Source organism: Pseudomonas marginalis (assembly GCF_008692035.1).
Lineage (GTDB): Bacteria > Pseudomonadota > Gammaproteobacteria > Pseudomonadales > Pseudomonadaceae > Aquipseudomonas > Aquipseudomonas marginalis.
The window spans coordinates 2,902,216-2,959,886 of record NZ_VTFG01000001.1; the positions used below are offsets into that span (position 1 = coordinate 2,902,216).

A 57,671-nucleotide genomic window follows, 5' to 3' on the forward strand; every position below is an offset into this window, starting at 1 on the left:
CCACCAATCAAAAAACTACTTATCTACCTCCCTGCCAATGGCCCGCCTGCGCATGCTCAAGGTTCTTACCCCCGCATGGAGAGCGTACCTGTGAGCACAACATCCCAGACCTTTGAAGGTATCAAAGGCCACCTCAATCAGATCGGGCACCACCTGCTCCAGATCGAAAAGCCGCTGGTGCCCGAACACACACCGTCTACCGAACTGGCCTACCTGGAAAAAACCAACGGCATCCTGAAGCGTTACCGCCAGCAGTTCCTGGCCAAGAGCCGCGCGCTCTATCAGGACATCACCCAGGGCGATCTGCTCACTCGAGTCGAAGCACTCAAGTCCAGCTTGAATACCTATCTGCTGGCACTCGATCGCAACGAGCAAATCGACGGCAAGCCGCGCAAATCCTTCATGACCTTTGAAGCCGGCTACACCGCCCTGGCCAATGAAACGGCGGTCAGTACCCAGGACCGCCTGCTGCATCCGCAGCAACAGGCCATGCTTGCGCGTGTACCGCTGGGCGCCACGTTGCGCCCAGGCCTGTATGCGCTGAGCTTTCGTTACCAGGAGCGGACGGTGGAGCTGGCCGGCGCCTTTGTGCTGACTGAAACGTCCCGCCCCGTGGTCACCGACCTGAGCGCTGTGCCGGTAGGGGAAGTGATGCTGTTCACGCCTTCGCGCGGGATCGAGGCATTCGGCTCGCTGACACAACTCAATACGCACGTGCTCCAGGGCCTGGAGGATGCCGGGCAGCGACGCGACTTCATGGCACTGTTGCCCGTGCGTTATCGCGATGTGACGCCCGGTGCCATCTGGCCGCTGCAACTGACGCCGATCACCGACAAACCGCTGTTCGAACACACCTACAACGCCCTGCTCGACAAGCGCACCGAGGACATCGAGCGCGCCTTGAGCCTGGTAGACAATCCGGCCCACGAGGCCGCTGTGCTGATCGACGCCCTGGACCAGGCCATCGCGGCGGCCTTGCCGGACTTAGAAGCACGTCTGCAATGGCGCAGCCGACGCCTGCTGGAGCGTCACCTGCGCCACAGCGCACCGGACTGGTATCGCAGCGCCAGCGAACCGCGGCGGGCCGCGCTCGCCGCTCACCTGGCGAGCTATAACGCGGCGCGCCAGGATCTGCTCGACGTGCTGGGCCCGGTCGCTACCCCTGAGGCCCTGGCCCGCTATCGACTGCTTGAACGCTTGAGCGATGAGCTGGACATCCACGACCTGGCGCCGGAACACCTGCTGGTCAACACCCGGCGCTACGTCGACCCCATCGGTGAATACGAACACGACCGCAATCTGGTTGACCTGGCCCTGCGCGGGCTGCAGGCCGGTGATGCCGAGCCGGGTTCGGACTTCCTGAACAAAACCACGCTGACCTACCACGAGGCACCGCTGCCGCCGGCCTATCAGGACCTGACCCCCGCCTGGCTGGCACAGGTATTGACCACCCTGCAGCCGCGTATCGAGTTCGGTGAGTTGCAACAGCAGATGCATGCCAAGCCTGCGCTCAGCCGCGCGATCGAACAGATGCTCGACCAGCGGATCAACGCGCTGGCCTATACCGCCATGCTCCAGGGTCATCTCAGTGAAGAGGACTTTCAGTTGGTGCAGAATCTGCGCCAGGGCACCGACGCGCGCCTGAGCGCCGCCACCCTGTCACTGCATGCGGCCCAGTTGCAGGACATATGGGTATTGCGCCAAACCGACGCCAGCGGCACGGTCACCCGCCTGCTGCTGTGCACGCCCGAGGCACCACGGGAGCAGCAATTCCAGGCCTTCGACACTGAGCTTGCGTGCCAGCAGCACATCCTCGGCTGGAGCCTGGACAACGGTGAAAAACATCCGCCTGGCACCCTGACCGACTACCTGATCAAGCGGGTCGCCCTGCGTTTTCGCGCAGCGATGAAGCGGGTGTTGAGCGGCTTGAGCTTCAAGGTTCAAGACCGCGAGTACCAAGAGATCAGCTTTGGCAACGTCGGCAGCCATGCCGACTGCCTCAAGGCCATGTCCGCCCATGTGCTGGCGAGCCGCGTCGACGACTACGAGTTCAGCACCCCGAACTGGTACCGCTCCACCCACGCCGACAACCGCCGCAAGCTGTTGAAACTGGCCGAGGACAGCGAAGGCGCGTTGCTCACCTACCAGGACTTTCCGCTGTCTGACGCGCAGTTTCCCAGCTTCGCCGACTACCTGCATGAACAGGCAAAAAAACGCCTGAACCTGCTGCTGGGACGGCCTCAGAACGATGTCGACCCCGACACCGTCTGGGCATTTTCACCGCCGGCGCTGCTCGGTTCATTGACCCCGCCGCCCCTGACCTACACCCAGCTGTACCGCGACGGTTATGCCGACGGTGTGGGGTTCCTCGACGAGAAGTTCTCCCGCGCCGCCCAATTCAAAGGCCCCAAGGGGATTGACCTGAGCGCGTTGACCGCGGAAAAAGTCGCCCGCTCAGTCACCGGCACCTGGGTCGGCGCGCGCTACATCAGCGAGGTGCGGACCCGATTGCTGAATGTCGGCAGCGCGGACTATGACCTGCGGCGCAATGCAACGCTGAGCATCACCCAGCGCCAGATGCAGAACGCCGCCCTGGAGTGCCGGCTCGAGGGCCACATCGCCGGGGTCGATTGGACCTGGCTGGAACGCAGTATCGCCAGCATGGATGAAACGGCCACCGACACACGCGGCACCTACGCCATTCATCGCCTGCTGATCAATGGCGAATGGGTGATGGGCACTTTCCTCTTCAGCCATGCTGATTTTCCGACGCTGCTCTACACCCCCAACGCACCGGATGGCATCAGCTTTCGCGAGGCCAGGCAGTTCAACTACCTGTTGAAAAAGGTGCCCGGCATGGTCGCCTATTTCACCCTGCGGGTCGGCGCCCAATCCCAGGCCAACGTGCGCACCTTTCTGGAGACCGCCAAGGCGCAGTTGCCCGAGGACCTGAACAAAACCGACACCAGCCCGGCACGCTATGACGCAACCCGCGCCCAGCCGCCCCTGCTGGATCTGCGTCGGGCGCTGTACGACATGAAGCTGCAGCGCAGGATCGACGACGTTGAAGGCACCACGGCCAATCGCACCCAGATGATCACGGGCATCCTCTGGACCTGCGTGGAATGGGTCACCGCCATTGCTACCGCACCGTTTCCCATCGTCAGCCTGAGCCTGGGCATGCTGCTGGCGTTCAAGGACGGCATGCTGGCCCTGAACGCCTATCAACAAGGCGACACGAGCGCCGCCGTGGCACACCTGATCGGTTATGTACTGAACAGCGCCGGCGCGGCATTCACCGACCTGCGTCCGGCATTGGTTTCCCTTAAACAGCTGGCAACACCGGCCCTGCGCGAGGCCGCCCAGAGCGCCACCGCGGCCAGCGAGGCCCTGAAACTGGTGCATCCCCTGCAACCCCCGGCACTGGCGCCGGCAGACATGCAGGCGGTGTTGTTCGATGGCGAGTTGCTTTGGGCGAAGAACACCCCGGACCCGATCGGACGTTATTTGTTGTACCGACTCGATCCGCCTACCGGCAAACTGATCTCCACGACTCGCGTGGCCGCGCCCGATGCACAAGGCGTCTGGCGCCGCACCGGCGTCACCGGTGGCGCGCCCAAGTATGAAAAATTGCCCGACACACCGGAGCCGCTCAAGCCTTATGAGATGCCGGCAAAGTACGCCAACAAACTGGAACTGGTGCTCGACCCGGATGTGCGCACCGGGATACTGCTGCGGTCGGAGTGGGATTTCGGCTCGCAAGACGTGATCCTGGGAAGCGCCGCCATTGAACTCAAATCCCTTCGCACCGCTTACCTGCAACAGGCCGAACGCCTGGCCACCGACGCCCAGGACTTTTTCAAGACCCTTGACCCGTTGCCGGCCCGCGCCGAGCTTCCGGCCCTGGACGCCAGCACGTCGTTTGCACAACTGATCGCCAGCGATGCCTTCAGCGGTAACAAGAACCTGGTCATTGGCGCGGTGCCCGGCTCCATTGCCAGTAAACAGCTGCTGGTCACACACATGGACGCGTTGATCAGCAAGGGTTTCAAACACCTTTATATCGAGTACCTGCCCGGTGATGTGTTTCGTCCAAAACTGGAGAAGCTCAACAGCGGAAAATCCTGGCAGCACATCGAGCGGCACCTGAAGACCGTCGACAAAGCCTTTGGCTTGGCCGACAACGCCGAGTACTCCTACGTCGCCCTGGTACGCAAGGCTCAGGAAAAGGGCGTGAAGATCAAGGCCCTGGATGCCTCAACCTCGTACTTGCTGGACGACGCCCTGCAAATGGGCGACACCCCACCGACGACGCCACGCGGCAACAGCATCAGAAACTATTACTCCCACAAAGCCATTCAGGCCGATGCCCTCGACGAGCAGGATGAACGCTGGGTGGCCCTGGTGGATCATTCCCGGCTGCGTACTTTCGAGCAAACGCCTGGCCTGGCGGACCTGCAGGACGCGGTCGCACTGCGCGTGGTGGATGTGGGTACGGACCAACCCGTGGGCGTGTGGATCGACACCCCCTTGGCGGGTGAAGCGCTGGCCAGAGGCGATTACCAATTGGCCATGCGCACCCCGTACAAAGCCCCCGAACCGGCAGCATCGCCCAGTACTGCGCCTGCGGCCGCCGCGCATTACAGCGAGTACGACATTGCCGTCCCGCTCCGGGATAGCATCGTCCGACAGACCAGCACACGGCATGGCCTGGACACGCGCTACTTCCCGCAGAATCCGGAGCATCAGGAAGCCTTCAGGGCGTTTGTGGATACCCGCGCGCGCCTGAGTGCGGATGCCGACACGTACCTGGCCAGCCACGTGCCGCCAGCCCGGCCCGAGCCATCCGTCCTGGGCCTGCCGAACACCCCCGAGGCATTGCTGGAGAAAATCCGTCACAGCGAGTTTTCGGGGCTGGTGATCGGTGAAGGGCATAACGCGCAATCGAGCAAACGCTTGCTGCGCGACTACCTGGGAACCCTCAAGGATCTGGAGTTCAAGACGCTGTACGTGGAGCATCTGCTGACCGATATGCACCAGCACGAGCTGGATTTATTTGTGCAGACACAACGGCTGCCGGACAACCTCAAGCGCTACCTCACCCAGCTGGATCGGGGCCATATGCCGGGCTACAAAGGCAGCGATACCTACACCGAAGTGATCCAGATCGCGGCAAGGCACGGCATGCGCATTCGCGCCCTGGACTGCACCGCCAGTTACCACATCAAGGGGTTGGGGGACGCGGATGTCTCACGCAACCAGCTGTTCAGTTACTTCGCCTCCAAGGTCATCGACGCCGACCAGGCCGCACACGGGCCCCACAAGTGGGTGGCCTTCGTGGGCAGCGCGCACACCAACACCCACCTGAGCGTGCCTGGCCTCGCGGAACTCCAGGGCGCGGTCAGCCTGCATGTGCGGGACACCGCCCCGGCCCTGGCCCGGAACATTCGAGCGGGGGCCTGGGAGACCGTTTCCGAAGGCATCAGCCCTTACACCAGGGCCTTGCGCAGCGACTTGATCCTCGACGCCGGGGTTGCCGGCACCAAAGCCCCGGCGCCCTTCGTAGCGGTGGACAGGACACGCCTGAGCCGGCCCGGCCTGTTCCTGATCGAACGCCCGTCGCCCTCGCAGAACATCCTGCTGCATCGTTCGCGCACCGGGGAAATCGTGTCGACGCCGATCAAGGTCGACCACAATGGCCTGTTTTATGTCGACCGCTGGGAGCCGATGCAGGGCAAGCGGTTCAGCTACGAAAACATGTTGATCAGTGCATTGAAGGCAGAAGTCGGGTTGACCCCCGCGCCCTGAGCCATTGAGGCTTTGACACCGGATTCATGAGCACCCACAAAAAAACCCGCTGGCCAAACTGGCCCAGCGGGTTTCTTGTTTCTACAGCGGGCGGATCAGAAATCCGCCAACGACCACACTTCATAAGCCGGTGTCTCATAGGGGTGGCTGAGCTTCAACGCGGCGACCACTGCGTTGATCAACTCATCGGTCACCACCAGCTCGACCTTCCATTCTTCAACCACCTCAACCTGGCCAACCTGCCCGATAAACGGCTGGCTGCCGTCCAACGCGCGAAACTGGCCCTGGCCCAGCACTTGCCAGGCGCAGCTGTCGTAGTCGCCGATGCGCCCGCCACCAGCGGCGAAGACGGCGGCTTTCACCGTCTCCACATGGCTGTCGGGCACAAAGAAGGCAAGCTTGTACACCGCCTTAGTTCACCCACACGCGGGCGTTGCGGAACATGCGCATCCACGCGCCGTCTTCGTTCCACTCTTCCGGGCGCCACGAGTTCTGCACGGCGCGGAACACGCGCTCCGGGTGCGGCATCATGATGGTCACGCGACCGTCGCGGCTGGTGAGGCCGGTGATCCCGCGCGGCGAGCCGTTCGGATTGGCCGGGTAGCTTTCGGTGACCTTGCCGTGGTTGTCGACGAAACGCATGGCCACGCAGCCGGACAGATCGGCTTCGAGCAAGGCTTCTTCGCTTTCGAACTCGGCATGGCCTTCACCGTGGGCGATGGCGATCGGCATGCGCGAACCGGCCATGCCTTGCAGGAAGATCGAGTTGGATTCCTGCACCTGCACCATGGCGACGCGGGCTTCGAACTGCTCCGAGCGGTTACGCACGAAGTGCGGCCAGAACTCGCTCCCCGGGATCAGCTCGTGGAGGTTGGACATCATCTGGCAACCGTTGCACACACCCAGGGTGAAGCTGTCGTTGCGCTCGAAGAAGCCCTGGAACGCGTCGCGGGCACGGCTGTTGAACAGGGCCGACTTGGCCCAGCCTTCGCCTGCACCCAATACGTCGCCGTAGGAGAAACCACCGCAGGCCACCAGGCCCTTGAACTCATTGAGGTCAACGCGACCGGCGAGGATGTCGCTCATGTGCACGTCGATCGCATTGAAGCCGGCGCGGTCGAACGCGGCCGCCATTTCCACCTGGCCGTTGACGCCCTGCTCACGCAGCACGGCAACCTGTGGGCGGATGCCTTTCTTGATGTACGGCGCGGCGATGTCCTGGTTGACGTCGAAGCTGAGCTTGGTGCTCAGGCCCGGGTTGTCTTCTTCCAGGATCACGTCGAATTCCTGCTCGGCGCAGTCGGCGTTGTCACGCAGGCGTTGGATCTGGTAGCTGGTCTCGGCCCACTGGCGTTGCAGCAAGCGGCGCTGGCCGGCAAACACGGTGTCGCCGTTGAACGAGATGTTGATCTCGCCGTTGTTGATCGGCTGGCCGATCACCGCCACGCAGTCGTCCAGGCCAGCGGCGCTGAACTGTGCGAGTACGTCCGGGGTTGCGTCCTGGCGAACCTGGATCACTGCACCCAACTCTTCGTTGAAGAGGATGCCGTTGATTTCAGAGGCGTCCTCGGCAACGCTGTCGAGCACGATGTTCAGGCCGCAGTGACCGGCGAAGGCCATCTCGACCACGCTGGTCAGCAGGCCACCGTCGGAACGGTCGTGGTAAGCCAGCAGGTGGCCGTCGGCGTTGAGGCCCTGGATCACGGCGAAGAAGGCTTTCAGGTCTTCGGCGTCATCCACGTCCGGCGCCTGTTTGCCAAGCTTGCCGTGGGTTTGCGCGAGGATCGAGGCGCCCATGCGGTTCTGGCCACGGCCGAGGTCGATCAGGATCAGGTCGGTGGTGCCCTTGTCCATGCGCAGTTGCGGGGTCAGGGTCTGGCGGATGTCGGTGACCGGCGCAAAGCCGGTGACGATCAGCGACAGCGGCGAGGTGACGCTCTTGTCCACGCCTTCATCGTTCCAACGGGTGGCCATGGACATGGAGTCCTTGCCCACCGGAATGGTGATGCCCAGTCCCGGGCACAGCTCCATGCCGACCGCTTTTACGGTGTCGTACAGACGCGCATCTTCACCGGGGTGACCGGCAGCGGACATCCAGTTGGCCGACAATTTGATGTCGGACAGCTTGCCGATGCGCGACGCGGCGATGTTGGTGAGGGTTTCACCAATGGCCATGCGGCCCGACGCCGGGGCGTCCAGCAGGGCCAGCGGCGTACGCTCGCCCATGGCCATGGCTTCACCGGTGTAGACGTCGAAGCTGGTGGCGGTGACGGCAACGTCGGCCACCGGCACCTGCCATGGGCCGACCATCTGGTCACGGGCCACCAGGCCGGTGATGGTGCGGTCGCCGATGGTGATCAGGAAGCTTTTGCTCGCCACGGCCGGGTGGTGCAGCACACGTTCGATGCTGTCGGCCAGGTCCAGGGCGCTTGGGTCGAAATCATCGCCCAGCTCGGTTTCACGTACCGCCGAACGGTGCATGCGCGGGGCCTTGCCCAGCAGCACTTCGAGGGGCATGTCCACCGGGCTGTTGCCGAAGTGGCTGTCGGTGACCGTCAGTTGCGGCTCGGCAGTGGCTTCGCCGACCACGGCAAACGGGCAACGCTCGCGTTCGCAGATGGCCTGGAAGCGCGCGAAGTCTTCAGGGCCGACCGCCAGTACGTAACGTTCCTGGGATTCGTTGCTCCAGATTTCGTGCGGGGCCATGCCCGGCTCGTCGTTTGGAATGTTGCGCAGTTCGAAGCGGCCACCGCGGTCGCCATCGTTGACCAGCTCCGGGAAGGCGTTGGACAAACCGCCGGCGCCGACGTCGTGGATAAAGCTGATGGGGTTCTTGTCACCCAACTGCCAGCAACGGTCGATGACTTCCTGGCAGCGGCGTTCCATCTCAGGGTTTTCGCGCTGTACGGAAGCGAAGTCGAGGTCTGCCGAGCTGGTGCCGGTGGCCATGGAGGAAGCCGCGCCGCCGCCCAGGCCGATCAGCATTGCCGGGCCGCCGAGCACGATCAGCTTGGAGCCGACCAGGATCTCGCCTTTCTTGACGTGTTCTTCACGGATGTTGCCCATGCCGCCAGCCAGCATGATTGGCTTGTGGTAGCCGCGCACTTCATCGCCACGGGGGGTGGTGATGGACTGTTCGAAAGTACGGAAATAACCGGTCAGCGCCGGACGCCCGAATTCGTTGTTGAACGCGGCGCCGCCCAGCGGGCCTTCGATCATGATGTCCAGCGCCGTCACGATGCGCTCAGGCTTGCCGTACGGCACTTCCCATGGCTGTTCGAAGCCCGGGATCTGCAGGTTGGACACGGTGAAACCGGTCAGGCCGGCCTTTGGCTTGGCGCCACGGCCGGTGGCACCTTCGTCGCGGATCTCGCCGCCGGAACCGGTGGCTGCGCCCGGGAACGGGGCAATCGCGGTCGGGTGGTTGTGGGTCTCGACCTTCATCAGGATGTGCACCGGCTCCTGCACCGCGCCGTACTGGCGGGTTTCAGGGTCCGGGAAGAAACGGCCGGCAACCGAGCCGACGATCACCGAGGCGTTGTCCTTATACGCCGACAGAACGCCTTCGCTGTGCATCACGTAGGTGTTCTTGATCATGCCGAACAGGCTTTTTTCCTGGCTCTCGCCGTCGATGTCCCAACTGGCGTTGAAGATCTTGTGACGGCAGTGCTCGGAGTTGGCCTGGGCGAACATCATCAGTTCGATGTCGTGGGGGTTGCGCTTCAAGCCGGTGAAGGCGTTGACCAGGTAGTCGATCTCGTCTTCGGCCAGGGCCAGGCCCAGCTCGGTGTTGGCCTTCTCCAGCGCAGCGCGGCCACCGCCCAGCACGTCAATCGCGGTCAGCGGCTTGGGTTCGGCGTGGCTGAACAGGCCGGCAGCCTGTTCCAGCTGGCTGACGATGATCTGGGTCATGCGGTCGTGCAGGCTGCTGGCGATCAGCTCGGCCTCGGCGTCGCTGAACCCACCTTCGACGTAGAACGCGATACCACGCTCCAGGCGCTGGATCTTCTCCAGGCCGCAGTTGCGGGCGATATCGCTGGCCTTGCTCGACCAGGGCGAGATGGTGCCGAACCGTGGCAGAACCAGGAACAAGCGGCCGGTCGGCTCTTGAACGGGAACGCTTGGGCCGTACTTCAGAAGGCGTGCGAGCACTTGCTGTTCGTCGGCGGTCAAGACGCCGGTAACGTCGGCGAAGTGAGCAAATTCAGCATACAGGCCTGTAACCGCTGGAACCTTCTGGCTCAGTTGTTCAAGGAGTTTGCTGTGGCGAAAGGCAGAAAGGGCAGGAGCGCCGCGCAGGATCAACATCTTCGGGACAGCCTCGGGAAGGGGTGTGCTTTGAGGCCGTGCATTCTAGCGTAAACCATCGCCAACGGCACCCGAAACGGCACCGCTGGCGGCTGCCGAACGTCAGTTAACACGGTTTGCACGCTATCGGGGCGTTATCCAAGGCATTCCGCGCAGTTATTTTAACCGTCACAATCGGGCGCCAAGCCACGTTTCTGCGGGCTGCAGCACAGTTTTGGCGGCGCTAGCAGACAAGTCCGCCGCTGTCGAGATATGGCGCCGTGGGCCGTTTGCGTATACTGCGCAGATGTTCTCCCCAACTGCTTTGCGCCCGCGATGCGCCAGATGGCTCATCGTCACCGGACTCTTCCTGATGCTCAGCGCCTGTGTTGATAAACCCAGCACGCTCGAGCGAATCAAGGAGGATGGCGTATTGCGGGTGATTACCCGAAACAGCCCGGCGACTTACTTCCAGGACCGCAACGGTGAAACCGGTTTCGAATACGAACTGGTCAAGCGTTTTGCCGATGACCTGGGCGTGAAGCTGGAAATCGAGACCGCCGACAACCTCGACGACCTGTTCGGCCAGTTGGGCAAACCCAACGGCCCGGTGCTCGCCGCGGCCGGCCTGGTCAGCAGTGAGCAACGCCAGCAACAGGTGCGGTTCTCCCACCCTTACCTGGAAGTCACCCCGCAGATCATCTACCGCAACGGCCAGTCACGCCCGACGAACGCGGCGGACCTGGTGGGCAAGAAGATCATGGTGCTCAAGGGCAGCACCCACGCCGAACAACTGGCCGCGCTTAAGAAGCAGAACCCGGCCATCGAATACGAAGAATCCGATGCCGTCGAGGTGGTCGACCTGCTGCGCATGGTGGACGAGGGGCAAATCGACCTGACCCTGGTGGACTCCAACGAAGTGGCGATGAACCAGGTGTACTTCCCCAACGTACGGGTGGCGTTCGACCTCGGCAATGCCAGCAACCAGAGCTGGGCCGTGGCCGCCGGCGACGACAACAGCCTGCTCAACGAGATCAACAGCTACCTGGACAAGGTGGAAAAGAACGGCACCCTGCAACGCCTTAAAGACCGCTATTACGGGCACGTCGATGTGCTCGGCTATGTCGGCGCCTACACCTTCGCCCAGCATTTGCAGCAGCGGCTGCCCAAATACGAGAAGCACTTTCGCGCCTACGCCAAGGAAGAAAAAGTCGACTGGCGCCTGCTTGCGGCTATCGGCTATCAGGAATCGCTGTGGCAACCGGCGGTCACCTCAAAGACCGGCGTGCGCGGCCTGATGATGCTGACCCAGAACACCGCCCAGGCCATGGGCGTGTCCAATCGCCTGGATGCCAGGCAAAGCATCATGGGCGGCGCCAAGTACCTGGCCAAGATCAAGGACGAGCTGGACGACAAGATCGCCGAGCCCGACCGCACCTGGTTCGCCCTCGCCGCTTATAACGTCGGCACCGGCCATCTGGACGACGCGCGCATCCTGGCGAAGAAGGAAGGCCTGAACCCGAACAAGTGGCTGGACGTGAAGAAGATGCTGCCGCGCCTGTCGCAGAAGCAGTGGTACAGCAAGACCCGCTACGGCTACGCCCGGGGCGGCGAGCCGGTGCACTTCGTGGCGAACATCCGGCGCTACTACGACATCCTGACCTGGGTGACCCAGCCGCAGCTGGAGGGTAACCAGGTGGTGGAAGGTAATCTGCATGTGCCGGGTGTGGATAAAACCAAGCCGCCGGAAGACACTCCGCAACTCTGACCGCAACATTTCAGACACCACCTTTTGATCGCTACATGGATCAGAGGCCGGTGATCAGGTGGACCACTCCTCCCGCCAACACCATCACGCCCGCCACACCCGCCGCTTTCAACGCCGCCTCATCCAACCGCCCCGCATCCTGCAATTGCACCCGCACCCGCGTCAGCGCCACACGCTGCTGCGACCTGAGGTTATCCGCACCGCCCAACGCGCTCAGCACCTCGGCCGACAACAGCCCCTGTGTCGGCACCGCCACCGTCTCGGCAATCAAATCCGGGGTCAGGGCTTTCCAGAACGCCCGCTGCAATTTCTCGAACATGCTCAGTGCTCCACGACAGGTGAGGTTTCAACGGTGGCCGCGTGGTAGAGGCGCAAGGCCTCGCGTACCTGGACGGCCTCTTCCAGGCCCAGTACCTGACGGGCGATGGTCTGGCAGCCGGCCAGGTCCAGTCCGCGCACGGTGGCCTTGATGGTAGGGATCAGCGGCACACTGACCGACAACTCATCCACCCCCAGCCCGAGCAACACCGGCACCGCCAGGGCTTCGGACGCCAGTGCGCCGCATACGCCCACCCACTTGCCATGGGCATGGGCGGCCGTGACGGTGGTGGCGATCAGGCGCAATACCGCCGGGTGAAAGCTGTCGGCCTGGCTGGCCAGGCGCGGGTGATCACGGTCCATGGCCAGGGTGTATTGGGTCAGGTCGTTGGTGCCGATGGAGAAGAAATCCACATGGGGCGCAAACACATCGGCCATCAGGGCCGCAGACGGCACCTCGATCATGATGCCCAGTTTGGGCAACGCGCTGAGCCCAAGGGCCTGGGCTTCTTCCTCCATAATCTGGCGGGCCAGGTGCAGCTCCGACAGCAGGCTGACCATCGGCAACATGATATGCAGGCGTGCCAGCCCGGCACTGGCGAGGATCGCGCGCAACTGTTCACGCAACAGCTCCGGGCGCTCCAGGCACAGGCGTATACCGCGCAGGCCCAGGAACGGGTTGGTTTCACTGTCCATCGGCACGTACGCCAGGGGTTTATCGCCGCCGACGTCCAGGGTGCGCACCACCAGATTGCGCTCGGTGCCCAGGGCACGGGCGATGGCGCTGTAGGTGGCGGCCTGCTCATCCACGCTTGGGGCGCGATTGCGATCCAGGTACAAAAACTCCGAGCGCAGCAGGCCGACGCCTTCGCCCCCGAGGGCCAGGGATTGCTCCACTTCCTGCAACGAAGCGACGTTGGCGCTCACCTCGACGTGATGGCCGTCGCGGGTAATCGCCGGCACTGACGCCTGCGCCACATCACGCTGACGTCGCAGCACGTGCTGCTTACGCGCAGCTTCCAGCTGTTCGATCTCGGCCAGGTTGGGGTCCAGGTGCAGCTCGCCCTTGTCGGCATCGAGCAGGACCTGTTTGCCATTGGCCAGCGCCAGCACTTCAAGCCCGACCCCGCATATGGCAGGCAGGCCCAAGGCCCGCGCCAGGATCGCGACATGGCTGGTCGCCCCGCCGCCGACGGTGACAAACCCCAGCACCTTTTGGGGATCGAGGCTGGCGGTTTGCGAAGGCGTCAGTTGCTCGGCGACCAGGATCGCGCGGTCGGGCAGTTCCAAGGCGCGGTCTTGAATACCGAGGATCAGCTTCAGCACACGCTGGCCGACATCCGCCAGGTCCGCCGCACGTTCGGCCAACAGGGCATTGCCCAGGCCCTGGAACAGCTGGGCAGTGGCAACCGTGGCGCTGTTCCAGGCAAACGCGGCGCTCTTGCCTTCGGCCAGCAGGCCATCGGCTTGTTCCAGCAGCGTCGGGTCTTCGAGCAATTCCTGATGGGCACGGAAAATCTCCGCCTGGGCACTGCCTGCCGCCTGGGTTTGCAGGGCTTGCAGCGCTTCGGTTGCAGCCAACAGGCCACGCGCCAAAGCAGCACGTTCGAAGGTTTCTCCCGCCCCCTGTTCAGTCACCTTCAGCTCGGGCTCAGCAATCTGGACCACTTGGCCAAACGCCGATCCCGGCGATGCGCAAACGCCTCGCAGCAGCGTCGCAGACGATACCGGCACGGGCGCTTCAAGCTGTGCAGCCGGCGCCGCAATGGCCTCGCCGCAGCCTTCAAGCAACAGCGCGACCAGCGCCTGGATCGCCGCCTCGGCGTCGTCACCGGCCGCACTCACTTGCAAGGTATCGCCCTGCACGGTTTGCAGCGCCATGATCGCCACCAGCGACTTGGCGTTGGCACTCTGGGTTTGCTTGTGCAGGTAAATGCTCGCGTTAAAACCTTTCGCCGCCTGGGCCAATACGGCGGCCGGGCGCGCGTGCAAACCGTTGGTGTTGGGCAAGGTCAACGGTTTTGAGAAGCGTGCATCGCCCTCCTCCTCATCGGCCTCCTCTACCCGGTTGCCGGGCGCAACCTGCAACACCGGTTGGCCCAATTCCACCAGGCCGCTTGCCAATGGCGTGAACGGCTCGCCGCTGACCACCAGCATCAAGGTCAGCAAACTGCGTGCGTGGAGTGCCACATAGTCGGCATCGAATTCGATCAAGGCTTGCCCGGCCTCCACCCGCTGGCCTTCCTCGACCAGGCGGGTGAAGCCCTTGCCCGCCAGGCTCACGGTGTCCAGGCCGATATGCATCAGCACCTGCACGCCGTTGTCGTCGGTGACGCTGACCGCATGCCCACTGTCCTGGATATTGCTGATCACCCCGGCCAGGGGCGCGCAGAGGGTCTGCGAGGTAGGATCGATGCACAGGCCGTCGCCGATCATGCGGCTGGCGAACACCGGGTCAGGCACCTTGTCCAGTGCCAGCAGCACGCCGGACAAGGGCGCCAGCAATTCCAGGGGTTGAGTTGCGGTCATGACGTCACCTGCTGTTTTGTTCTGTAAAAATCCTTGGGTAGATGCCTTCCCCATGGATAACTTATTTCCACCAGTATTCAACCTGCACGCCCACGTTCGACCCATGCCGCGCGGTGCCATAGGCGCCGGTGTCGGACAACGCCGAGCCCGCCGCCAGTTCATTCGCTGCACGCTTGGCCGCTTCGTTCCAGGTCGCATAGGTGTAGTACAAACGCACTTCCGGCCGCGCCCAGAAATCCGGGCCGTTGGGCGACCAGGTCGGGGCGAAGGTAAATTTGCTCAGCTTGCGCGTGCCGCCGGTGGCATCGACCTGATCATGCCCAAGCTCGGTGACCAGTTTGAATTGTTCGCTGATCGCATACGCGGGGCGTACGCCGATGGACATCCAGGTCTGGTCCTGGCTGCCGGGGCGAATATCCTTCTGGTACACCGCCTCGATCTGCCCACCAAAACGCGGGGTCACCTGCCAGTCGAAGAACTCCACGGCGCGATAACTTTTGCTGCTGTTATCCAGGAAGGTATTGCCGGTGTAGCCCAGGCCGGTGCCGGGGCCTTCGCCGTACTGCAAAGCGAATTTGTTCTTGCCGCCCAGGAAGGGTTTTTGCACATGCTGCGCGGTGAGTGCCCAGCCGCTGTGGGTGTCACGCCCACCGGCCTTTTCGATATGGCTCAAGCCCAGCTCCAGCTCGCCGCCGGGGTTGGTCTTGAAGCCCGCGACGTTGAAGTCGTGACGGGTGGCGTATTCCTTCTGGTACAGGTTGTCCTTGCGCGAAATGGCGTAGCTGTACTTGAGGTCGCCGATCAGCACGTCCTCGATTCCGCCGCCGGTGGCGCTCTGGTTCCAGTAGTAGAAGTCGGAAATATGGATGTCATTGCGTTTGTAGTAACGCCGACCGGCCCACAGCGAACCGCCATTGAGGGCTGGCAGGTTCGACCACTGCGCATACATCTGCGGCATGCGCGCCGAGCCGTTGTCTTCGCCCTGGAATTTAAGGGCGCGGTCGTATTGGTTGTACAGCGATGCCATGGCGTCGACGCTGAGCACTGAGCCATCGTCGAGGGTCAGCAGGTCCTGACGCAGTTCCAGCTCGGCGTACTGCTCGCATTCGTTGCCCAGCCGGTATTTGGTTTGCGCCCCCGGCAACTGGAAACACTGCTGCTTGCCACTGCCTGTCGAGGTCCCCGCGCCGCTGCGCAAGTAACCGGCAAATTCCAGGGCCTGCGCGCCGAATGGCAGGCTCAGGCAGGATGCAACGAGGCCCAGCTTTATTGCTGTTTTCATGAAGCACTCCGATATTTTTATTATGTTTTTTGAAGCACCCTGCGCTCTCCGTAGCAGCTGCGGGAGTTCCGGGTTCAGTCCTTCAGGTGCAGCACAAAGGATTCGTACGGGCGCAAAATCACCGTGGCCGTGCGTGGTGGGCAGTCGGGGTAGTTGCTGATCAGCAGGCGTTGCTCGGTCGCTGCGCCGATCACGTCGCCAGGCAGTTGGATTTCACAGGGCTGGCCATAGAAGTTGTTCAGCACCAGCAGGCGCTCGCCGTGGCCTTCGCGCAGGTACGCCCAGACCTGCAAATGGTCTTGCAGCAGTTGGCGGTAAACCCCTTCTTGAATCAGCGGTTCGTGACGACGCAGGGCGATCAGCGCGCGGTAGTGATGCAGCACGGAGTCGGGATCGTCGAGCTGGTGTTCAACGTTGATCTGCGCGGCATTCGCCGGGAGGCCGATCCAGGGCTCGCCGGTGCTGAAACCCGCATTCGGCTGCGCGTTCCACTGCATGGGCGTACGGCCGTTGTCGCGGGACTTCTGCATGATCGCCGCCATGCTCGCCGCTTCGGATTCACCGGCATCGCGCTTGAGGCGGAAGATGTTCAGGGTCTCCACATCGCGGTACTGATCGATGCTGTCGAAGCCCGGATTGGTCATGCCCAGTTCTTCGCCCTGGTACACGAACGGCGTGCCCTGGAGGAAGTGCAGCGCGGTGGCGAGCATCTTGGCCGAGACCACGCGATGCTCGCCGCCGTCACCAAACCGCGAGACCACCCGGGGTTGATCGTGGTTACACCAGAACAGCGCGTTCCAGCCGCCACCGGCCTGCATGCCCAGTTGCCAGTCGGAGAGGATCTGCTTGAGTTGCAGGAAGTCGAAGTCAGCCTTCACCCACTTCTGCAGGTTCGGGTAATCGACTTTCAGGTGATGAAAGTTGAAGGTCATCGACAGCTCTTTCGACTCTGGCCGCGAGTAGCGAATGCAATGTTCAAGGCTGGTGGACGACATCTCGCCGACGTTGATCAGGTCATGGCCTTCAAATACTTCGCGGTGCATCTCCTGCAGGTATTCATGCACGTTCGGGCCGTCGGTGTAGAAGCGGCGGCCGTCGCTGTTGTCTTCGGGGAAATCGGCGGGCTTGGAGATCAGGTTGATCACGTCCAGGCGGAAACCGCCCACGCCTTTGTCACGCCAGAAGCGCATCAACTTGAACACCTCGGCACGCACCTGGGGGTTGTCCCAATTGAGGTCGGCCTGGGTGTGGTCGAACAGGTGTAGGAAGTACTGGCCGGTTTGCGCCTCGTATTCCCAGGCCGAACCGCCGAACTTGGATTCCCAGTTGTTCGGCTGGTCGCGCCAGATGTAGAAGTCGCGGTAGGGATTGTCGAGGCTGCTGCGCGCCTGCTGGAACCACTCATGCTCGATGGAGGTGTGGTTGACCACAATGTCGAGCATCAGCTTGATGCCACGCTTGGCCGCTTCGCTGATCAGCAGGTCGCAGTCGGCCATGGTCCCGTAGCTGGGGTCGATGGCGTAGTAGTCGCTGATGTCGTAGCCGTTGTCCCGTTGCGGCGAGCGCAGGAACGGGGTGATCCACAGGCAATCCACGCCCAGCCATTGGAGGTAGTCGAGTTTGTCCACGATGCCCAGCAGGTCACCGGTGGCGTTACCCGCGTGGCTGTGGAAGCTCTTGGGGTAGATCTGGTAGATCACCGAGTGTTGCCAGTCTTGCATGGTGGGTTCCTTCAGTAGAATTGTGAGCGCGGTCAAATGTGGGAGGGGGCTTGCCCCCGATAGCGGTCGATCAGACGACGCGATAACCCGGCCGAACAATCTTCATGCTCAACGCACAGGTCAGAACAAACGGCACCACCATCGCGACCACCATCCCAATCACAAACATCGGAATGGCACTCGGCACGATCGAAATAAACCCAGGCAAGCCACCCACCCCGATGGCCGACGCCTGCACCTTGTTCAGCGACAGGAAAATGCTGCCCAGCGCCGAGCCCACCAGGGCCGCATAAAACGGAAACTTGAAGCGCAGGTTCACCCCGAACATTGCCGGTTCCGTGATGCCGAAGTAGGCGGAAATCGCCGAGGTCGAAGCCATGCTTTTATCCCGCGCATTGCGGGTGGTGTAGAACACCGCGAGCGCGGCGCTGCCCTGGGCCAGGTTGGACATCACGATCATCGGCCAGATAAAGGTGCCGCCCTGGGTGGAGATCAATTGCAGGTCCACGGCGAGGAACATGTGGTGCATGCCGGTGATCACCAGCGGCGCGTACAGCAGGCCGAAAATCGCTCCGCCGACCATCGGCGCCAGGTCAAACAGGGTGACCACGCCTTCGGTGATCAGGATGCCGAGGTGACGGGTCACCGGGCCGATGATCGCCAACGCGAGCACGCCGGTGACGACGATGGTGGTGATCGGCACGACCAGCAATTGAATGGCGTTGGGTACGCGAGCGCGCAGCCATTTCTCGATGACGCTCATGACATACGCCGCCATCAGGATCGGCAGGATCTGCCCCTGGTAGCCGACTTTCTCGATCTTGAACCAACCGAAAATATCGAAGTACGGCAGGCTCTGGCCGTCGAGCCCGGCAACCGCCTTGCCGTAGTTCCAGGCATTGAGCAGATCGGGATGCACCAGCATCAGGCCGAGCACGATGCCGAGGATTTCACTGCCGCCAAAGCGCTTGGCCGCCGACCAGCCCACCAACGCCGGCAGGAACACGAACGAGGTGTTGGCCATCAGGTTGATCAGGCTCCACAGGCCATCCAGGTTCGGGTAGGCCTCCAGCAGCGTCTGGCCCTCGATGAACATGCCCTTGGCGCCCATCAGGTTGTTCACGCCCATCAGCAGGCCGGCGATGATCAACGCGGGCAGGATCGGCATGAACACATCGGAGAACACCCGCACCAGGCGCTGCATGGCGTTGGTCTTGTCGGCGCCCTTCTTCTTCACATCGGCGATGGTGGCGGCGGCGAGGCCGGTCTGTTCGCGCAGGGCGGCGTAGACCTTTTCCACTTCGCCGGGGCCGATCACCACCTGGAACAAACCGCCGGTGAAGAACGAGCCCTTGACCAGATCGACCTGGTTCAACGCGCTGTTGTTGACCAGGCTCGGGTCCTTGAGCGCCAGGCGCAGGCGGGTCACGCAGTGGGCAGCTTGCTCAAGGTTGTCGCTGCCCCCGAGGTGCTCGAGGATCTCGCGGGCAATGTTGGAATAGTCGTGGCTCATGCTTGGTTTCCACTTTGATTTTTTTATTTGGGGGGCAGTCATTGGCAGCACGCCGAAGGCAAAAGTACTCGTACAGACGAGTTAAAGCAACAACTCGTCTGTACGAGTTTGATTTTGTTTATTCCCTGTAGGACACCACTGCGCTGCAAGCCGCAGAAATCCTTGGGTCTAATGGACAAACCGCCGCTCTGCCTCTAAGGTTCCTGCCTTGAACGCCAACGCGGCACAGAGCCCTACCCATGAGCAAATACAACCAGATCTATACCGATCTGCTTGCCAGCATCACCACCGAACGCCTGCAACGCGGCACGCGCCTGCCTTCCGAAACCGAATTGATGGACAGCTACCAGGCCAGCCGAGGCACCGTGCGTCGCGCCATCGAGCAGTTGCAGGAGCGAGGGTTTGCGCAAAAGATCCACGGCAAGGGCACCTTCGTGCTCTCGCCCAACCCGATTGAGTTCCAACTCGGCGGCATCGTCAGCTTCCACGAAACCCACGCCGACCTGGGCGATGACGTACGCACCGAAGTGGTCGAATTCACCCAGCTCCCCCTTGAAGGCCCGCTGTTGCAACACATCGAGGCCGAACCCGGCAGCCTCATCACGCGCATCAAACGGGTACGGCGCATCGGCGGCAAACGGGTGATCCTCGACATCAACCACTTCGTCGCCGACCTGATCCCCGGCCTGGACCAGGCGATCGCCGAACAGTCGATCTACGCCTTCATCGAGCAGACCCTGCAACTGCAGATCAGCTACGCCCAGCGCACCATCGAAGCCCTGCCCCGCAGCAAGGACGACCAGACACACCTGGACCTCGAAGGGCAGAGCCATGTGATCGTGGTGAGCAACCAGACGTTTTTGCAGGACGGGCGGCAGTTCGAGTACACCGAGTCGCGGCATACGTTGGATAAGTTTTACTTCTCCGATATCGCCAGGCGTTAATTATCTACCCGCTGTCCCTCTGAAGCGCTTGGCATGCTCGGCTCTCCCCCTTCAAGGAGAGCAACATGCCGCTGACCGACACCTCCCCCGCCGCCCAGCAAAAACTCCGCGCCCTGGCCCCTGTGGTGCTGGATGCCTGTCCGAATATGCAGACGATGGCGATCAAGGCTGCGCGTGAGATTCTGACCAAGCATGGCCTGCCAGACCTGGATCCCGATCATGTCTACTGGCACCGCTTCGACAGCGGCATCGGTGACCCTGCGACCTTTACCGGCTGGAGCCACAACCAAAAACCCCAGCAGTCGATGACACTGACGCAGTTGGTCATTCACCGCTTCGAGGTGCACGACCAGGACAATGCCGACTTGCTCGATGGCGACGGTGGTTTTTATCGCGAGGGTGCCGAAGCACGGTTATTCGATCGACACAACGAAGTGCAGCTGTCCGCCAGCGCGGTGCTCAACGACTTCTGGAGCATCGATTTCAGCGACCGCTATACCACCCGCATGGAGAAGTTCTGGAGCGCCCACTTCGACGACTTCCGTACCCTGGCCAAAGTCAACTGCCTGGCCCAGGCCCTGCAGGCGCGACAGGCCGGGCACCTCACCGAGCCCCAGTTGCACACGGTGCTTCAAGCCCTCGCCAGCAATCTGTCCTGGCCCCCCAGCCTGTCCAACCTGCAAGCCAAGGCCACTTCCGCCGACGGACTGCGTGTGGCGGCGCTGGATATCGGTGGGCATATCGCCACGGATATCCTGCGCATCATCGACGGCGATGGCCGGCAAATCCTCTATGTGCCAGGCGAGTCCCAGGCCTTCTATGGTTTCGAGACCCCCGCCGACCTGCATTTCTGGCTGCTGAACCAGACCAACCATGCGGATAACCGCGCCCGCTTCATGGCCCACTTCCCGCTGTCGGCTCAGGTCCAACAGGACGACACCGACGCTGTCACCTGGAAGCAGATGCTGCTCACCCCCATGCTGATCTACCGCAGCGCCCAGGCCCTGGCGGGCACCCTGCCGCCGGACTGGGTGGACAAGGGCTTGTGCCACCAACTCGACCAGCTGTTTATCGACTGGGGCACCTGGGACCACCACCTGATCAATCAGACCGACCACACCCTCGAACACGATGCCTTCACCTGGCTGGCACAATCGAGCCAGGCGCGCATGCACAACGATGCCGACTTCGCCCTGCGCAGCAATGGCGACCTGCGCAAGAAACTCTGGATCGGCTACCTGAACGCCTTTGGCAAAACCTTCGGCCCGATGGCCGTGGTCGGCTGGCCGGTAGCGTTGGTGGTGGTGGGGGCCAGTGCGGCAAATCTTGGCCTGAACATCGACCAGGCCATCAACGGCAAGACCCCGGCCGAACGCCACGCCGGGGAGCTGGGCGCGATATTCAGTGCCATCGATACGCTGTTTAACCTGGCACTGTTGAAAGCCGACGGGGTCATGCCCGATATCGCCGAAGCGGCCGACACCCTCGCAGTGGAGCCCATTGAGTTGACGCCGCCCACAGCGCCCGCCAGCGCACCGCCGGTGCCTGAGCCTGCGGTACCTGCCACCTACCAGGCCAACCTGATACTGGAAGGAGAACACCTGGATACCGCCCCCGGAAAATTCCAGCAGGTCTATAGCCTGCGGACCTCCGACGGCATGCCTCAGCAAGCCATCCTGATGAACGATCAAGCCTATTACGTGCGCTACGAAGCCGACCCCAACGGCCGTGGGCATTGGGCGATTGTCGACCCGAACACCCCCCATGGCTTTTCCGGCGCGCTGCCGGTGCGCCTGAACGAACTCAACGAATGGGAACCTGTGCCCCACAGCAACGGCTTGAAAGGCGGCGGGGGAAACTCCAGCAAAAGCGCCCGGGGGCCGGCCCCCTCGCAGGTCCCGCCACCGCCACAAGCGATGACCACGCCACCCCACTCGCTGCGCAGGGTGACCACCCCCTTCGATACCCCACCATCAACCCGCCCGGAAGTGAAACGCTGGGCAATGGGCCTCACTGAAACCCATGTTCACAGCCGCTTCGGCCGCATTGACCGCTTCACCTACTACTTCGGCGAAACGCACCGCAAACTGCTGCAATCGGCGCAAGACTTCTACAAGGAACTGTCCTGGACCCGCCTGCCACCTCGTCCGGACATCCCCGCCTTTGAACCGACAACGGCCTTCGAAGAAGTCCTCGAGCGCCTGCCCGAAGACCTACCGGGCTACGTCATCGGCGAAACCCTGGACCGCATCACCAGCACCCGCCTGGTGATCAACAACATGCCGCTTTTTGCGCGCAAGGGCGTGAAAACCCTGTATATGCGTCGCCTGCTCAACGATTTCGCCCAGGATGATCTGAACCGCTACTTCCAGACCGGTGAGATGTCCGAGGACCTGGAAAGCTACCTTGGCAAGCTGGGCACCGATCCATCCGGGCAATTCAACGAACTGGAACTGGTCAAGACCGCCAGGGCCAACGGCATACGTGTGCAGGCTATCGACTGCGCAGCCCATTACAAATACTCCAACCCCATCGCCGATCTTACCGAGCAAGTGACGAGCAATTACCTCGCGCACACCCTTATCCAGGCCGACAGAACCTTGAACGGCGGCGGCAAATGGCTGGTCCTGACCAACGCGAGAAACATCAACACCTTCAATGGCTTCGCGGGTGTCAGTGAACTGGAAGGTGGCATCGGACTGCGTATCGAAGAGGTGCTTCCCGGCCAAGGTAACGACGTGCGCCTTGATCCCGGCATCGACATTGATCGCGACGATGCCCCCGCCCATGAAAGCGTCGGGGATAGCTTCGACACCTTGCATGCCGACCTGCGAGTACAAGTGGAAGCGCCGCCGGTACTCAGGACGCTGGAGCAACAGCAGCGACTGCTGTTTCGCAAGGGCATGTACTTGATCGACGAGAACCAGGGCAACTACACCTTGCGGCATCACAGCAGAGACAGGGGCATCGTTGCGACCCCCATCCATCGGCTGGCCGACGGCAGCTTTTACATCGACCGACCGGCCTGGCCTGACGTGCATGAGGAGCACTTCCCCGCACTGGAAAAGCTGTCCAACGCCCTTACCAATATGGGTATGAGCCTGCAAAGCCGGCTTCCTGCCTGATAGGCAATAAAAACCTGGCCGAGGCCAGGTTTTTTACTCACTCAACGCAGGCCATTCAGGCTCGCGTTGCTTATTCCCACTCTATTATCAATAGGCACATATCCCCCCTTGGAACCGCACTTTTTAAAGAAACTGCTATTTCGAGACCATGAGAAATACCATACGGGAAACTCTCTTGAGTGTGATATCGCTAGGAAACACCTACCTAGGGCAACGCCGGTATAAAGCGGCCGCATCAACACCGGAATCCGGAGAACATCAGCCCAAAATCGAATCGGGCGACCGATTGGGATATCGTCTCATCCAAGCTGTGGGAGGCCAGGAAGCGGACGGTTTGAGCGGATACGGCTTGGGCCTTAACGGCGCAACGCAAATGCTGCAGCGTCCTCTGCGCCGTGAACCTCAGCGTCAAGCAGGTGCTCGTAGATCGTCATCGCACGAGTTTTGATCTCTATTGGTGAACGCTGAAGTGCAATCACAAGCCCTATAAATTCGCCGTCGTACAACCCTCCAACGGTCCTATCTGGCGATGTACGTGCAAGCTCAGTTGCAGCCTCTGCGATTTCAAGCACCAGAATTTCAAAACCTGGATAAAGCAACAGGTGCTGAAGCGAGCGTACAAACAGCAGCCCCATCGATTCTCTGAGCAGATCAATATTTACTGCAACAGAAGCCAGCAGGGCTCGCGTCATCTCATCGGGAGGTAATCGCTCGCCACGATCTACAGCTGTAGATAGAGCATGAGCCTCGAACCCACTGACAATGCTGGCGAAATCAATGAGGTAGGCATGCGAGCGGCTTCGAATATCGAGATCAAGTTCCCCCCACCCTGCTGCAGCCGCAAATAACACGCCAGACCTGGCAGAAATATCATTCCCGGCCATCACCGCTTCGACTATCTCGCCCATCCCACAAGAAGCAGTGCTATCGACAATCACGCTAGCAGCAGAGAACTCACCACCAATCTGCCTAAGCTTATGGTCGCTATGACTGAGCCAGAAGTTGACAATCTCCTGCTGTACGCTCGTATGCATGCGAACGCGCAGGCGCCACAACGACTGGACTACAGCTGCATCTTCAAACGCCGCTGGAAACCTCCGCCAAATCGCCCCAATCAGTTCGCCCACTCTTGCCGCGTCCGCCCACCAAAGTTCATGCGACCTGAACATTAGGATCGCACTCCAAACCTCGGGGTCTTCAGGATGAGTAACGTGTAGTTCCAACTCCGCGAGCCAACCATCACAATCCACGCCGTCACGATGGAGATATCCCGCTGCGATCGCTGACAGCAGCGTGAAATTGCGCTGAGGCAGAAAATGCATCCCGCCGCCCCGGCCGAATAGCATGGCCTCAGGGCGTTGATCTGGTTTCTCATTCCGCTCACGATTGGATTTGTTTAACTCGGCATGACGTACTGTTTCTGCAGCCAGCACATTGGGGTCGCGCTGCAGCCAGCCCTTGAGCAACTCGATGTCACGACCCTCAAGACCTTTCAGTCGTTTAGCGAGTACCTCCATGGCGCTGGCGACATCGTGGCGAAAGCTAGTCGACGAAAAGCCACGGGATTGGGCATCCCAAATCAAAGTTTTTTGTGTCTGAGCGTCAACTGCCTCAACCGCCGACAACTCCCTAATCGCGGCGCCCGTAACCTGCTCGTGCAGACCCGGTTGTAAACGCGGAATGATACGAAGAACACGATCTGGGAACGACTTCGCAAACGCAGCAAAAGCCCGAGACAACTCAGTAACACCGCCCTTCAGCCAGTGTTTCGGGTGCTCATGACGGCCAGTATGGTCGTTTACTGCAACGAACATTTTGATAATCGCATCGTTACTGGCTTTCGCCATCTGATCGTGGCTCATGGGTGATCCAACGAACTGCGCCATCCTCCGACCGCCACGCTTTGCTTTTAGCGTGGGCTGTCCGACCTGCCACTCCTCAACTTGCCTACGACGACGGGGCGTCAGCACGTGCACAGGTAGTTCGGCAAGTAAACGCAACCTCCGCTCATCAGACCAACGGAGCAATTGCCTTCTATGGGTAGGATCTTGCTCTTCCTGTAATTCTTCCCCCCAAGGCTCCCAAGCCTCGATGTAATCGCGAATCCGCTCAATATCAGCGAGAGAGAGGTAGGGAGTGATCTGGGCAATCAGTGTGCTTGACGACCAACCGCAGATCACGTGGCCGACACTTCTTTCATCGTCGAACGTGTCGCTACCTAGATGAAGACGCCGCTGATCGGCCAGGAGAAACGCGAGCGCATACTCAGCAAATACAGCCGAGTTCGCCGCCAGGGTATCGGCCACTAGCGACTGGACCTCGTCAATTTCTACAGCAGCAACAGTAGCAAGCAAGGTACGCACACCTGGCGGGTCAGAAACTGCTGACTCTTCGAGCACACTCCGCAGAAGCTGCGTCAAATGCCCCTCGCCAGAATCATATTTCCAATCGTATGGAACAGATATCGATTGCGGATACCGATGCCCGGGCCGCCCATCACCAACCTCTCGCGATGCCACCCCGACAAACCAAGGCAGGAGTCGTTCGGCACAATAGAGCGGTGCGGCTGCCGCAATCTTTTCAACACCATACACTTTGATGCCATTGTGCCGATCCGCAGGCTGCAACTCAGCCCAAAATGAGATGAGATCCAAAGCAACGCGGGTATTACCGTTCTCATGCAAAGTCTTGGCGTAATGGGATATCGCCCAATCTGCCAAGGTCGTTCGATTAAAGATCGTGCGGACATGGGCGATTGCACGCTCGGTCGCAATACCAGAACGCTCAAAGATACTAAACACGTCTCCGTCATGTGAAGTATCCGACCAATAGCGGTCGACCAGATCCATAACTTGGCTCGAGTCCTCAGCAACTTCTCGAACGAGCAGCATGGTCGCATTCCAGCGATGCTTTTCGTCCTGTAGAAGAAAAGGAAGGAGCGGCAGCACGCCTGACCTCCAGCACGGCCATCTTATCGCTACCTGCCTGAATGCCCGATTCGCAAGTGCATGATCGTTACGCGCCATCCAATCGACCCAAGCAATATCACTTACGCTCGGATCATCAGCACTCGCCAAATAATCGGCCACAAGATGGCGCAGATGTCTGCGTGTCTTGGGGTTTGGTAGCAACAAGCGAATAGACACCTCATAGGAAGCCATATCAACCCTTCGCATATGCTCAAGGCCGCGCAAAACTGTTCCCCGCGCAAATAGCCCTTCCTGGCGACTCCATGCGTAATCAGCCAACTCTTGTGCGGTTCGGAGTGTCTTAGCCTGGAAATCATCGAGCCATGACTGATGACTGAATCCAATGCTGGCGTCTTCACGGATGACGATGCCAATCGACTCGGCCCAACGCAGCATCTCACTGTAGTCCGGGTCATAGTAAGCGGCTGGCCGCCAGAGGCTCTCATACTGCGTCATGTCAGCCGCGAGCTGGCGCAAGAACGCCAGACACGAAGCACGCGTGGGTCCTACAGGTAGTTTTTTGTCGAGCCATCGATCAAGTAAGTTTGCTGCCGTAAAATCCGCAGGACTCAAGCCAGATTTGGCAAGATCGACGTATATACCGAGAGCAAAAGGTGTACGCAGCGCCTCTTTGAGACTATCCGGCACGACAGTGGAGTCGATACCGAGCTCACCAAGCAGTGTGGATATCCGCTCGAACGGAGGAAGAGTAAGTAGTAACTCATCCGCATCAAGCAACCTAAATCGAGCGTCGAACTTCGCCTCAAATGGTCGCGAAGAAACGATGACATGAATGGGAAGTTTATTACCCTCTTGACTCTCTGCCTCCTGTAGCCGAGACGCGAGGCGAAGTAAGACCTGCATGCGCTGTGAACTCTGGTCCATCACTTCACTGACAGCGTCAAGCTGATCAATGATCAGCACAACCGGGGCTTCAACCGCCAGCGAGAGAAGCTCCTGTTCGATATCACCTGACATACCAAGATCGCGAGCGAGGTCGACGAAATTCACAATATTAGGGCTAAGCATGTCGGCCTTTATCGCTAGCACAATCTGGCCGCGGGCTTTGAGGGCACGATACAGCTCAGCGAGAAGTGCTGACTTCCCAGTCCCTGCTCCTCCTACGACCAGCGTGGAGCCTGCAGGATGCCGATTGATCCTCTGGATCAGATCGTCGAACTCTGGTCGCTCTATATGCTGCCCCCAAATCAGTTGAGGCCAGTCGGCCAGACCGCGCGACCCGCGCGTGATGTCTTCCTCAACATCAGCTCTCGTGAATGTTTGTGTGCTCTTTGAGACCAAGCCAACTGCAGCGAACTGAGCCTCAATCATGGCCTCGGCATCCTCCACAGCCACGACAAGTTGAACTTTGAAAAACCGCTGACGGACAGCAGGGATGCACTCCAGTAACGCGTCGAGGTCGACTGGTCTAAGAAGCTCATATTTCAGGTTCTTCAGGGCCGTCCTGATGCCTGGCATGACAGCCTCGATCTTCAGCATCGAGAATGCTTCATACTTTTTAATGACGTCGGTAGCCAGACCTAAAAGCTCTGTTTCATTGGCAGTTAGCCAAGTCTGTGGCGCATCGAAAAAATCGGTTGTAGTGCTGGCAGGATCCGAAGCAAGAGCAAGAATAAATCGGAAACCGGCCGGGTCCGGCATAAGCGCCGGCTCAAGCACGACATTTAGAAGGAACTTGATTACCTCACGGAGCGTGTCCGGCCGGGTGAAACCAGCCTTAACCTTTTTGCACTGAATAAGCCCAACTGGCCGCTCATCCTTCGTGAGCCAAACATCCCGCCCTTGATCAGCTCCTGTGACCATCAAGCGAGCATTGCTGTACCACGGCCAATCAGACGCACGCCCTCTATAAATGCTGTACAGGAGGAGTTCAAAATCAGCGTCCGTTAACGCGAGATAATTTGCTCTATCTGGTCCCACGCGCCCTTCGTCTACGGCTTCGACGCGAGCGTATGCAACATTAATCTCATCATCTGTGAGGCGTTTCATTCTGGTCTTCCGTGTTTGACGATCTAGCTAACAACAGCGAGCTACCACCGACACATGCGGCTATATCGATAGCGAGAATAAGCCATTTGCTCGGGCATGAAAAAACCGGCAAAAGCCGGTTCTTTCACGCAGCGCTGTGGAGTCATTCCCACTCAATCGTCGCCGGCGGCTTGCTCGACACGTCATAAGTAACGCGCGAAATACCTTCGATCTCATTGATGATACGGCCGCTGACGGTTTCCAGCAGTTCGTACGGCAGGTGCGCCCAACGGGCAGTCATGAAGTCGATGGTCTCTACAGCACGCAGGGCCACGACCCAGGCGTAACGACGGCCATCGCCTACAACGCCTACGGACTTAACCGGCTGGAACACCACGAACGCCTGGCTGACCTTGTGGTACCAGTCGGCCTTGCGCAGTTCTTCGATGAAGATGTGGTCGGCACGACGCAGCAGGTCGGCGTATTCCTTCTTCACTTCACCGAGGATGCGCACGCCCAGGCCCGGGCCTGGGAATGGGTGGCGGTAGACCATGTCGTACGGCAGGCCCAGTTCCAGGCCCAGACGGCGGACTTCGTCCTTGAACAGTTCGCGCAGCGGTTCTACCAGCTTGAGGTTCATTTCCTCAGGCAGGCCACCCACGTTGTGGTGGGACTTGATCACGTGGGCCTTGCCGCTCTTGGCGCCGGCCGACTCGATCACGTCGGGGTAGATGGTGCCTTGGGCGAGGTACTTGATGTTGTCCAGTTTGTTGGACTGGGCATCGAATACGTCGATGAAGGTACGACCGATGATCTTGCGCTTCTTCTCCGGGTCGGACTCGCCGGCCAGGTTGTTCAGGAACTGTTCTTCGGCGTTGGCGCGGATCACCTTGACGCCCATGTTCTCGGCGAACATGGCCATCACTTGCTCGCCTTCGTGCAGGCGCAGCAGGCCGTTGTCGACGAACACGCAGGTCAGTTGGTCGCCGATGGCCTTGTGCAGCAGCGCAGCGACCACGGAGGAGTCAACGCCGCCGGACAGGCCGAGCAGCACGTTGTCGGTACCGACCTGGGCGCGTACGTTGGCGATCGCGTCTTCAGCGATTTTCGACGGGGTCCACAGGGCTTCACACTCGCAGATGTCGAGGATGAAGCGCGACAGGATGCGCCCGCCTTGCTTGGTGTGGGTCACTTCCGGGTGGAACTGCACGCCGTAGTAGCGACGCTCGTCGCTGAACATGCCGGCAATCGGGCAGCTCGGGGTGCTGGCCAGGATGTGGAAGTCTTCCGGCATCCTGGTGACCTTGTCACCGTGGCTCATCCACACGTCGAGGCCGAACAGGCCGTCGGCGTCGATGTGGTCTTCGATGCCGTCCAGCAGGCGGCTCTTGCCGACCACGTCGACACGGGCATAACCGAATTCACGCAGCTCGGAACCTTCAACCTTGCCGCCCAGTTGCTCGGCCATGGTCTGCATGCCGTAGCAGATACCAAAGACAGGCACACCCAGGTCGAACACGGCTTGCGGGCAACGCGGGCTGTTGGCTTCGTGCACGGACTCGGGGCCACCGGCGAGGATGACGCCTTTCGGTGCGAATTCGCGAATCGCTTCGTCATCCATGTCGAACGGGTGCAGTTCGCAGTACACGCCGATTTCACGCACGCGGCGGGCGATCAGCTGGGTGTACTGGGAACCGAAGTCGAGGATCAGGATGCGGTGGGCGTGAATGTCGAGGGCCATGAAGTCAGTCTCGTCTAATGAATCAGAAACAACTCGGGGCTGAAAGAACAGCCCCGGTTACTTAACGTTTTGCTGGAAGCCTCAACCTACGCGGTAGTTTGGCGCTTCCTTGGTGATCTGCACGTCGTGGACATGGGATTCAGCCATGCCGGCGCCGGTGATCCGTACGAACTCTGGCTTGGTGCGCATTTCTTCGATGTCGGCGCTGCCGGTGTAGCCCATCGAGGAACGCAGGCCGCCCATCAGTTGATGGATGATGGCGCTCAGGGTGCCCTTGTACGGCACACGGCCTTCGATGCCTTCCGGTACGAGCTTCTCGGCGCCTGCCGAGGAGTCCTGGAAGTAACGGTCGGAAGAGCCTTGCGCCTGGGACATGGCGCCCAGCGACCCCATGCCGCGGTAAGCCTTGTAGGATCGGCCCTGGAACAGTTCGATCTCGCCCGGCGCTTCTTCGGTACCGGCGAACATCGAGCCCATCATCACGCAGGAAGCACCGGCAACGATGGCCTTGGACAGGTCACCGGAAAAACGGATGCCACCGTCGGCGATCAACGGTACGCCAGTGCCTTCAAGGGCCGCGGCGACGTTGGCGATGGCGCTGATCTGCGGCACGCCCACACCGGCGACGATACGCGTGGTGCAGATCGAGCCAGGACCGATACCGACCTTGACCGCATCGGCACCGGCTTCGGCCAGGGCCTTGGCGGCAGCGCCGGTGGCAATGTTGCCGCCGATCACCTGCACGTCAGGGAAGTTCTGCTTGACCCAGCGAACGCGGTCGATCACGCCTTTGGAGTGACCGTGGGCGGTGTCGACCACTACCACGTCAACACCGGCAGCCACCAGGGCCGCCACGCGGTCGCCGGTGTCTTTGCCGGTACCGACCGCAGCGCCGACGCGCAGACGACCTTGGTCATCCTTGCTGGCCAGCGGGTAAGCCTTGGCTTTTTCGATGTCGTTGACGGTCATCATGCCCTTGAGGGCGAATTTGTCGTCGACGATCAGCACGCGCTCGATACGGTGCTTGTGCAGCAGTTCGCGCACGTCGTTCTTGTCGGCGCCTTCCTTGACAGTCACGAGGCGCTCTTTAGGCGTCATCACTTCGCGGACGGTGACTTCAAGACGGTTCTCGAAACGCACGTCACGGGAGGTGACGATACCGACCAGGTCGCCATCGTGCAGTACCGGAACGCCGGAGATGTTGTGCAGGCGAGTCAGGTCGAACAGGTCACGCACGGTAGCGTCGGCTTCGATGGTGATCGGATCCTTCACCACACCGGCTTCGTAACGCTTGACCTTGCGCACTTCGGCAGCTTGCTGCTCGATGGTCATGTTCTTGTGGATGATGCCGATGCCGCCTTCCTGAGCCATGGCGATTGCCAAACGGGCTTCGGTGACGGTGTCCATGGCAGCGGAAACCAGGGGAATATTCAGCTCGATGCCACGGGTTAGGCGGGTCTTGAGACTGACTTCGTTAGGAAGCACCTCGGAATAACCGGGCACTAGGAGAATGTCGTCGAATGTCAGAGCTTCTTGGCTGATACGCAGCATCGCGGGGGCTCCCGAGCGGGAAAATGGAAGCGCGCCATTATACTCAGACACCCCTCAGGTCTCAATGTAAAACTCTGACATATTTGGGAATAGTGATAGAAGGACTACAGCTCGACTTTGACCCAGCTGATCTTCTGGTCCAGCCAATCGGCGAATTCGTCGATAAAGCTCTGCTTGAACCCCGCCTCCGCCCAGTTGTTGAAGATGAATCCCAGGTTGGAAAACCCACACTCCTGCAAGAACAGGAAACCGTTGATGTCATCTTCATGCCCACACAGCGGGCAGGTGAAGTTGTCGGTGTGGCCGGGCATCCAGTCTTCCAGGCTTTCGAACAGCGCCTCGCCGACTTCCTTGAGGCATTCCGGGCAGCCGGCTTCTTCGAGAAAGCCCTTGGCCGGGGTATAGATGCAGCGCTTGTAGATGATCTCCAGGCCATTGACCGGCTCGTTGAACGGCAGCGCCTCGGGGTGCAGCACCACGGCGCGGGCGCCGTCGGCCAGGGCATAGGCCATGCGGTTGCCGGTGCGGCCACAGGTGGTCAGTTCTTCCTTGATGATGTTCTTGCGCACCAGCCAACGCACGATCGCCCGGGCGCGGGGTTCGTGGACAGGCAAGGTGGAGATTTTCGGGACAAGGATGCTTTGGGAGTTCATGGGAGACCTGCGGCGTGGCTTCTGGCCTCATCGCGGACAAGCCCGCGATGAGGCCCGGGAGGACGGCAGCTTAATCCCTGAAGAAATCAGGTCAAGTGCTCAAGTACCGCCCAATCAACGCAATGCCACTGGCCAGCACCAACCACGTCACCAGCCGGACGAAAGCCTCACGGGACATGCGCATGGTCAGCCTGCGCCCACACCACAGCCCCAGGGCCATCGCCGGCAGCAGGCACAGCGCCAGCATCAGCAGCGGCCCATCAGCATACACCCCGGCGATCAGGAACAGGCTCAGGCGCACCACCGTGCTGCAGCTGATCAACGCGCTTTGGGTGGCGCGCGCCGCGTCCTTGGGCAAGCGGCTGTTGAGGTAGATTGCATATAAAAAGCCACCACTGCCGAACAACGCACCGAACAACCCGCCTACGGTGCCCATGGGGATCGACCAGCCAGCGCCCAGCTGCGTTGGCCGGGTTTTCACCGCCAGGCTGTAGATCGCATAGGCGCTGATAAACACCCCCATCAGCAGCAGCAACAGGTCCGAATGCAGGTTGAGCAGAAACACCACGCCCAGGGTGCAACCGATGGCCATGCACGGCAGCAGGCGCAGCAACTCAGCCTTGTTCACGTCACGCCGCGTTTGCAGCAGGCCGCCGAAGGCCGCGACGAAATCCAGCAGCACCAACAGCGGGATGATCTTCGACAGCGGCATAAACACGAGCAGGATCGGCCCCGCCACCAGCGCCGTGCCAAAACCGGCGATGCCGAACACGATATAGGCCACCACCACACCCAGGCCGATCACCAGCCAATCCATACCACCAAACGACCACTGACTCATCAGCTCAACCGGGCTCATGGGTAATTCCTTATTGAAGATGACCATCACTTTAGCCATCGGTGAGGGATGCGACTAATATCTTCAAAGCCCCCTACCCATCTCGAAAAGGCATGACGTGTGATTTCCACCCGCCAACTGCGTTACTTCGTCGAAATCGCCGACAGCGGCAGCTTCAGTGCCGCCGCCGAACGTTTGTTCGTGGCGCAATCGGCCCTGAGCCGGCAGATCAAGGAGCTGGAAAACCAACTGCAAACCCCGCTGTTCGAACGCACCGCGCGCCAGCCGCGGCTGACTGCCGCCGGTGAAGCCTTCTATCCACGGGCGCGCAACCTGCTGAGCGAATTGCTCAAGGCCAGCCAGATGGCGACCCAAGTGGGCAACGGCGAATTGGGCACGCTGCGCCTCAGTCATTCGAGCACCGTGCCGATGAGCGGGCCTTTACTGCAAGGCATCGGCACCTGGCTGGAGCGCTGCCCTGGGGTGTCGATGGATATCGGCAAACTGTCCTCCGAAGCGCAGTTGGAAGAAATCGCCGACGGTCGCCTGGAAGTCGGGGTGCTGCGCTTACCCGTGCTGCGCCAGCGCGAAGGTGTGCGGGTCATGCCTTTATACAGCGAACCCCTGCTGCTGGCCGTGCCTGTGAGTCATGCGCTGGCACGCAGCCAGGCGCCCATCGAACTGGAGCAACTGAAGGACCAGGCGTTTATCTCGATCCCCCATCCCCAGCGTGGCGGCCTGAGTTATCTGTCGGCCGAACTGTGCATGCGTGCGGGATTTTTCCCCAAGGCCGCCCGAGTGATGTCACGCAAGACCACCCAGTTGCAGTTGATCCAGGCCGGTTTCGGTATAGCCTTGCTGCCAAAGTCCATGCAGGACATCGCCCCCGCCAACGTGTACTTTTTGCCCCTGGCCGACCCGGACTGCCTGAGCACCGTCGCCCTGGCCTGCCAGCAGTCACCGAGCGCGTTGGTGGAGCAGTTCTGTCAAACCCTGCACGAATGCCTATAAACTGCCGCCCATGATTAAAGATCCCTTTGCCCGCTTGGGCCTGGACCGCGAAGTCCTGACTGTCAGCCAGCTCAACGGCCGCGCGCGGGTGTTGCTGGAAGACGTATTCACCAATATCTGGGTCGAAGGCGAGATCTCCAACCTCGCCCGCCCGGCCTCCGGCCATGTGTACTTCACCCTCAAGGACAGTGGCGCCCAGGTGCGTTGTGCGCTGTTTCGCAATAACGCCGCGCGGGTCCGCCAGGCGTTGAAGGATGGCCTGGCGGTGAAGGTGCGCGGCAAGGTCTCGCTGTTCGAGGGCCGTGGCGACTACCAGTTGATCCTCGATACCGTCGAACCCGCCGGGGATGGCGCGCTGCGCCTGGCCTTCGATGCCCTGAAGGAAAAACTCAGCGCCGAGGGCCTGTTCAGTGCCGAACGCAAGGTGCCGCTGCCCGCGCACCCGCGCCGCATCGGCATTATCAGTTCGCCCACCGGTGCGGTGATCCGCGACATCATCAGCGTGTTCCGCCGTCGCGCGCCCCAGGTGCAATTGACGTTGATCCCAACCGCCGTACAAGGCCGCGAAGCGATCCCGCAGATTGTGCGCGCGCTGAAGCTGGCGGATGCCCGTGGCTTTGACGCGCTGATCCTGGCCCGTGGCGGCGGCTCGCTGGAAGACCTCTGGTGCTTCAACGAAGAGGCCGTGGCCCGCGCGGTGGACGCGTGCGTGACGCCGATCGTCAGTGCGGTCGGCCATGAGACCGATGTGTCCATCAGCGATTTCGTTGCCGACGTACGCGCGCCCACACCTTCGGCGGCCGCTGAGTTGCTGGCCCCCGACGCCAGTAACCTGGTGCGCCAGGTCGAAAGCCTGCACCGCCGCCTGGTGATGCTGATGCGCAATCGCCTGACCCACGACCGCCTGCGCCTGGAAGGCATGGCCCGGCGCCTGCGGCACCCCGGCGAACGTCTGCGCCAGCAGGCCCAGCGCCTGGACGACCTGGATATGCGCCTGCGCCGCGCCTTCGAGCGCAACCTCAATACCCGTCGCGAACGCCTGATCCGCCTGGAAACCCGCCTCGCCGGCCAGCATCCGGGGCGCCAGTTGGCCCTGCTGCGCCAGCGCCTGGACAGCCTTGCCGAGCGCCTGCCCCGCGCCATGCGCGAAGGCCTCAAGGCGCGTCGCCTGCAACTGCAAAGCCAGGTGCAGACGTTGCAGGTGGTCAGCCCGCTGGCAACCTTGGGCCGTGGCTACAGCATTTTGCTCGACGAGCGTGGCCAGGCCATCCGCAACGCCGCACAGACCCACACCGGCCAGCGCCTCACCGCGCGCCTCGGTGAAGGCCAATTGCAGGTGCGGGTGGAAGATAACCACCTGACCCCCGTCACCCTTTCGTTATTGGATTGATTGATGCCACGTTTCTTTAGTGTGTTGTTGCTGCTATGCCTCGCCGTTAACGCTCATGCCGACAGCTATATCAGCCGTACCTTGAACAAGCCGGTGCCCGGCGGTGTTGCGGTGGTTGAACTCGGCCCTTCGGCTGCCGCGCCGAAAGCCACGTACCAGGGCAAACCCGTGCTGGTGGTGAAGGAGCAGGACAACTGGCTGGCGATTGTCGGCATCCCGCTGACGGTCAAGCCGGGCAACGAGCGCATCAGCAGCGGCGGGCGCAGCCTGCCGTTTATCGTCGGCTACAAGAAATACCCGGAACAGCGCATCACCCTGAAGAACAAAAGCCAGGTCAACCCCGACCCGGCGCAGCTCAAGCGCATCGAGGGCGAGTTGGCCGTGCAGCTCAAGGCCTACCGCAGTTTCAGCCCGAACCTGCCGAGCAACCTGGTGCTGGACAAACCGGTGAACGGGCCGCTGTCGAGCAAGTTTGGCGTGCGCCGCTTCTTCAACGGTGAAGAGCGCAATCCTCATTCGGGCCTGGACTTTGCCGTGCCGGCCGGTACACCGATCAAGACGCCGGCGAACGGTAAGGTGATTCTGACCGGCAACTACTTCTTCAATGGCAATACCGTGTTTGTCGACCACGGCCAGGGCTTTATCAGCATGTTCTGCCATATGTCGAAGATCGATGTAAAAGTCGGCGATCAACTGGTGCGCGGTACGGTGGTGGGCAAGGTCGGCTCGACGGGCCGTGCGACCGGGCCGCATATGCATTGGAATATCAGCCTCAATGACGCACGGGTCGATCCTGCGATATTTATCGGCGCCTTCCAGCCCTGATACACGACAGCGCATTCAGCCCGGTCTGGACGTTCAAAACCCACGGGTAGACCGGTCACTGACGACCGCCCTCTTTCAACGACCATGGCGCCGAACTCGACACAGTGCGTCGCCATTCCCACCTATTCTTGAAGGAACCTTCATCGCTTGACTTGCCACCCACACACCGAATCCCAGGGAGGACAATTCGCTCACAAGGACACATAAAGCAAGTCTTGTGGAGTTTCCTTAATGCATATCTATGACCTCAGGCCCGCGCCACCCCAAATCGATATTCCACCTGCTCGTCCCGCATCATCTACGCCAGCAGCCCAGAACGACAGCCCAGGCCCACAACCCGCCCCCGCCAGGTCTCGTTCGTCCGTACGGGGACTCGCCAGCCTCTCCGCCCCTTACGCGTCGGGCATAAATCCCGCCACTGCCATCCGCAGCCCTCTCTCGAATCACTTCAAGATCGGCGATCTGCAGTTACTGAATGAACAGTACTCCGGCCTCATGGACGAGATGGCCTCACAGCAACGCCAGCGTCCTGATTTCAAAAGCTTTTTGCAGACACGGCTGGCACAGGCGTTTCCTCAACTGAATCCCCTCGACCCGGACAAGGTTTCGTTCAATAGCTATACGTCAAACAACGGCGTAGAACAGTTGAAATCCTCCGAGCCGATAATGACTGCCTTGAGCCGCGCGATTCGGGAAATCTATGCCAACCCGAGCAAACAGCTATTCGAGACACCGGGGGTCAGGACCGAATTCGTGACCCAGCCAGCGCCCGATCAGGCCGCCAATGTCCTCCAGCCCACCGCCTCGCTGCACACCATCGCCAGGAGCATTGCCACCGAGTACGCTCAGACGCTTCGGGAATACTGGACCACGCCCCAGCTTTCAGCGAACTCGCCCTCGCCACAGGACCAACTGTTATGGGTCCACAAACAGCAACTGTCGACCTTGGCAGCCATCCGCAAGATGGACGGCACCCTGAGCCCGGCCAGTAAAGAGTTGATCGACAACGCGCTGCGCTACCCGTCTCTAAAGGAACGGGAAAGTAAACTGCCTGACGGATCAAGACCCGGTGTGTACCCCATCACCATTGATGACGGCACACTACAGGGTGCAGCCTTCGCCGGTGCGTTCATGATCACCAGCAAGGATGGCTCTTCAGCGTCCACCCCGACCTGGCCTGCCACCGGTCGGGAGATTAGGCTCAACGACCAGAATGGCCCCGTGGTGCTCTATACCCCCAGCGAAGGTTTCGAGGAGTTCGCAACCCCGGCACTGTTACGCGAAGCACTGGCGCAACGGCTCGACAGCGGCGGGCCGGCCGCCGAGCTGTTGAGGCAAAGCCTGCCGCTTTCGCTGCAAAACCGCGCGTCGCCGCCTACGGGAGATGACTTGATGCTAGGCGTGGCGCCCCTGGCCGGGGATGTGCAGGCAGAGGGGATAAATTTGCTGCTCCAGCGCCAGGGCGCGGAAGTCGATGCGTTGATGGCCAGGACATTCACCCCGCAGCGGCCATCAAGCCCCGCACCAACGCTGGGGCCCACGCTCATGACGGCCCTGGATGATGCCGCTGACTGGTCGGCACAAGTCGACGGCAGCAACGCCATGCTTGCGCGTAACGAGAAATTGGCCGAGAAAGGCCAGCCGGACTGGTTGAAAAACCTCAGTCCCGCTCAGGAATTTCTCTACAGCCGCTTGGAAGGGAAAGCGACAAAGAGCGCTGAACAACTCGCGCCCCTGCTGGAAAACATTCCTTCCTTATCCAGCTTTGCCACGTCGCAAATGAATGAGGCGCTGAAACAGGCTTACCCCCAGGCTAATGTGGACGCCGATCAACTGATGGTTAAAGTAGTCACCAAGACGCGTTTCCACCTCGGTCGCTCCGGTATTCCACACCCCCCCTCCACGACCACCACCTACCTGCCACTGTCCGACCTGGCCCTGAAAAACCCAAGCCAATGGGAAATGGGCGAAAGCCACAAGCACACCGAGACCACCATGACCCTGGCGCTGCAAGACACCAAGGGCTCACCGGTTCTAGATGATCAGAAGCGGCCGATCACCCTCGATACACAACAACTCAAGCGCCTGGTCAACACTGCGGATGTGGGTGGCGAATACACCAAGCTGCTGGAGACGCGCATGGCACCGGATGCCGAATCGGGGCCGGCGGCTGATTTACACAAGACGTGGAAGGCCAGCAATGCCGACTTGATGGAGAAAGAAGCGTTCCTGGCACAACTCAACCCCAGTGGGTTCCAAGCCGATGCCAGCACCGACAAGACCTTGAAGCGGGGCGTACAGTGGATCAACGCGGTCCTGGATCATCCGGACCCGGCCCAGCGTGCGGAGGTGGATGGACAAACGATTGTTGCCAACACCCTGCTCCAGTTGGGCCAACCGGTTCGCGGCGTGATGGTCATCGGCAATCAAACGGACGCTTCTGTAGTGCTCTACAGCCCCGGAGCCCCCGACGGACTGGCGTTCAGGGAACTGCCCAACCTGGACGCATTGACGACGTTGCTGGAGAAGAAAGAATGGCAGGCCTATACCCAGAGCAGAAAATCGCCAACGGAAAAGAACGATTTTCAGCAATCCGTGGACGCTGCGCGCCGAGTCGCCACCAGTGGGGGCACCGATCTTCTTGCAGCCGCCGAGATTCTGGACAATGCAAGAAAACGTCTCCCCGGTTCCATAACCCTAAAGCCGATAGAAACAGACATCCACGATGAATTGTTCACTCAACAGACGCGCCTGCTAATCGATAAAGCCGACTTCCAGTCAACCAGCAGTGCAGAAGTGAACGCCGAATCGACGCGTAACAAGATCATGTTTGGCGTGGAGGTGGGCAGCCTGTTTCTGGACCTCATACCGGTCATCGGCCGGGGCATTTCTACCGGGGTGAAGGTGGGCAGTCGGCTCGGCCGAGCGGCACTGAAAGCCATCCAGAGCAATGCCCGGCACTTGCCCGGTGGGCTGCTCACACGCGGCGGCCGGGTCAACCTTTTCGCCGACTTCACCGCGCTTGCATCAGGCCTGCCCAATGTGCCGAGCACGCCTTTGCGTCCGGTGTTTCGCGCGGCGGGAACGCCCGTCCCCGTCGCTCCCGTCGCAAGGTCGCTGCTCACCCAGGGAACGCCCCCGCCCGGCGCGCCTGTCCCGCCTGCCGTCCCTTCGACCAGCGCGGGCATCAGGGCGTCCCAGGCAATCCCCAGTCCCGTCGTGCATTCCGTTACGCCACCGCGAGACCTGAGCGCCTACTCCGTCCCTGAAGACACGCTTAGAGGCGTCCGACCAAACGCCAATGGCATTTATCAAGTGGGAGAAAACTGGTACATCCGCTATACCGACAGTACAGGGATCAACAAGCCGTATCAGATCGACTCTGCGTTCAAAGCAAGGTACGGACAGGTGAGCATTGTTGACCCAAACGCAGCGCCGGATGCGCCGAGGACCATCAGGAACGTGGCACATATGCAATCCACAGGGAATGGAGAATGGAGGCAGAGTGAGTTGTCGGGCGGCAGGCGTGGTGCGCAAAGAAGGCAAAGCCCTACTCCCCCAGTCGAATACCTGGACTACCTGTTTGCCGGTGGTGCCGACTTCACGGCCCAGCAGGGCACCCGGGGCACCGCTCGTCGCTGGTTCAGAAATGACATGAATGCGTTTTACGAACGCCAGGCTGCTGGTGCATTACCCCCTCGCCCGAATGTCCAGGCTAACGCAGCGGGCACCTCACCAAGTGACTTGATGCGGTCACAGCTCGAGAGATTCAACGGCGTGGTTTTAGGCGAACAACACAATCAGGTTGCCACCGATCTTCTACTGATAAACAACATGCCCATGTACAGGGAGCTTGGAGTGACAACTCTGTTGCTCGAAGGCGCACCCGGCATACAGCTGACCCCCTACTCCATGGCCGATGTAAACATGATACCTGCGCGCCCACGTAACTCGGAATACTTGGGCAATACCCCTTCTCGAGCGGCATTGCTGGCAGCGGCAGAAAAAAATGGCATCAAGATAGTAGGACTGGAACATGAACACCTGACACAGCATGTCACCCGCAGTTCTGAAGCCGACAGCCTCAATCTGCGTCACACCAATGATCGCCAGAAAGAGCTTAATTACTATGCCGCCAAGCTCATCAATAGAATTCCACCGGAAGAAAAATGGATTGCTGTTGTAGGAAGGTCACACATGAATACCAGCAGGGGCGTTCCGGGCATTGCGGAACTGACCGGCACACCCGGGATAGGCGTCTATGACAGCGCCAGAGGAGCCCCCAGCGTGGTTCACCCCTCGAACGGCTCACGACCGGACCCAAACAAACGTCTTAGCCCGGACGAACTAGTCGGTGACTATCAAATCCATCTAAATGTGGACCAGTACCGCAAGCCTCTTCCTGACCAATAACGGGTGTGGAACACACCTGGCATCAACAATCCGGCGGTTGTTTTTTCAGCCGCCGGACTTGCTTGGGGAAACCGTCTTTGCAAAAAGCAAGATTGCCCCAACCCAAAACCTTACGCAAAAAAATAAATACAAAGAGATAAAAACAGCTATAAAATCTCGAATCCAGCTAAAAAAGTGGAACTTATCTCAATTCGTCCGCACCTACTTGTCATCTTTCAACCCTGCGGTTAGGGTTGGGCCTATGAAAACCTCTCACACCCTCATCCAGCTTCGCCAGCACCGCAGCCTGTGCCTCGTCAGCGCACGACTGCCAGGCTGAATCGATCTGCCTCGTCTTTACGTTTTATCCCTAAAAACAGTTCTACGGCAGGCCGCCTTTTCTCGGCCCCTACAACAAAGGATTTCCCGATGAGCATGCTCAAAGACCCGTCTTCGAAGTACCGCGCGTTTCCGACCATCGATATCCCGGACCGCACCTGGCCTTCCAAAACCATCACCACCGCGCCGATCTGGTGCAGTTCCGACCTGCGTGATGGCAACCAGTCGCTGATCGAGCCGATGGACGCGGTGAAAAAGCTGCGCTTCTGGAAGACCCTGGTCGCGGTCGGCGTGAAGGAAATCGAGGCGTCGTTCCCTGCCGCATCGCAAACCGACTTCGACTTCGTGCGTACCCTGATCGAAGACAACCACATCCCCGAGGACACCACCATCCAGGTGCTGACCCAGGGCCGTGAAGACTTGATCGCACGCACCTTCGAATCCCTGCGCGGCGCCAAAAAGGCCATTGTGCACCTGTACAACGCCACGTCGCCGTCGTTCCGCCGCATCGTGTTCAACCAGGACAAGGACGGCATCAAGGCCATCGCGGTCAACGCGGCCAAGCTGTTCGTCAAGTACGCCGCCCAGCAGCCGGAAACCCAGTGGACCTTCGAGTACTCGCCGGAGACTTTCAGCGCTACCGAACTGGAGTTCGCCAAGGAAGTCTGTGACGCGGTGATCGAGGTCTGGAACCCGACGCCTGAGCACAAGATGATCCTCAACCTGCCGGCCACCGTCGAGTGCGCCACGCCGAACATCTATGCCGACCAGATCGAGTGGTTCGGTCGCCATATCAATCGTCGTGACAGCGTGATCATCAGCCTGCACACCCACAACGACCGCGGCACCGGCGTAGCCGCCACCGAGCTGGGCCTGATGGCCGGCGCGGACCGTGTCGAGGGTTGCCTGTTCGGTAACGGCGAGCGTACCGGTAACGTCGACCTCGTCACCGTGGCGTTGAACATGTACACCCAGGGCCTCGACCCGCAGCTGGACTTCTCCGACATCGACGGCGTGCGTAAAGTCGTCGAGGAGTGCAACCAGATCCAGGTACACCCACGTCATCCGTACGTCGGCGATCTGGTGCATACCGCCTTCTCCGGTTCTCACCAGGACGCGATCCGCAAGGGCTTCTCCCAGCAGAAAGAGGATGCGCTGTGGGAAGTGCCGTATTTGCCGATCGACCCGGCCGACATCGGTCGCAGCTACGAGGCGGTGATCCGCGTGAACAGCCAGTCGGGCAAAGGCGGCATCGCCTACCTGCTGGAGCAGGAATACGACATCAGCCTGCCGCGCCGCATGCAGATCGAGTTCAGCCAGGTGGTCCAGGCCGAAACCGACCGTGTGGGCCTGGAGATGACCGCACCGCAGATCTACGCCTTGCTGCAGCGTGAATACCTGCAAGCCAACACCCCGTATGCGCTGGTCAGCCATCGCCTGCAGGAAGAGAACGGCAACAGCTTTGTCGAAGTGGAAGTCTCGGGCAAGGGCCAGGGCGAAACCAACCTGCACTGGAAAGGCAAAGGCAACGGCGCACTGGAAGCGCTGGTGGCCGGCCTGCCAATTGGGGTGGAGATCATGGACTACAACGAACATGCCATCGGCGCAGGCACCAACGCCAAGGCCGCGGCCTATATCGAACTGCGTGTGAACGGTGAACGTCCGGTGCATGGTGTGGGCATTGATGAAAACATCACCACGGCGAGCTTCAAGGCACTGTTCAGTGCGCTGAACCGCTCGTTGAGCCAGCAGGAAGCGAAAGCGGCGTAACCTTCGCCGTCATACAGAAGGCCCCTGGGTGAGCACCCAGGGGCCTTTTTTATTGAATTTCAGATTTGGGTTGCCCCCCGATAACGGCCTGTCAGACAAACTGAAAGCTATCGGCATCCAGGTTCGCCGGAAACCTGGTGCGGTACGCCGCCAGTTCAGCTGCGCCCAGGCACACCTGGAACACCCCGTCCGCCTCCCCCGCACTCAGCAGGCTCTCACCCTGGAAATCCAGCACCTGGCTATCACCGGTGTAGGCAAAGCCCTTGCCGTCGGTGCCCACTCGATTCACCGCCGCTACGTAGCACAGGTTCTCGATAGCCCGCGCCGGCAACAAGCGGTTCCAATGCTGGCGCCGCGCCCCCGGCCAATTGGCGGTGTAGAGCAGCAAGTCAGTGTCGTGGGCATCCCGACTCCACACCGGGAAACGCAGGTCGTAGCAAATCAGCGGCCGAACACGCCAGCCTTTCAATTCGAACTGCACCTGGCGCTCGCCGGGGGTGTAGTGATTGTGTTCACCGGCCATACGAAACAGATGACGCTTGTCGTAGTGCAACACCTCGCCATCCGGCCGCGCCCACAACAGGCGGTTGCGGTGGCTGCCATCAGCGGCCTGGATGATCACGCTGCCGGTGATCACAGCGTTGTACTTCGCAGCCTGGGCCTGGAGCCACTGATGGGTCGGGCCGTTTTCCGGCTCGGCGAGGGTTTGCGACGCCATGGAGAAACCGGTGGTGAACATTTCCGGCAGCACGATCAGGTCGGCGCCGCGGGCCTGCTCCAGCAGCCCCTCGAAATGCTCGAGGTTGGCCTGGCGGTCGTGCCAGGCCAGGGTGGTCTGGACCAGGGCGATATTCAAGTCAGGCAATGCCGTCAAATCACGCATAGTTTTTCAGCCGCTTGTCGCAGCGTCTCCTCGCGTTTGGCAAAACACAGGCGCACCAGGCGCTGGCCTTGCGGTGGGCTCTGGTAGAACACCGAGACCGGGATGGTCGCCACGCCATGCTCGCGGGTCATCCACAGGGACATGGCGACGTCATCCAGGTCCGGACGTATTTGTGAGTAATCGACCAACTGGAAGTAGGTGCCGGCCACCCGGGTAAAGCTGAAGCGCGACGGTGCCAGCAGGTCGCAGAACAGGTCGCGCTTGGCCTGGTAGAACCCCGGCAGTTCATCGACGTGCTCCGGGTGTTCAGCCATGAAATCAGCCAACGCGAACTGCAACGGGGTCACACCACAGAAATTGACGTATTGATGCACTTTGCGCAGTTCGGCCGTCAGGGCCGGTGGCGCGACCACGTAGCCGGTTTTCCAGCCGGTGACGTGGTAGGTTTTGCCGAAGGAGCTGACCACGAACGCCCGCGGGTACAGCTCTTCATGGGCCAGGACGCTGACGTGGGGCACGCCGTCGAATACCAGGTGTTCGTAGACCTCGTCACTGACCAGGTAGATATCGCGGTCGCGGATCAGTTCGGCCAACTGGTCCAGCTCAGCGCGGCTGATCAGCGCGCCGGTTGGGTTGTGCGGGGTATTGAGGATGATCATGCGCGTACGTGGCGACAGCGCGGCCTTGATCTTCTCGAAGTCCAATGCAAAGCCTTGCAGGCTCAGTTGCACATGCACGCAGCGGCCACCGGCCAGTTCGACCGAGGGCTCATAGCTGTCGTAGCAGGGGTCGAACACAATGACCTCATCGCCAGTGCGAATCACCGCCTGGATCGCGCAGAAGATCGCGGCGGTGGCGCCGGGGGTGATGGTCACTTCACTGTCGGCATTCACCGTGGCGCCATAGCCGCGGGCGATCTTGGCCGCCACTTGCTGGCGCAAGGCCGGCAAGCCGGTCATCGGTGAATATTGGTTGTGCCCGCTGGCAACATGTTTGCCCACGGCATCGAGCAAAGCCTGAGGCCCATTGAAGTCGGGAAACCCCTGGGACAGGTTGAGCGCGCCGGTTTCGGCAGCGAGTTGCGACATGGTGGTGAAAATGGTCGTGCCGACATTTGGCAGCTTGCTGGTGATCATGGGAGCCCCCTTCGGGTGAGCTGCAAGTTTTAAGCTGCAAGCTGCAAGCAGGTCAAGCGACAAACCGCCAGGCACAAAAAAGGGCTCCAAAGGAGCCCTCTCTTGCAGCCTGTAACTTACAACGTGAAGCGGCTGCTATTTCTTGTCGCGACGCTTCTTGTCGGCCTTCTTGTGGTGAGTCATCAAACGACGCTTCTTGTTCACCTGACGGTCAGTCAATGTGTTCTTGTTGCCTTCGTATGGGTTCTCGCCCCCCTTGAACTCGATACGGATCGGCGTACCGACCAGTTTCAAGACGCGGCGGTAGGTGTTTTCCAGGTAACGCACGTAGGACTTGGGTACCTTCTCGATCTGGTTACCGTGGATCACGATAATCGGCGGGTTGGCACCACCCAAGTGGGCGTAACGCAGCTTGATCCGGCGGTTGTTGACCATCGGCGGCGCGTGCTCGCCAACGGCGTCTTCGAGGATCTGGGTCAGACGGTTGGTCGGCCAACGGGTAACGGCGGACTTGAACGAGTTCTGTACGGAAGCGTAGAGATTACCCACACCCGTGCCGTGCAGGGCCGAGATAAAGTGGATATCGGCGAACTCGACGAAGAACAGGCGGCGCTGCAGCTCGATCTTGACGAAATCGCGCTCGCTCGGCGTCATGCCGTCCCACTTGTTGATCGCAATAACCAGCGCCCGACCGGCTTCGAGGGCAAAGCCCAGCAGGTTGAGGTCGTGGTCCACCACGCCTTCGCGGGCGTCCATCACGAAGATCACCACGTTGGCGTCTTTGATCGCCTGCAGGGTTTTCACCACGGAGAACTTTTCAACTTCCTCGTGGATCTTGCCGCGCTTGCGCACACCGGCGGTGTCGATCAGCGTGTACTTCTCGTCGTTACGCTCGAACGGGATGTAGATGCTGTCGCGGGTGGTGCCGGGCTGGTCGTAGACGATTACCCGGTCTTCACCGAGCATACGGTTGACCAGGGTCGACTTGCCCACGTTCGGGCGGCCGATGATCGCGATCTTGATACCGTCTTTTTCGCTTGGACCCGGAATGCGCTTGGCTTCCTCGCCTTCGGCAACGACCTCTTCTTCGCCTTCTTCTTCCTCGGCGTCATCCTTGGGGAAGTCGCGCAGGGCGATTTCCAGCATCTGGGTGATGCCGCGACCGTGGGCACCGGCGACCGGGATCGCGTCGCCAAGACCCATCGGACTGAATTCGGCACGGGCCGCCTCAGGGTCGATGTTGTCGATCTTGTTGGCGACCAGATAGGAACGCTTGTTGCGCTTGCGCAGGTGCTCGCCAATCATCTGGTCGGCAGCGGTGTAGCCCGCGCGGGCGTCCACCAGGAACAACACGACATCGGCTTCTTCAATGGCCAGCAGGGACTGCTCGGCCATCTTTTCGTCCATGCCATGCTCATCACCGGAGATACCACCGGTGTCGACAATAATGTAGGAGCGCCCTTGCCACTTTGCCTCACCGTATTGGCGATCACGGGTCAGACCGGACAAGTCGCCGACGATGGCGTCACGAGTCCTGGTCAGGCGGTTGAACAAGGTGGACTTGCCGACGTTAGGTCGGCCCACCAGGGCGATTACGGGAACCATGCGGCTCTCCACTTCGTTATTTCAGAAAATACAAAAGCCGCTGCAAGGCAGCGGCTGGTGCTCGGGGCAGCATATTCAAATGCCGCATGCCCCGCCGAAGCGGGGCCGCCTGGGTTTTACCCCAAGCATAGTCAAACCTTTACTTGATGGTCAGGGCTTCCAGCTTGCCGCTGTTGCCGTAAACATAAAGCATGTTGCCCACCACCAGCGGACGGGCACGCAGACCGTCGCTGTCGATACGCTCACGACCTACAAAACGACCATCCACCTGGCTCAGCAGGTGCAGGTAGCCTTCGAAGTCGCCGACCGCTACATAGCTGGAGAACACTTCCGGAGCCGACAGTTGACGACGGGCCAGGGAGTCATTGCTCCACAGTGCAGTGGTGGAACGCTCGTCGACACTTTCAACGGTGCCGGACGCCAGGCTTACGTAGACGCTGCCAAACCCTTGGGCGACACCCGCATAACTGGAAGCATCACGCTGCCAGTTGACCCGGCCGCTCTGCAGGTCCAGCGCGGCAACGCGGCCCTGGTAAGTGGCGACGTAGAGGGTTTCGCCCGACAGCAGCAAGCCACCGTCGATGTCCACTACGCGATCCAGCTCGGAACGACCTTGGGGGATGGCCACACGGGTTTCCCAGGCCGGCACGCCGTTCCTGGTGTCCAGGGCAACTACTTTACCGGTCGACAGGCCTGCAACGGCCAGATTGTTGGTCACAACCGGACCACTGGTACCGCGCAAGGTCAGCACCGCCGGGGTGCTGTCGTACAACCAACGCTGTTCGCCGGTGCTGGCGTCCAGGCCGATCACACGGTCATCCTGGGTTTGCACCACGACGATATCGCCGTTGGTGGCAGGCGGTGCGAGGACTTCACTGGTCACGCGAGCGCGCCATTTCTCTTCACCGGTGCTGGAGTCCAGCGCCACGACTTCGCCCTTGAGCGTGCCGAGCATGACCATGCCGTAACCCACGCCTACGGCGCCGGATACAGGCAATTCGAGGTCTTTCTTCCACTTCACGTCGCCGTTCATGCGATCCATGGAGATCACCACGCCGGTTACGTCAGCGGCCACAATGTTGTCACCGTCGATTGCCGGCACCAGCATGTTGTAGGTCTCGCCCTGGCCATCACCGATGGAGCGGCTCCATTGCTTTTGCAGGACGACTTCTTCCTTGAAGCTGGTCAGCTCGGCCGGAGGCAGTTCTTTTTTACTGTTGCTGCTGCAACCCGCGGCCAGAACGGCCAGAGCCAGCAATGCTGCATGTTTCCAACGGATCACGTCATGCATCCCCTTTGGCCAAGTCGTCCAGCTTGATTTGTAAGCCACCGACCGCCGCTTCATCAGACAGCGCCGCCTTGGCTTTCTTGTACGCAGCATTGGCTTCGTCGGTACGACCCAATTGGACCAACAGGTCGCCCTTGAGCTCTTCGCGAGTGGCTACAAATGCCTTGTCCGCATCGCCGTCGAGCAGTTTGAGTGCTTCGTCAGCCTTGTTCTGTGCCGCCAATACCTGGGCCAGGCGCTGACGCGCGATTTCACCCAGGGTCGGGTTGGTCGGCTTGTCGGCGATGGCCTTGAGTTCTGCGGCGGCGTCATCCAGCTTGCCGGTATCGACCGCGACTTTCGCGACGAACAGGCTGCCGTATTGGGCGTAGGTGCTGCCGCCGAATTCGTTCTTCAGCTTGCCTGCCAGGTCTGCAACCTGCGCGGGGTCGGGCTTGCCGTCCGGCGTCAGGGTGGTTTCCAGCAATTGCTGATAAACGATCGAGGCGCCCTGGGACTGGTTGGCCTGATACTTTGTCCAGGCTTGCCAGCCGAACACCACCACTAAAGCCAGCAGACCGCCAGTAACCAGGGGCTTGCCGTTACGCTGCCACCAGTCCTTGAACTCGGCCAACTGCTCATCATCAGTACTCGACACCCCAATACTCCTTAATCGCTAAATTCGGCTGTTCGACAGCTTCAACCCTGCACGACGCAGGTGGCCAAGTGCGCAGCGAGCGCATCAAAGGCAATGTTCTGTTGCTCGCCCTGGCCACGCAGGGGTTTGAAACCTATCACTTGCTGGGCCAACTCGTCATCGCCAAGGATCAGTGCGTACAGTGCACCGCTCTTGTCGGCCTTCTTGAACTGGCTCTTGAAACTGCCTGCGCCGGCATTGACCTGAAGGCGCAGGTTGGGCAACTGGTCACGTACTTTTTCGCTCAGGGCCAGGGCGGCCAGTTCGGCGGCCTCGCCAAAGGCGCACAGGTACACGTCCACCTGACGGGAGATTTCTTCCGGAACCTGCTCCAGGGTTTCCAGCAGCAGGATCAGCCGCTCGATCCCCATGGCGAAGCCCACGCCGGTGGTCGGCTTGCCGCCCATCTGCTCGACCAGGCCGTCGTAACGGCCGCCCGCACACACGGTGCCCTGGGCGCCGAGCTTGTCGGTGACCCACTCGAACACGGTCTTGCTGTAGTAATCGAGGCCACGCACCAGCTTGGTGTTGATCACGAACGGAATGCCGGCCGCGTCCAGACGAGCCTTGAGGCCTTCGAAGTGAATGCGGGATTCGTCGTCCAGGTAATCGGCCATTTTCGGCGCATTGACCAGCACGGCCTGGGTGTCGGCGTTCTTGGTATCGAGGACGCGCAACGGGTTGGTCTTCAGACGACGCTGGCTGTCTTCATCCAACTTGTCCAGATGGGCGGACAGGTACTCGACCAGGGCCACTTTATAGCGGCCGCGGGATTCACTGGTGCCCAGGCTGTTGAGCTCAAGCTTGACCGCGTCGCGGATGCCCAGAAGGCCCCATAGGCGCCACGTCAGCACGATCAGCTCCGCGTCGATGTCCGGGCCGTCGATGTTGAACACTTCCAGGCCGATCTGATGAAACTGGCGATAACGGCCTTTCTGTGGACGTTCGTGACGGAACATCGGGCCGATGTACCACAGTTTCTGCGGCTGGCCAGCACCGGTGAGGCCATGCTCAAGCACGGCGCGCACGCACGCGGCGGTACCTTCCGGACGCAAGGTCAGGGAGTCGCCGTTACGGTCTTCAAAGGTGTACATCTCTTTTTCGACGATGTCGGTCACTTCACCGATGGAGCGCTTGAACAGCTCGGTGAACTCGACGATCGGCATGCGGATCTGCTTGTAACCGTAGTTATCCAGCAGGCGCGCGACAGTCCCCTCGAAGTAGCGCCACAGCGGCGTTTGCTCCGGCAGGATGTCGTTCATGCCACGAATGGCTTGCAGAGACTTGCTCACATCAAATCCTTAAATTCGTTCAATCAGCCGCGAGCGATCAGCGCTGCGTCAGCCGCGACCTTTTCGGCCGCTTTCTCGCGGATCAGCTTTTCCAGCTCATCCACCAGATTGTCATTCGTTAACTTCTGCGACGGCTTACCGTCGATGTAAATCAGGTTCGGTGTACCGCCGGTCAAGCCCACATGGGCTTCCTTGGCTTCACCCGGGCCGTTGACCACACAACCGATCACTGCAACATCCAACGGCACCAGCAGGTCTTCGAGGCGCAACTCAAGGTCGTTCATGGTTTTTACCACGTCGAAGTTCTGCCGCGAGCAACTCGGGCAGGCAATGAAGTTGATACCGCGGGAACGCAAACGCAGGGATTTGAGAATGTCGTAGCCGACTTTCACTTCCTCTACCGGGTCTGCCGCCAACGAGATGCGGATAGTATCGCCAATCCCTTCGGCGAGCAGCATACCGAGACCCACCGCAGATTTCACTGTGCCTGAGCGCAAACCGCCGGCTTCGGTGATCCCCAGGTGCAGCGGCTGCACGATTTCCTTGGCCAGCAGGCGGTAGGCTTCCACCGCCATGAACACGTCGGAGGCCTTTACGCTGACCTTGAAGTCCTGGAAGTTCAGGCGTTCGAGGTGTTCAACATGACGCAGTGCAGACTCGACCAGCGCTGCCGGGGTCGGCTCGCCGTACTTCTTTTGCAGGTCTTTTTCCAGGGAACCGGCGTTGACGCCGATGCGGATCGGGATCCCGCGATCACGAGCAGCGTCCACCACAGCGCGCACACGGTCTTCACGACCGATGTTGCCCGGGTTGATGCGCAGGCAATCGACACCCAACTCGGCCACGCGCAGGGCGATCTTGTAGTCGAAGTGAATGTCGGCAACCAGCGGCACCTTGACCAGCTGCTTGATGCGACCGAAAGCCTCGGCAGCGTCCATGTCCGGGACGGATACCCGAACGATGTCTACCCCGGCCGCTTCCAGGCGATTGATCTGGGCAACGGTAGCGGCAACGTCATTGGTGTCGCTGTTGGTCATGCTCTGTACCGCGATGGGGGCGTCGCCACCCACCGGCACCGAGCCGACCCAGATCTTGCGCGATACGCGACGTTTGATTGGAGATTCGCCGTGCATGACTATTGTCCCAACTTCAGGCGAGCGGTCTCGCCAGTGGTGAACGGCGCTACGTCTACAGGCTGGCCGTTGTAGGCCACTTGCGCGCCACGGGCGAAGCCCAGACGCAGCGTCAAAGGAGGCTTGCCGCCCAGGTCGAGCGTATCGCCCTTACGCTTGAGACCACTGACCAGCACTTTGCCGTTGCCATCGGTGACTTGCGTCCAGCAGTCAGCGACGAAGGTAATTTGTACACGCCCGTCACCGGCGATCAACGCAGGGGTGGTGGGTGGTGAAATCGCAGGGGCTGCCGGAGCGGTTGGCGCCGTAGTCGCTGGCGCCGGGACCGGAGCAGCCGGTGTATGAGCCTGGGCAACCGGAGCCGCGGGCGTGTGAGTTGGCGCGGTCGGTGTCACTGGGGCCGGTACGGCGGCGGTCGGGGCACTTTCCGGCTCGGACGGTTCAGCGGCGGCCGGGGTTTCGGGGGCAGCCTGGCCTTGGGCTACGGCCTGGTCTTCCGGCTCATCCAGCGGATGAATCTGGGTGGTGCCGTCGGCGCTTTCGACTTCGACGTGCTCCATGGCGTTGCTGGTCAGGTCCTTACTGCGCTGGGACGTCTGGTCTTGCCACCAGACGAAACCGCCGCCGATCACGGCGATCAGCAACAACAGGCTGACAATACGCAGGATTGTGTGGGAAACCCGCACCGGTTCTTCGATGCGACCCAGGCCATGCACGTTGCTGCCCTGGGAGTCGGTGCCGGTGAACTGGTCGAACTCCTGGACCAACACGGCCTGGTCGATGCCCAGCAACTTGGCGTAGGCGCGGATATAGCCACGGGCGAAGGTATGCCCAGGCAGCTTGTCGAATGCGCCGGCCTCAAGGTTGCCCAGGGAGGTGGTGGTCAAATTGAGCTTGAGGGCCACTTCCGCCAGCGACCAACCATTGCTTTCGCGGGCCTGACGCAAGGTGTCGCCTGGGTTTACGCGATTAGCTGCTACAACTTCCGGGTGCGCCGCTTTCATCATTGCTCCGACAGGTATTGCTGATATTCCGGCGTACCGGGATAGAGTCGTTCGAGTTGCTGGCCAAAACGTGCGGCCGTGTCGTGTTCTTCATGAACCGTCGCCAGGCGCACGCCGAGCAATAGACTACGTGCATTTTGCCCGCTGAGCAGGCTAAAACGCTCGTAATAGTCACGTGCCGGCACATAATGCCTGTCTTCGTAGGACAACTCAGCCATTTCGAGCAACGCTCGTGGCTGATGGCCGTTCAAGTGCAGGGCTTTTTCCAGCTGCTGGCGTGCGCTGTCGCGCTGGCCGAGGCGCATCGAGGTCACCCCAAGGTTCTCGAACACCCGCGCGCGCTCAGGATAGAGGGTATCGGTACTGGCTTGCTGGAAATAAAGGGCGGCCTGGTCAAAACGCTTTTGCTTGAACAGGAAACTGCCGTAATTGTTCAGCAGTTTCGGATCGGCAGGCCGTGCGGCCAGGGCTTTGTTGAAGTACCGGTCAGCCAGTTCAGGCTCGGCCTGGGCCTGGAACACCAGGGCCAGCGCAGCGTTGGCGTCGGCATCGTCGCTGTCCAGTTCAAGGGCTTTTTTCAACGGCACCTTGGCCTGCTCGCTCATGCCTTGGCGCAGGTAACCCAACCCCAGTTGCACATAGGCAACCCGCGCCTCGTCACGGCCCTTGCCGGTTTGCAAAGGGCTGTCATGGCCCGATGAAACACAACCGGCGGCGAGGCCGGTAACCAGCAAAAGCAGCGCAAGGCGCAAGGGCATAGAGATCCTCTCTCAGATTCGATTCACAGCAATTTGCGGCAGATCGTCGGCGGCGTTCAATTCACGCACGGCGATATAGCGCTCGCTGCGGCGGGTGCGGTCCATCACCTGCCCGACCAATTGACCACAGGCGGCGTCGATGTCTTCACCACGGGTGGTGCGCACGGTGACGTTGTAGCCGGCCTGGTGCAGTTGATCCTGGAAACGGCGAATGGCGTTGTTGCTTGGCCGCTCGTAACCAGAATGTGGAAACGGGTTAAACGGAATCAGGTTGATCTTGCACGGGGTGTTCTTGAGCAGTTCAATCATCTCGACCGCGTGTTCGACCTTGTCGTTAACATCCTTGAGCATGGTGTACTCAATGGTCAGCACACGTTTCTCGCCCAAGGTCGCCATATAACGCTGGCAGGATTCGAGCAGCATCTTAAGCGGATACTTCTTGTTGATCGGCACCAATTGGTTACGCAATGCGTCATTGGGTGCGTGCAGCGACAACGCCAGGGAGACGTCGATGTGCTTGGCCAGCTCATCGATCATCGGGACCACGCCGGAGGTCGACAGGGTCACACGGCGCTTGGAGATGCCGTAGCCCAGGTCGTCCATCATCAGGTGCATGGCTGCGATGACGTTGTCGAAGTTCAGCAGCGGCTCACCCATGCCCATCATCACCACGTTGGTGATGGCACGGTCGACGGTCGCCGGGACGCTGCCAAAGGATTTGTTGGCAATCCACACCTGGCCGATCACTTCGGCGGCGGTGAGGTTGCTATTGAAGCCTTGCTTGCCGGTGGAGCAGAAACTGCAGTCCAGGGCACAGCCTGCCTGGGACGAAACGCACAAGGTACCGCGCTTGCCCTGGGGAATGTACACGGTCTCGACGCAGCTGCCGGACGCTACGCGCACCACCCACTTACGGGTGCCGTCGCTGGAGATGTCCTCGCTGACCACTTCGGGGCCACGCACTTCAGCAATAGCCTTGAGCTTGTCGCGCAGGGCCTTGCTGACGTTCGTCATGGCGTCGAAATCGTCGACGCCAAAGTGGTGAATCCATTTCATTACCTGACCGGCACGGAAACGCTTCTCCCCGATTGAGTCGAAGAATTTTTCCATTTCCTGTTGAGTCAGACCCAGCAGGTTGGTTTTTACAGTCGATGTCGTCATGGATTCACCCTCACTCTTTAAGCCGATGCTTAGCGAGTGGTTACTTCGGTAGCTGCGAAGAAGTACGAGATTTCGCGAGCAGCAGCGGCTTCGGAGTCCGAACCGTGTACAGCGTTGGCGTCGATGGAGTCAGCGAAGTCAGCACGGATGGTGCCGGCAGCGGCTTCTTTAGGGTTGGTAGCGCCCATCAGCTCACGGTTCAGAGCGATGGCGTTTTCGCCTTCCAGAACCTGAACAACAACAGGACCGGAGATCATGAAGGCAACCAGGTCGCCGAAGAAGCCACGAGCGCTGTGCTCAGCGTAGAAGCCTTCAGCTTCAGCCTTGGACAGTTGCTTGAGTTTCGAAGCTACAACCTTCAGGCCGGCTTTTTCGAAACGAGTGGTGATCTCGCCGATGACGTTTTTTGCAACTGCGTCAGGCTTGATGATGGAGAAAGTACGTTGAACAGCCATGGTGTAACTCCAGAAACGGTAATTTACGAAAAATTAAACCCGCGAATTATACGCGGGTTCTTGGGTATTGCCTAACTGCGTAAGGGAGGCGTCAGTCCTGTTCTTCTTTCCAGGCAGTCTGGATAGCTTCCAGGACCTTTTCGCCACCGCGATCGCGCTCATCATCAAAGCCTGGCAAGGCCATGACCATGTCACGCAAAGCAACAAAATTCAGGGAATAGGGATCCATATCCGGGTTGCCGTCGGCCAACAGGATAGCGATCTCTTGCACATCAACCCATTTAAGACTCATGACACTTCCTTGAATCAGTGCGGCGCTTCGGCCGCATGGTTGAGCGAATATTTCGGAATTTCGACGGTAATGTCTTCAGTCCCGACCCTGGCCTGACAGCTTAGGCGAGAAGTGGCTTCCAGGCCCCAGGCGCGGTCAAGAAAATCTTCTTCCAACTCATCGGCCTCTTCCAGGCTATTGAAGCCTTCGCGAATGATGCAATGGCAAGTGGTGCAGGCACACACACCCCCACAGGCACTTTCGATCTCGATGTGGTTGTCATGGGCAACTTCGAGGATGGACTTGCCGGTCTCAGCCTCAACAACCATACCGTCCGGGCAATGCTCGGCGTGTGGCAGAAAAATGACCTGCGGCATTAATTATTCCTCGATTTCATTCAGGTTGCGCCCGGCCAGTGCGGCTTTTACCGTCTGATCCATGCGGCGGGCAGCAAAGGCGTCAGTGACCTGCGACAAGCGCTTGGTCTGTTGCTCGATGGCGTAACCATCGTTGCCTTTCATCAGTTCGGCCAGCTCCTGCATCTGCAGGTCGATGACCATGCGCTCTTCGGCATCCAGCAAACGCTCGCCGTCGGCATCCAGGGCGCCCTGCACCGCTTCAAGCAGGCGCTGGGCATCCACTTGTTGCTCGCGCAGTACGCGCGCGACCTTGTCGTCACCGGCGTATTGGAACGAATCCTTGAGCATCTTGGCGATTTCACCGTCAGTCAGGCCGTAGGACGGCTTGACCTGGATGCTGGCCTCCACGCCGGACGCCAGCTCGCGCGCGGCGACGCTGAGCAGGCCGTCGGCGTCGACCTGGAAGGTCACGCGAATCTTCGCCGCACCCGCGACCATGGCCGGGATGCCGCGCAATTCAAAGCGGGCCAGGGAGCGGCAGTCGCTGATCAGCTCGCGCTCACCTTGCAGCACATGAATCATCATGGCCGTCTGGCCATCTTTGTAGGTGGTGAAGTCCTGGGCGCGCGCGACGGGGATGGTGGTGTTGCGCGGAATCACCTTCTCCATCAGGCCACCCATGGTTTCCAGCCCCAGGGACAGCGGGATGACGTCGAGCAACAGCAATTCGCCGCCATCACGCTTGTTACCGGCCAGGGTATCGGCCTGGATGGCGGCGCCAATGGCGACCACCTGGTCCGGGTCGATTTCCGTCAGCGGCTGGCGACCAAAGGCTTGGGCAACGGCTTCGCGAACCCGCGGCACACGGGTTGAACCGCCGACCATGACCACGGCACCGACGTCTTCCAGCTCGATACCGGAGTCACGCACGGCTCGACGGCAGGCTTTCAGGCTGCGGGCGATCATCGGTTCGATCAGCGAATCGAAGGCTTCGCGAGTCAGCTTGGCGCACCAACTGCCGTAGGAAACATCAACAGAAGCAGCGTCAGTCAGCGCCTCCTTGGCAGCACAGGCCGTTTGCAGCAAGTTACGCTGCTCGCCCGGATCCAGGTCAGCGGACAAGCCGGCGCTGCTGATGATCCAACCCGCGATGGCGTGGTCGAAGTCATCGCCACCCAGCGCTGTATCGCCACCGGTAGCCAGTACTTCGAACACGCCGCCGGTCAGGCGCAGGATCGAAATATCAAAGGTGCCACCACCCAGGTCGTAAATAGCGACCAGGCCTTCGGCATGCTGGTCCAGGCCATAGGCCACGGCCGCAGCGGTCGGCTCGTTGAGCAGGCGCAACACGTTCAGGCCGGCGAGTTTCGCCGCGTCCTTGGTGGCCTGGCGCTGGGCATCATCGAAATACGCCGGGACGGTGATCACCGCGCCGACCAGTTCGCCACCCAACGTGGTTTCCGCGCGCTGGCGCAGCACCTTGAGGATATCCGCCGACACTTCCACCGGGCTTTTCGGGCCCTGGACGGTGTCGATGAACGGCATATGGGATTCACCACCGATAAAGCGGTACGGCAGTTGGTCGCCCAATTGCTTGACGTCGGACAGGCCACGACCCATCAAGCGCTTGACCGACAGCACGGTGTTCAAAGGATCGGTAGACGCCGCCAACCTGGCTGACTCACCGACTTCGGTGCGATCAGCGTGATAACGCACGGCGGACGGCAGGATCACCTGGCCGTCAGCGTCGGGCAGCGGCTCGGACAGGCCGCTGCGCAAGGCAGCAACCAGGGAATTGGTGGTACCCAGGTCAATCCCCACCGCCAGGCGACGCTGGTGCGGTTGAGGGCTTTGGCCGGGTTCGGCGATTTGCAGTAGAGCCATGGTAATCAGGTCTTATCTGTCTATCAGGCGCGCATCACGGGCAGCACACTGGGTTAATCGTCGAGGCGCTCTTCCAGCTGGCGCACTTCGTAGGTGAGCTTGTCGAGGAACTGCATGCGCCGCATCAGGCGCTCGGCCTGTTCACGTTGCGCTGCATCATCCCAACAGGCTGCGAAGCTTTCGTTGAGTTCATCCTGGGCAATTTTCAGACGACGCTTGAAGACCGCGACACCCGCCACATCGGCTTCGTCCTGCAGGTCTTCGAGTTCTTCACGCCATTGCATCTGCTGCATCAGGAAGTCCGGGTCGTGCACGGTCACTTCCAGCGGCAACTCGCCACCGTTCATCGCGAGCAGGTAACGCGCGCGTTTAGGAGGGCTCTTGAGCGTCTGATAGGCTTCGTTGAGGCTGGCCGATTGCTCCAGCGCCAGGCGCTGCTCACGCTCGGAAGCGTCAGCGAAGCGGTCCGGATGCACCCCACGCGCCAATTCTCGGTAGCGCGTGGCAAGCTGCTCGAGGTCCAGCCTAAAACTCGGCTGCAGCTCGAATAAAGCGAAATGACAAGGAGTACCCACGAATAGCCTCAGATGTTGAAGCTTTCGCCGCAGCCACATTCACCGCGCACGTTGGGGTTGTTGAACTTGAAGCCTTCGTTCAACCCTTCCTTGACGAAATCGAGTTCGGTGCCGTCCAGGTAGGTCAGGCTTTTAGGGTCGATGATCACTTTCTCGCCGTGACTTTCGAACACCTGGTCCTCATCGACCACCTCGTCGACGAACTCCAGCACATAGGCAAGGCCGGAGCAGCCCGTGGTGCGAACACCCAGACGAATCCCCTCACCTTTACCGCGCCCATCCAGGGAGCGTCGCACGTGCCGCGCAGCCGCTTCTGTCATGCTGATAGCCATCGTTGACTCCTTACTCGTCGCCAAATGCTTAGATCAAGCCTTTCTTCTGCTTGTAGTCGCGAACGGCCGCCTTGATGGCGTCTTCAGCGAGCACGG

General features: G+C 60.6%; 38 protein-coding genes (1 of these 38 running past the window's edge). 9 read left to right on the plus strand and 29 right to left on the minus strand.

Annotated features, from left to right (window positions below; translation table 11 throughout):
- Positions 1-90 precede the first annotated feature (90 nt).
- Positions 91-5,808: a membrane-targeted effector domain-containing toxin gene (locus tag FX984_RS13610; protein ID WP_146477268.1), complete on the plus strand. Its 5,718-nt coding sequence runs from the start codon at positions 91-93 to the stop codon at positions 5,806-5,808.
- A gap of 95 nt (positions 5,809-5,903) precedes the next feature.
- On the opposite strand, the gene FX984_RS13615 is transcribed toward FX984_RS13610, so the two are convergent.
- On the minus strand, positions 5,904-6,215 hold the full coding sequence (locus tag FX984_RS13615) for a YqfO family protein (protein ID WP_027605440.1): 312 nt from the start codon (positions 6,213-6,215) through the stop codon (positions 5,904-5,906).
- A 4-nt stretch (positions 6,216-6,219) separates the two neighbouring features.
- Positions 6,220-10,116 (minus strand): phosphoribosylformylglycinamidine synthase, encoded by a 3,897-nt coding sequence (gene purL / locus FX984_RS13620; protein WP_146477266.1) that lies wholly within the window; start codon positions 10,114-10,116, stop codon positions 6,220-6,222.
- 286 nt (positions 10,117-10,402) lie between these two features.
- Between purL and mltF the strand changes: the two genes are divergently transcribed.
- A complete protein-coding gene (mltF, locus tag FX984_RS13625; protein WP_027605438.1) occupies positions 10,403-11,863 on the plus strand; it encodes a membrane-bound lytic murein transglycosylase MltF in 1,461 nt (486 codons plus the stop codon).
- 40 nt (positions 11,864-11,903) lie between these two features.
- Here mltF and FX984_RS13630 read toward each other — a convergent pair whose 3' ends face one another.
- The 5 genes from FX984_RS13630 to treP form a co-directional block, all read right to left on the minus strand.
- Complete coding sequence (locus FX984_RS13630) at positions 11,904-12,182, minus strand: PTS sugar transporter subunit IIB (RefSeq protein WP_141607215.1); 279 nt, start codon at positions 12,180-12,182, stop codon at positions 11,904-11,906.
- Between the two features lie 2 nt (positions 12,183-12,184).
- Positions 12,185-14,710 carry a phosphoenolpyruvate--protein phosphotransferase gene (ptsP, locus tag FX984_RS13635; RefSeq protein ID WP_146477264.1) on the minus strand — a complete coding sequence of 842 codons (2,526 nt, stop codon included), beginning with the start codon at positions 14,708-14,710 and terminating at the stop codon, positions 12,185-12,187.
- Positions 14,711-14,771: 61 nt separating this feature from the next.
- A complete protein-coding gene (locus FX984_RS13640; RefSeq protein ID WP_098478819.1) occupies positions 14,772-15,992 on the minus strand; it encodes a maltoporin in 1,221 nt (406 codons plus the stop codon).
- A gap of 74 nt (positions 15,993-16,066) precedes the next feature.
- Positions 16,067-17,713: an alpha,alpha-phosphotrehalase gene (gene treC, locus FX984_RS13645; protein WP_098478818.1), complete on the minus strand. Its 1,647-nt coding sequence runs from the start codon at positions 17,711-17,713 to the stop codon at positions 16,067-16,069.
- Between the two features lie 70 nt (positions 17,714-17,783).
- Complete coding sequence (gene treP / locus FX984_RS13650; RefSeq protein WP_027605433.1) at positions 17,784-19,226, minus strand: PTS system trehalose-specific EIIBC component; 1,443 nt, start codon at positions 19,224-19,226, stop codon at positions 17,784-17,786.
- A 239-nt stretch (positions 19,227-19,465) separates the two neighbouring features.
- On the opposite strand from treP, the gene treR reads away from it, so the two are divergent.
- Together treR and FX984_RS13660 are read left to right on the plus strand one after the other, a co-directional pair.
- A complete protein-coding gene (treR, locus tag FX984_RS13655) occupies positions 19,466-20,170 on the plus strand; it encodes a trehalose operon repressor (protein ID WP_027605432.1) in 705 nt (234 codons plus the stop codon).
- A gap of 65 nt (positions 20,171-20,235) precedes the next feature.
- Entirely contained in the window at positions 20,236-23,295 is a 3,060-nt protein-coding gene (locus tag FX984_RS13660) for a membrane-targeted effector domain-containing toxin (RefSeq protein WP_146477262.1), read from the plus strand.
- Between the two features lie 356 nt (positions 23,296-23,651).
- Here the strand turns inward: FX984_RS13660 and FX984_RS13665 are convergent, their stop codons facing one another.
- From FX984_RS13665 to FX984_RS13685, 5 genes are all read right to left on the minus strand, one after another.
- Entirely contained in the window at positions 23,652-28,274 is a 4,623-nt protein-coding gene (locus FX984_RS13665) for an NACHT domain-containing protein (RefSeq protein WP_146477260.1), read from the minus strand.
- A gap of 142 nt (positions 28,275-28,416) precedes the next feature.
- Positions 28,417-29,994, minus strand: coding sequence for a glutamine-hydrolyzing GMP synthase (gene guaA / locus FX984_RS13670; RefSeq protein ID WP_027605430.1), 1,578 nt, complete (start codon positions 29,992-29,994; stop codon positions 28,417-28,419).
- 81 nt (positions 29,995-30,075) lie between these two features.
- Positions 30,076-31,545 (minus strand): IMP dehydrogenase, encoded by a 1,470-nt coding sequence (gene guaB, locus FX984_RS13675; protein ID WP_003209646.1) that lies wholly within the window; start codon positions 31,543-31,545, stop codon positions 30,076-30,078.
- Between the two features lie 104 nt (positions 31,546-31,649).
- Positions 31,650-32,198, minus strand: a complete 549-nt coding sequence (locus tag FX984_RS13680; protein WP_027605429.1) for a hypothetical protein — start codon at positions 32,196-32,198, stop codon at positions 31,650-31,652.
- A 91-nt stretch (positions 32,199-32,289) separates the two neighbouring features.
- The gene (locus FX984_RS13685) at positions 32,290-33,057 is read right to left on the minus strand and encodes a sulfite exporter TauE/SafE family protein (protein WP_146477258.1); all 768 of its coding nucleotides are present in this window, start codon (positions 33,055-33,057) and stop codon (positions 32,290-32,292) included.
- A gap of 99 nt (positions 33,058-33,156) precedes the next feature.
- Here FX984_RS13685 and FX984_RS13690 point away from each other — a divergent pair, with 99 nt between their 5' ends.
- From FX984_RS13690 to leuA, 5 genes are all read left to right on the plus strand, one after another.
- Entirely contained in the window at positions 33,157-34,047 is an 891-nt protein-coding gene (locus FX984_RS13690) for a LysR family transcriptional regulator (protein ID WP_027605427.1), read from the plus strand.
- Positions 34,048-34,057: 10 nt separating this feature from the next.
- Complete coding sequence (xseA, locus tag FX984_RS13695; RefSeq protein WP_027605426.1) at positions 34,058-35,437, plus strand: exodeoxyribonuclease VII large subunit; 1,380 nt, start codon at positions 34,058-34,060, stop codon at positions 35,435-35,437.
- Between the two features lie 3 nt (positions 35,438-35,440).
- Positions 35,441-36,262: a M23 family metallopeptidase gene (locus FX984_RS13700; protein WP_027605425.1), complete on the plus strand. Its 822-nt coding sequence runs from the start codon at positions 35,441-35,443 to the stop codon at positions 36,260-36,262.
- Between the two features lie 231 nt (positions 36,263-36,493).
- The gene (locus FX984_RS13705; RefSeq protein ID WP_146477256.1) at positions 36,494-40,675 is read left to right on the plus strand and encodes a membrane-targeted effector domain-containing toxin; all 4,182 of its coding nucleotides are present in this window, start codon (positions 36,494-36,496) and stop codon (positions 40,673-40,675) included.
- 408 nt (positions 40,676-41,083) lie between these two features.
- Positions 41,084-42,763, plus strand: a complete 1,680-nt coding sequence (gene leuA, locus FX984_RS13715) for a 2-isopropylmalate synthase (RefSeq protein ID WP_027605424.1) — start codon at positions 41,084-41,086, stop codon at positions 42,761-42,763.
- A 91-nt stretch (positions 42,764-42,854) separates the two neighbouring features.
- On the opposite strand, the gene FX984_RS13720 is transcribed toward leuA, so the two are convergent.
- From FX984_RS13720 to iscU, 17 genes are all read right to left on the minus strand, one after another.
- A complete protein-coding gene (locus FX984_RS13720) occupies positions 42,855-43,646 on the minus strand; it encodes an amidohydrolase (protein WP_092358464.1) in 792 nt (263 codons plus the stop codon).
- Positions 43,634-44,782 (minus strand): pyridoxal phosphate-dependent aminotransferase, encoded by a 1,149-nt coding sequence (locus tag FX984_RS13725; RefSeq protein WP_092358320.1) that lies wholly within the window; start codon positions 44,780-44,782, stop codon positions 43,634-43,636. The genes FX984_RS13720 and FX984_RS13725 overlap by 13 nt, the downstream gene beginning before the upstream one ends.
- 135 nt (positions 44,783-44,917) lie before the next feature.
- A complete protein-coding gene (gene der / locus FX984_RS13730) occupies positions 44,918-46,387 on the minus strand; it encodes a ribosome biogenesis GTPase Der (protein WP_027605422.1) in 1,470 nt (489 codons plus the stop codon).
- 139 nt (positions 46,388-46,526) lie between these two features.
- Positions 46,527-47,678, minus strand: coding sequence for an outer membrane protein assembly factor BamB (gene bamB, locus FX984_RS13735; RefSeq protein WP_027605421.1), 1,152 nt, complete (start codon positions 47,676-47,678; stop codon positions 46,527-46,529).
- Positions 47,671-48,312 (minus strand): YfgM family protein, encoded by a 642-nt coding sequence (locus FX984_RS13740; RefSeq protein ID WP_027605420.1) that lies wholly within the window; start codon positions 48,310-48,312, stop codon positions 47,671-47,673. The genes bamB and FX984_RS13740 overlap by 8 nt, the downstream gene beginning before the upstream one ends.
- 41 nt (positions 48,313-48,353) lie before the next feature.
- Complete coding sequence (hisS, locus tag FX984_RS13745) at positions 48,354-49,643, minus strand: histidine--tRNA ligase (protein WP_027605419.1); 1,290 nt, start codon at positions 49,641-49,643, stop codon at positions 48,354-48,356.
- A gap of 23 nt (positions 49,644-49,666) precedes the next feature.
- Positions 49,667-50,776 carry a flavodoxin-dependent (E)-4-hydroxy-3-methylbut-2-enyl-diphosphate synthase gene (gene ispG / locus FX984_RS13750; protein WP_003175952.1) on the minus strand — a complete coding sequence of 370 codons (1,110 nt, stop codon included), beginning with the start codon at positions 50,774-50,776 and terminating at the stop codon, positions 49,667-49,669.
- Positions 50,777-50,778: 2 nt separating this feature from the next.
- Positions 50,779-51,780 (minus strand): RodZ domain-containing protein, encoded by a 1,002-nt coding sequence (locus FX984_RS13755; RefSeq protein WP_027605418.1) that lies wholly within the window; start codon positions 51,778-51,780, stop codon positions 50,779-50,781.
- Positions 51,780-52,538 (minus strand): type IV pilus biogenesis/stability protein PilW, encoded by a 759-nt coding sequence (pilW, locus tag FX984_RS13760; RefSeq protein ID WP_027605417.1) that lies wholly within the window; start codon positions 52,536-52,538, stop codon positions 51,780-51,782. The genes FX984_RS13755 and pilW overlap by 1 nt, the downstream gene beginning before the upstream one ends.
- Positions 52,539-52,550: 12 nt before the next feature.
- Positions 52,551-53,699, minus strand: coding sequence for a dual-specificity RNA methyltransferase RlmN (rlmN, locus tag FX984_RS13765; protein ID WP_027605416.1), 1,149 nt, complete (start codon positions 53,697-53,699; stop codon positions 52,551-52,553).
- Between the two features lie 29 nt (positions 53,700-53,728).
- Positions 53,729-54,154, minus strand: a complete 426-nt coding sequence (gene ndk, locus FX984_RS13770; RefSeq protein ID WP_017846179.1) for a nucleoside-diphosphate kinase — start codon at positions 54,152-54,154, stop codon at positions 53,729-53,731.
- 91 nt (positions 54,155-54,245) lie between these two features.
- Complete coding sequence (gene iscX, locus FX984_RS13775) at positions 54,246-54,446, minus strand: Fe-S cluster assembly protein IscX (RefSeq protein ID WP_017846180.1); 201 nt, start codon at positions 54,444-54,446, stop codon at positions 54,246-54,248.
- A gap of 14 nt (positions 54,447-54,460) precedes the next feature.
- Complete coding sequence (gene fdx / locus FX984_RS13780) at positions 54,461-54,802, minus strand: ISC system 2Fe-2S type ferredoxin (RefSeq protein WP_027605415.1); 342 nt, start codon at positions 54,800-54,802, stop codon at positions 54,461-54,463.
- A gap of 3 nt (positions 54,803-54,805) precedes the next feature.
- Entirely contained in the window at positions 54,806-56,668 is a 1,863-nt protein-coding gene (gene hscA, locus FX984_RS13785) for a Fe-S protein assembly chaperone HscA (RefSeq protein WP_098478811.1), read from the minus strand.
- Between the two features lie 53 nt (positions 56,669-56,721).
- A complete protein-coding gene (gene hscB, locus FX984_RS13790) occupies positions 56,722-57,243 on the minus strand; it encodes a co-chaperone HscB (RefSeq protein ID WP_108574641.1) in 522 nt (173 codons plus the stop codon).
- An 8-nt stretch (positions 57,244-57,251) separates the two neighbouring features.
- Positions 57,252-57,575 (minus strand): iron-sulfur cluster assembly protein IscA, encoded by a 324-nt coding sequence (iscA, locus tag FX984_RS13795; RefSeq protein ID WP_024077295.1) that lies wholly within the window; start codon positions 57,573-57,575, stop codon positions 57,252-57,254.
- Between the two features lie 28 nt (positions 57,576-57,603).
- On the minus strand, positions 57,604-57,671 hold the final stretch of the coding sequence (gene iscU / locus FX984_RS13800) for a Fe-S cluster assembly scaffold IscU (protein WP_003175965.1). It continues 319 nt past the right edge of the window; the window shows 68 of its 387 coding nt (coding positions 320-387); its start codon lies off the right edge, out of view; it ends in the stop codon at positions 57,604-57,606.

Excerpts from the sequence above, each read along its gene's own strand:
- purL (WP_146477266.1), bottom strand. The coding sequence starts at position 10,116 with ATGTTGATCCTGCGCGGCGCTCCTGCCCTTTCTGCCTTTCGCCACAGC.
- mltF (WP_027605438.1), top strand. The coding sequence starts at position 10,403 with ATGTTCTCCCCAACTGCTTTGCGCCCGCGATGCGCCAGATGGCTCATC.
- FX984_RS13630 (WP_141607215.1), bottom strand. The coding sequence starts at position 12,182 with ATGTTCGAGAAATTGCAGCGGGCGTTCTGGAAAGCCCTGACCCCGGAT.
- ptsP (WP_146477264.1), bottom strand. The coding sequence starts at position 14,710 with ATGACCGCAACTCAACCCCTGGAATTGCTGGCGCCCTTGTCCGGCGTG.
- FX984_RS13640 (WP_098478819.1), bottom strand. The coding sequence starts at position 15,992 with ATGAAAACAGCAATAAAGCTGGGCCTCGTTGCATCCTGCCTGAGCCTG.
- treC (WP_098478818.1), bottom strand. The coding sequence starts at position 17,713 with ATGCAAGACTGGCAACACTCGGTGATCTACCAGATCTACCCCAAGAGC.
- treP (WP_027605433.1), bottom strand. The coding sequence starts at position 19,226 with ATGAGCCACGACTATTCCAACATTGCCCGCGAGATCCTCGAGCACCTC.
- treR (WP_027605432.1), top strand. The coding sequence starts at position 19,466 with ATGAGCAAATACAACCAGATCTATACCGATCTGCTTGCCAGCATCACC.
- FX984_RS13660 (WP_146477262.1), top strand. The coding sequence starts at position 20,236 with ATGCCGCTGACCGACACCTCCCCCGCCGCCCAGCAAAAACTCCGCGCC.
- FX984_RS13665 (WP_146477260.1), bottom strand. The coding sequence starts at position 28,274 with ATGAAACGCCTCACAGATGATGAGATTAATGTTGCATACGCTCGCGTC.
- guaA (WP_027605430.1), bottom strand. The coding sequence starts at position 29,994 with ATGGCCCTCGACATTCACGCCCACCGCATCCTGATCCTCGACTTCGGT.
- guaB (WP_003209646.1), bottom strand. The coding sequence starts at position 31,545 with ATGCTGCGTATCAGCCAAGAAGCTCTGACATTCGACGACATTCTCCTA.
- FX984_RS13680 (WP_027605429.1), bottom strand. The coding sequence starts at position 32,198 with ATGAACTCCCAAAGCATCCTTGTCCCGAAAATCTCCACCTTGCCTGTC.
- FX984_RS13685 (WP_146477258.1), bottom strand. The coding sequence starts at position 33,057 with ATGAGCCCGGTTGAGCTGATGAGTCAGTGGTCGTTTGGTGGTATGGAT.
- xseA (WP_027605426.1), top strand. The coding sequence starts at position 34,058 with ATGATTAAAGATCCCTTTGCCCGCTTGGGCCTGGACCGCGAAGTCCTG.
- FX984_RS13700 (WP_027605425.1), top strand. The coding sequence starts at position 35,441 with ATGCCACGTTTCTTTAGTGTGTTGTTGCTGCTATGCCTCGCCGTTAAC.
- FX984_RS13705 (WP_146477256.1), top strand. The coding sequence starts at position 36,494 with ATGCATATCTATGACCTCAGGCCCGCGCCACCCCAAATCGATATTCCA.
- leuA (WP_027605424.1), top strand. The coding sequence starts at position 41,084 with ATGAGCATGCTCAAAGACCCGTCTTCGAAGTACCGCGCGTTTCCGACC.
- FX984_RS13720 (WP_092358464.1), bottom strand. The coding sequence starts at position 43,646 with ATGCGTGATTTGACGGCATTGCCTGACTTGAATATCGCCCTGGTCCAG.
- FX984_RS13725 (WP_092358320.1), bottom strand. The coding sequence starts at position 44,782 with ATGATCACCAGCAAGCTGCCAAATGTCGGCACGACCATTTTCACCACC.
- der (WP_027605422.1), bottom strand. The coding sequence starts at position 46,387 with ATGGTTCCCGTAATCGCCCTGGTGGGCCGACCTAACGTCGGCAAGTCC.
- bamB (WP_027605421.1), bottom strand. The coding sequence starts at position 47,678 with ATGCATGACGTGATCCGTTGGAAACATGCAGCATTGCTGGCTCTGGCC.
- ispG (WP_003175952.1), bottom strand. The coding sequence starts at position 50,776 with ATGCACGGCGAATCTCCAATCAAACGTCGCGTATCGCGCAAGATCTGG.
- FX984_RS13755 (WP_027605418.1), bottom strand. The coding sequence starts at position 51,780 with ATGAAAGCGGCGCACCCGGAAGTTGTAGCAGCTAATCGCGTAAACCCA.
- pilW (WP_027605417.1), bottom strand. The coding sequence starts at position 52,538 with ATGCCCTTGCGCCTTGCGCTGCTTTTGCTGGTTACCGGCCTCGCCGCC.
- rlmN (WP_027605416.1), bottom strand. The coding sequence starts at position 53,699 with ATGACGACATCGACTGTAAAAACCAACCTGCTGGGTCTGACTCAACAG.
- ndk (WP_017846179.1), bottom strand. The coding sequence starts at position 54,154 with ATGGCTGTTCAACGTACTTTCTCCATCATCAAGCCTGACGCAGTTGCA.
- iscX (WP_017846180.1), bottom strand. The coding sequence starts at position 54,446 with ATGAGTCTTAAATGGGTTGATGTGCAAGAGATCGCTATCCTGTTGGCC.
- fdx (WP_027605415.1), bottom strand. The coding sequence starts at position 54,802 with ATGCCGCAGGTCATTTTTCTGCCACACGCCGAGCATTGCCCGGACGGT.
- hscA (WP_098478811.1), bottom strand. The coding sequence starts at position 56,668 with ATGGCTCTACTGCAAATCGCCGAACCCGGCCAAAGCCCTCAACCGCAC.
- iscA (WP_024077295.1), bottom strand. The coding sequence starts at position 57,575 with ATGGCTATCAGCATGACAGAAGCGGCTGCGCGGCACGTGCGACGCTCC.